The 57,671-nt window shown below is 62.0% G+C and carries 40 protein-coding genes and 2 tRNA genes (2 of these 42 only partly in view); 23 read left to right on the plus strand and 19 right to left on the minus strand.

The window, feature by feature from the left end:
* The 5 genes from KUV41_RS06245 to KUV41_RS06265 all read left to right on the plus strand — a co-directional run.
* A protein-coding gene (locus KUV41_RS06245; protein WP_222485006.1) for a sensor histidine kinase crosses the window boundary here: on the plus strand, positions 1-228 show its end. It extends 1,254 nt beyond the left edge of the window; the window shows 228 of its 1,482 coding nt (coding positions 1,255-1,482); the start codon falls outside the window, past its left edge; the stop codon is at positions 226-228.
* A complete protein-coding gene (locus tag KUV41_RS06250; RefSeq protein ID WP_261395932.1) occupies positions 225-1,481 on the plus strand; it encodes an ABC transporter substrate-binding protein in 1,257 nt (418 codons plus the stop codon). Before KUV41_RS06245 ends, KUV41_RS06250 begins: the two co-directional genes overlap by 4 nt.
* Before the next feature lie 222 nt (positions 1,482-1,703).
* Positions 1,704-3,173, plus strand: coding sequence for an IMP dehydrogenase (guaB, locus tag KUV41_RS06255; protein ID WP_206940104.1), 1,470 nt, complete (start codon positions 1,704-1,706; stop codon positions 3,171-3,173).
* A 108-nt stretch (positions 3,174-3,281) separates the two neighbouring features.
* Positions 3,282-4,859, plus strand: coding sequence for a glutamine-hydrolyzing GMP synthase (gene guaA / locus KUV41_RS06260; protein WP_222237097.1), 1,578 nt, complete (start codon positions 3,282-3,284; stop codon positions 4,857-4,859).
* A 676-nt stretch (positions 4,860-5,535) separates the two neighbouring features.
* Complete coding sequence (locus KUV41_RS06265; protein WP_222483426.1) at positions 5,536-6,060, plus strand: helix-turn-helix transcriptional regulator; 525 nt, start codon at positions 5,536-5,538, stop codon at positions 6,058-6,060.
* Between the two features lie 189 nt (positions 6,061-6,249).
* Here the strand turns inward: KUV41_RS06265 and KUV41_RS06270 are convergent, their stop codons facing one another.
* The 3 genes from KUV41_RS06270 to KUV41_RS06280 form a co-directional block, all read right to left on the minus strand.
* The gene (locus KUV41_RS06270) at positions 6,250-6,996 is read right to left on the minus strand and encodes an alanyl-tRNA editing protein (protein WP_222485008.1); all 747 of its coding nucleotides are present in this window, start codon (positions 6,994-6,996) and stop codon (positions 6,250-6,252) included.
* Between the two features lie 682 nt (positions 6,997-7,678).
* Positions 7,679-9,970: a YadA family autotransporter adhesin gene (locus tag KUV41_RS06275; protein ID WP_222485010.1), complete on the minus strand. Its 2,292-nt coding sequence runs from the start codon at positions 9,968-9,970 to the stop codon at positions 7,679-7,681.
* A 1,180-nt stretch (positions 9,971-11,150) separates the two neighbouring features.
* Positions 11,151-11,453 carry a hypothetical protein gene (locus KUV41_RS06280; RefSeq protein ID WP_222485012.1) on the minus strand — a complete coding sequence of 101 codons (303 nt, stop codon included), beginning with the start codon at positions 11,451-11,453 and terminating at the stop codon, positions 11,151-11,153.
* Between the two features lie 295 nt (positions 11,454-11,748).
* Here KUV41_RS06280 and KUV41_RS06285 point away from each other — a divergent pair, with 295 nt between their 5' ends.
* Both KUV41_RS06285 and KUV41_RS06290 read left to right on the plus strand, forming a co-directional pair.
* A complete protein-coding gene (locus KUV41_RS06285) occupies positions 11,749-13,467 on the plus strand; it encodes a GGDEF domain-containing protein (RefSeq protein WP_222485014.1) in 1,719 nt (572 codons plus the stop codon).
* A 115-nt stretch (positions 13,468-13,582) separates the two neighbouring features.
* Positions 13,583-14,407 (plus strand): META domain-containing protein, encoded by an 825-nt coding sequence (locus tag KUV41_RS06290; protein WP_222485016.1) that lies wholly within the window; start codon positions 13,583-13,585, stop codon positions 14,405-14,407.
* Between the two features lie 86 nt (positions 14,408-14,493).
* On the opposite strand, the gene KUV41_RS06295 is transcribed toward KUV41_RS06290, so the two are convergent.
* On the minus strand, positions 14,494-15,591 hold the full coding sequence (locus tag KUV41_RS06295; RefSeq protein ID WP_222483431.1) for a GGDEF domain-containing protein: 1,098 nt from the start codon (positions 15,589-15,591) through the stop codon (positions 14,494-14,496).
* A 170-nt stretch (positions 15,592-15,761) separates the two neighbouring features.
* Complete coding sequence (locus KUV41_RS06300) at positions 15,762-16,481, minus strand: YebC/PmpR family DNA-binding transcriptional regulator (RefSeq protein WP_206940094.1); 720 nt, start codon at positions 16,479-16,481, stop codon at positions 15,762-15,764.
* Positions 16,482-16,657: 176 nt separating this feature from the next.
* On the opposite strand from KUV41_RS06300, the gene KUV41_RS06305 reads away from it, so the two are divergent.
* The 4 genes from KUV41_RS06305 (at position 16,658) to KUV41_RS06320 (ending at position 24,195) form a co-directional block, all read left to right on the plus strand.
* Positions 16,658-17,842, plus strand: coding sequence for a M24 family metallopeptidase (locus tag KUV41_RS06305; RefSeq protein ID WP_222485018.1), 1,185 nt, complete (start codon positions 16,658-16,660; stop codon positions 17,840-17,842).
* An 83-nt stretch (positions 17,843-17,925) separates the two neighbouring features.
* Positions 17,926-19,764 (plus strand): ABC transporter ATP-binding protein, encoded by a 1,839-nt coding sequence (locus KUV41_RS06310; RefSeq protein WP_222485020.1) that lies wholly within the window; start codon positions 17,926-17,928, stop codon positions 19,762-19,764.
* A gap of 287 nt (positions 19,765-20,051) precedes the next feature.
* Positions 20,052-23,153, plus strand: a complete 3,102-nt coding sequence (locus KUV41_RS06315; RefSeq protein ID WP_222483434.1) for an EAL domain-containing protein — start codon at positions 20,052-20,054, stop codon at positions 23,151-23,153.
* A gap of 103 nt (positions 23,154-23,256) precedes the next feature.
* Entirely contained in the window at positions 23,257-24,195 is a 939-nt protein-coding gene (locus tag KUV41_RS06320) for a CorA family divalent cation transporter (protein ID WP_222174278.1), read from the plus strand.
* Here the strand turns inward: KUV41_RS06320 and KUV41_RS06325 are convergent.
* From KUV41_RS06325 to KUV41_RS06355, 7 genes are all read right to left on the minus strand, one after another.
* Positions 24,188-25,150, minus strand: coding sequence for a hydroxymethylglutaryl-CoA lyase (locus KUV41_RS06325; RefSeq protein WP_224908705.1), 963 nt, complete (start codon positions 25,148-25,150; stop codon positions 24,188-24,190). The genes KUV41_RS06320 and KUV41_RS06325 overlap by 8 nt on opposite strands.
* Complete coding sequence (locus KUV41_RS06330) at positions 25,147-25,722, minus strand: TRAP transporter small permease (protein ID WP_222485027.1); 576 nt, start codon at positions 25,720-25,722, stop codon at positions 25,147-25,149. The genes KUV41_RS06325 and KUV41_RS06330 overlap by 4 nt, the downstream gene beginning before the upstream one ends.
* Before the next feature lie 34 nt (positions 25,723-25,756).
* Entirely contained in the window at positions 25,757-26,803 is a 1,047-nt protein-coding gene (locus KUV41_RS06335) for a TRAP transporter substrate-binding protein (RefSeq protein ID WP_222485029.1), read from the minus strand.
* A gap of 87 nt (positions 26,804-26,890) precedes the next feature.
* Positions 26,891-28,183: a TRAP transporter large permease gene (locus KUV41_RS06340; RefSeq protein ID WP_206940080.1), complete on the minus strand. Its 1,293-nt coding sequence runs from the start codon at positions 28,181-28,183 to the stop codon at positions 26,891-26,893.
* A 111-nt stretch (positions 28,184-28,294) separates the two neighbouring features.
* The gene (locus KUV41_RS06345) at positions 28,295-29,503 is read right to left on the minus strand and encodes a CaiB/BaiF CoA transferase family protein (RefSeq protein WP_222485031.1); all 1,209 of its coding nucleotides are present in this window, start codon (positions 29,501-29,503) and stop codon (positions 28,295-28,297) included.
* A gap of 35 nt (positions 29,504-29,538) precedes the next feature.
* Complete coding sequence (locus KUV41_RS06350; protein WP_224851855.1) at positions 29,539-30,234, minus strand: GntR family transcriptional regulator; 696 nt, start codon at positions 30,232-30,234, stop codon at positions 29,539-29,541.
* A gap of 245 nt (positions 30,235-30,479) precedes the next feature.
* On the minus strand, positions 30,480-31,217 hold the full coding sequence (locus tag KUV41_RS06355) for a Crp/Fnr family transcriptional regulator (RefSeq protein ID WP_206940074.1): 738 nt from the start codon (positions 31,215-31,217) through the stop codon (positions 30,480-30,482).
* A 219-nt stretch (positions 31,218-31,436) separates the two neighbouring features.
* Here KUV41_RS06355 and KUV41_RS06360 point away from each other — a divergent pair, with 219 nt between their 5' ends.
* Both KUV41_RS06360 and KUV41_RS06365 read left to right on the plus strand, forming a co-directional pair.
* Positions 31,437-31,643 carry a hypothetical protein gene (locus KUV41_RS06360; RefSeq protein WP_206940071.1) on the plus strand — a complete coding sequence of 69 codons (207 nt, stop codon included), beginning with the start codon at positions 31,437-31,439 and terminating at the stop codon, positions 31,641-31,643.
* 326 nt (positions 31,644-31,969) lie between these two features.
* Positions 31,970-32,716 (plus strand): TerC family protein, encoded by a 747-nt coding sequence (locus KUV41_RS06365; RefSeq protein ID WP_206940069.1) that lies wholly within the window; start codon positions 31,970-31,972, stop codon positions 32,714-32,716.
* A 95-nt stretch (positions 32,717-32,811) separates the two neighbouring features.
* Here KUV41_RS06365 and KUV41_RS06370 read toward each other — a convergent pair whose 3' ends face one another.
* On the minus strand, positions 32,812-33,624 hold the full coding sequence (locus KUV41_RS06370) for an acyl-CoA thioesterase (RefSeq protein ID WP_206940067.1): 813 nt from the start codon (positions 33,622-33,624) through the stop codon (positions 32,812-32,814).
* Positions 33,625-33,749: 125 nt separating this feature from the next.
* On the opposite strand from KUV41_RS06370, the gene tadA reads away from it, so the two are divergent.
* On the plus strand, positions 33,750-34,238 hold the full coding sequence (gene tadA / locus KUV41_RS06375; protein WP_222485033.1) for a tRNA adenosine(34) deaminase TadA: 489 nt from the start codon (positions 33,750-33,752) through the stop codon (positions 34,236-34,238).
* Positions 34,239-34,277: 39 nt separating this feature from the next.
* Here the strand turns inward: tadA and KUV41_RS06380 are convergent, their stop codons facing one another.
* From KUV41_RS06380 to mltF, 3 genes are all read right to left on the minus strand, one after another.
* Positions 34,278-36,296, minus strand: coding sequence for a sensor domain-containing diguanylate cyclase (locus tag KUV41_RS06380; RefSeq protein ID WP_222485035.1), 2,019 nt, complete (start codon positions 36,294-36,296; stop codon positions 34,278-34,280).
* Positions 36,297-36,511: 215 nt separating this feature from the next.
* Positions 36,512-38,473 (minus strand): sensor domain-containing diguanylate cyclase, encoded by a 1,962-nt coding sequence (locus tag KUV41_RS06385; RefSeq protein ID WP_222485037.1) that lies wholly within the window; start codon positions 38,471-38,473, stop codon positions 36,512-36,514.
* 13 nt (positions 38,474-38,486) lie between these two features.
* Entirely contained in the window at positions 38,487-39,944 is a 1,458-nt protein-coding gene (gene mltF / locus KUV41_RS06390) for a membrane-bound lytic murein transglycosylase MltF (protein ID WP_222485039.1), read from the minus strand.
* A 156-nt stretch (positions 39,945-40,100) separates the two neighbouring features.
* Between mltF and purL the strand changes: the two genes are divergently transcribed.
* Together purL and KUV41_RS06400 are read left to right on the plus strand one after the other, a co-directional pair.
* Positions 40,101-44,018 (plus strand): phosphoribosylformylglycinamidine synthase, encoded by a 3,918-nt coding sequence (gene purL, locus KUV41_RS06395; RefSeq protein ID WP_222485041.1) that lies wholly within the window; start codon positions 40,101-40,103, stop codon positions 44,016-44,018.
* Positions 44,019-44,223: 205 nt separating this feature from the next.
* Positions 44,224-45,027, plus strand: coding sequence for a crotonase/enoyl-CoA hydratase family protein (locus KUV41_RS06400; protein WP_222161641.1), 804 nt, complete (start codon positions 44,224-44,226; stop codon positions 45,025-45,027).
* 201 nt (positions 45,028-45,228) lie between these two features.
* On the opposite strand, the gene KUV41_RS06405 is transcribed toward KUV41_RS06400, so the two are convergent.
* Positions 45,229-48,300, minus strand: a complete 3,072-nt coding sequence (locus tag KUV41_RS06405; RefSeq protein WP_222485043.1) for an efflux RND transporter permease subunit — start codon at positions 48,298-48,300, stop codon at positions 45,229-45,231.
* 2 nt (positions 48,301-48,302) lie between these two features.
* On the minus strand, positions 48,303-49,424 hold the full coding sequence (locus KUV41_RS06410; protein ID WP_222485045.1) for an efflux RND transporter periplasmic adaptor subunit: 1,122 nt from the start codon (positions 49,422-49,424) through the stop codon (positions 48,303-48,305).
* 346 nt (positions 49,425-49,770) lie between these two features.
* Here KUV41_RS06410 and KUV41_RS06415 point away from each other — a divergent pair, with 346 nt between their 5' ends.
* The 7 genes from KUV41_RS06415 (at position 49,771) to nadA (ending at position 56,447) form a co-directional block, all read left to right on the plus strand.
* Complete coding sequence (locus KUV41_RS06415) at positions 49,771-51,597, plus strand: DEAD/DEAH box helicase (protein ID WP_222485047.1); 1,827 nt, start codon at positions 49,771-49,773, stop codon at positions 51,595-51,597.
* Between the two features lie 348 nt (positions 51,598-51,945).
* Positions 51,946-52,938, plus strand: coding sequence for a segregation and condensation protein A (locus KUV41_RS06420; protein WP_224851873.1), 993 nt, complete (start codon positions 51,946-51,948; stop codon positions 52,936-52,938).
* On the plus strand, positions 52,935-53,849 hold the full coding sequence (gene scpB / locus KUV41_RS06425) for an SMC-Scp complex subunit ScpB (protein ID WP_222485049.1): 915 nt from the start codon (positions 52,935-52,937) through the stop codon (positions 53,847-53,849). The genes KUV41_RS06420 and scpB overlap by 4 nt, the downstream gene beginning before the upstream one ends.
* Positions 53,846-54,706, plus strand: a complete 861-nt coding sequence (rluB, locus tag KUV41_RS06430; RefSeq protein WP_222161647.1) for a 23S rRNA pseudouridine(2605) synthase RluB — start codon at positions 53,846-53,848, stop codon at positions 54,704-54,706. The genes scpB and rluB overlap by 4 nt, the downstream gene beginning before the upstream one ends.
* 150 nt (positions 54,707-54,856) lie before the next feature.
* Positions 54,857-54,932: transfer RNA gene (locus KUV41_RS06435), tRNA-Lys, on the plus strand.
* 40 nt (positions 54,933-54,972) lie between these two features.
* Positions 54,973-55,048, plus strand: a tRNA-Lys gene (locus KUV41_RS06440).
* 370 nt (positions 55,049-55,418) lie between these two features.
* Positions 55,419-56,447 carry a quinolinate synthase NadA gene (nadA, locus tag KUV41_RS06445; RefSeq protein ID WP_222161648.1) on the plus strand — a complete coding sequence of 343 codons (1,029 nt, stop codon included), beginning with the start codon at positions 55,419-55,421 and terminating at the stop codon, positions 56,445-56,447.
* Positions 56,448-56,530: 83 nt separating this feature from the next.
* Here the strand turns inward: nadA and KUV41_RS06450 are convergent, their stop codons facing one another.
* Positions 56,531-57,671, minus strand: the 3' portion of a protein-coding gene (locus tag KUV41_RS06450) for a M48 family metalloprotease (protein ID WP_224851853.1). It continues 371 nt past the right edge of the window; the window shows 1,141 of its 1,512 coding nt (coding positions 372-1,512); its start codon lies beyond the right edge, outside the window — the gene reads right to left on this strand; the stop codon is at positions 56,531-56,533.

Raw genomic sequence — 57,671 nt, forward strand, 5'->3', positions numbered from 1 at the left:
CCGTTCCAGCGGGCGGGGCGCCAGGACACCGCTGGTTCAGGTCTGGGACTCGCCATTGTCGAGACCACGGCCCGCCGAATGGGGGCAACGCTGACCTTCGCGCACTGCCAGCCCCAGGGGTTGAGGGTAACGCTGTCGCTGCCGCTGGCCGACGACGAGATGCAAGAGGCCCCGCTGACAGCGGCGTTAGAAGAGGCGAGCGACGTGCCAGTAGGGGGGCAGGCATGAAGTCTTGGCGAAGCATGCTGCTGTGGGTGATGGCGCTGTCGCTGGTGGCGGTGTCGCTGGCGGGCTGTGGTGATTCACAGGACAGCGTGCCGACGGTGGAGGATCCACTGGTGATCTCGGCCGCACTTGATCTGGATGTAGTCGAGCCTCTGCTTGAGGCCTTCCGCGACGCGTATCCGGAGATTCCGTTGAGCTTTATCGACCGATCGACGCTTGAGGTGGATCGCAGTGTGGTGGCAGGCACCGCGTCGGTCGACCCTGTCGCGGAGTCTCAGCCAGGGGGCGCGGAATGGAGAGCGGAGTGGAGAGCGGAGACCCCGGACGTGGTGATCAGCTCTGCGATGCCCTGGCAGATGGACCGCGCCAACCAGGGGCTGGCTCAGCGTCTGCAGGGGCCCGAAATCGACAGCTGGCCAGCCTGGGCACGCTGGCGCGATGAGGTCTTCGCCTTTACCTTCGAGCCGGTGGTGATGGCCTATCGACTCGACCTGTCCCGACACATGCTGCCACCCCAGAGTCATGGTGACCTGCACCGCCTGCTGGCCACCGAGGCAGAGCGATTGTCCGGCCGGGTGACGACCTACTCACCGCTGGACAGCGGTGTGGGCTATACCCTGGCACAGCAGGATGCACGCTATTCCTCGCGCTTCTGGGATCTGGTGGCGGCGATGGGGGCGGTCGACACCCAGCTGGAAGCCAGCACCCGAGACATGTTGCGGGGGCTGAGCGACGGGCGTTATTGGCTGGGCTACAACCTGTTGGGGTCCTACGCCATGGTCTACGCTCAGGAGCATCCTGAGGTCATCGTGCAGGTGCCCATGGATTACTCCCTGGTGCTGATGCGTCTGGCGTTCGTTCATCGTCACGCCCGCCATCCGCAGGCGGCCGCCACCTTCGTCAAGTTTCTGTTGAGTCGAGCCGGCCAGCATGTGCTGGCGGGGCAGACCCCACTGTTCAGCATTCGCCCCGACGTGACGGGGCCCTATACCGCAGCACGGCTGCGCTCTCAGGTCGGGGAGAGGCTGTATCCGATTCTGCCCAAGGCGTCCTTGCTGGCGTTTGTTGATCCGGTGCGGCGCCAGGAGTTTATCGATCGCTGGGAAGCACGCTTTGGCGATAGCGCAGGCAAGGCCGACATCGAGGCACCGTCGGAGATAGAGGCACCGTCGGAGATAAAGGGTGAGACAGCGGATGCGAAAGCATCGATCGACACGGGGTCACTCTCGACACAGGGAGACTCTCGATACAGATAAGCAGTGGGCGCAGATGAACCTGGGCTGTCGCGTCGATAGCGGGACTTCATCGAGGGCAGGCAGCGCCCGTCACAGGCGGGCTTGAGGACGGCGTAAGAGGGCGCCGGACAGGGCCGAGCCATGGCAGTATCGAGTGGGCACATTGCCCGATGGTGGGGCGAAACGTTATAATGCGCGATTAACTTCTTCCCTCCCTCCAAGCCTCTGTGGGTGTTGCCGATTATGCTACGTATGGCCCAAGAAGCACTTACGTTTGACGACGTATTGCTCGTTCCCGGCTACTCCGATGTTCTGCCCAAGGACGTCAGCCTCCGGACCCGCCTGACTCGCGACCTCTTCCTGAACATCCCCCTCGCCTCTGCTGCCATGGACACTGTGACCGAAGCCCGTCTGGCGATTGCCATGGCTCAGGAAGGTGGCATTGGCATCATCCACAAGAGCATGAGCATTGCCCAGCAGGCGCTGGAAGTGCGCAAGGTCAAGAAGCACGAGAGCGTCATCGTCAAGGATCCGGTGACCGTAGGTCCCAAGGCCAAGCTGCAGGATCTGCTGTCCATGGCCAAGGAACATGGGTTCTCTGGTTTCCCTGTGGTGGAAGGTGAGACCCTGGTCGGCCTGGTCACCGAGCGTGACATGCGCTTCCAGCCCAACCATGGCGACAGCGTGTCGGACATCATGACCCCGCGCGAGCGTCTGGTGACGGTACCGGAAGGCACCCCGCTGGACGTCATCAAGGGCAAGATGCAGGAACACCGCGTCGAGAAGATGCTGGTGGTGGACGCTGAGTTCCGCCTGCGCGGCCTGGTGACCTTCCAGGACATCGAGAAGGCGCGCACCTTCCCCAATGCCGCCAAGGATGCCGATGGGCGTCTGCTGGTTGGCGCCGCCGTGGGCACTGGTCCCGAGACCCCTGACCGGGTCAAGGCTCTGGCAGAAGCTGGCGTCGATGCCATCGTGGTCGATACCGCCCATGGCCACTCCCGTGGCGTCATCGAGCGCGTGCGCTGGGTCAAGGAGCACTTCCCCCAGATCCAGGTGATCGGTGGCAACATTGCCACGGCCGCCGCCGCCAAGGCACTGGCCGAGGCGGGCGCCGACGCGGTCAAGGTGGGCATCGGTCCCGGTTCCATCTGTACCACCCGGATCGTGGCCGGTGTGGGCGTGCCCCAGATCACGGCCGTGTCCAACGTGGCCGAGGCGGTCAAGCCCTATGACATTCCGCTGATCGCCGACGGCGGTGTGCGCTTCTCTGGAGACATCGCCAAGGCGGTGGCAGCCGGTGCCAGCTGCATCATGGTGGGTGGTCTGCTGGCGGGTACCGAGGAAGCCCCGGGCGAGGTGGAACTGTTCCAGGGACGTACCTACAAGGCCTATCGTGGCATGGGCTCCATGGGCGCCATGTCCCAGACCCAGGGTTCCAGCGACCGCTACTTCCAGGACAAGGATGACGGTGTCGAGAAGCTGGTACCGGAAGGCATTGAAGGCCGTGTCCCCTACAAGGGGGTGATGAGCGCCATCGTGCACCAGCTGATGGGTGGCCTGCGAGCGTCCATGGGCTATACCGGTTGCGCCAGCATCGACGAGATGCGCACCAAGCCTGAGTTCGTCAAGATCACGGGCGCCGGCTTCAACGAGTCCCACGTGCATGACGTGCAGATCACCAAGGAAGCCCCGAACTATCGCGTAGGGTGAGGCGTCCACCGTCGCCCTGAAGCTGGAAGCGCCCTGGCGCTTCCAGCTTTTCACTTTATTGCCCTTTGATCGCCAGGCCTTTTGGCCACCGCCTGCAAGGTAATTCCAATGACCGATATCCACGCCCACAAGATCCTGATCCTCGACTTCGGCTCCCAGTACACCCAGCTGATTGCCCGTCGGGTTCGCGAGATTGGCGTCTATTCCGAGATTCGCGCCTTCGACATCACCGAAGAGGAAATCCGCGAGTATCGCCCCAATGGCATCATCCTGGCCGGTGGGCCGGAGTCGGTGACCGAGCTGGATTCGCCGCGTGCGCCCGCCTGCGTGTTCGAGATGGGCCTGCCGGTGTTTGGCATCTGCTATGGCATGCAGACCATGGCCGAGCAGCTGGGCGGCAAGGTCGAAGGTTCCAACAAGCGCGAATTCGGCTATGCCCAGATTCGCCTGGATGCCGAGACGGCGCTGTTCAAGGACATCAAGGACCACGTTGATCCCGAGACCGGTCGCGGCCTCCTGGATGTGTGGATGAGCCACGGCGACAAGGTTGCCCAGGCGCCTGAAGCGTTCACCGTGACGGCCTCCACCCCGAGCTGTCCGATCGCTGCCATGTCCTGGGAAGAAAAGCGCTTCTACGGCGTGCAGTTTCACCCTGAGGTGACACATACCCAGCAGGGCCAGCGTATCCTCGAGCACTTCGTGCTGGACATCTGCGGTGCTGAACGCAACTGGACCCCGGCCAAGATCATCGAAGACCAGATCGCCCGGGTGCGCGAGCAGGTAGGCGACCGTCACGTGTTGCTGGGCCTGTCTGGCGGCGTCGATTCCTCGGTGGTGGCCGCCCTGTTGCACAAGGCCATCGGCGACCAGCTGACCTGTGTGTTCGTCGACAACGGCCTGCTGCGCAAGAACGAAGGTGACCAGGTCATGGAGACCTTCGCTCAGCACATGGGCGTTCGCGTCATCCGCGCCGACGCCGAAGACCTGTTCCTCGGCAAGCTTAAGGGCGAGGCCGACCCCGAGGCCAAGCGCAAGATCATCGGCAACACCTTCATCGACGTGTTTGATGAACAAGCTGCCAAGATCGACGGCGTGGACTTCCTGGCCCAGGGCACCATCTACCCGGACGTGATCGAGTCCGCCGCGGCCAAGACCGGCAAGGCCCACGTGATCAAGTCACACCACAATGTGGGTGGCCTGCCGGAGACCATGAAGCTCAAGCTGGTCGAGCCGCTGCGCGAGCTGTTCAAGGACGAAGTGCGCAAGCTGGGACTTGAGCTCGGCCTGCCCTACGACATGGTCTACCGTCACCCCTTCCCGGGGCCGGGCCTGGGGGTGCGTATCCTCGGCGAGGTGAAGAAGGAGTACGCCGATATCCTGCGCGAGGCCGACGCCATCTTCATCGAAGAACTGCACAACTCCGGCTGGTACCACAAGACCAGCCAGGCCTTCGCCGTCTTCCTGCCAGTGAAGTCCGTTGGTGTGGTGGGCGACGGGCGCCGCTACGAGTGGGTTATCGCCCTGCGCGCCGTCGAGACCATCGACTTCATGACCGCCCGTTGGGCGCACCTGCCCTACGAGCTGCTGGAGAAGGTGTCCAACCGCATCATCAACGAGCTGTCCGGCGTCTCCCGCGTCACCTACGACGTGTCGTCCAAGCCGCCGGCGACGATTGAGTGGGAGTGATAATCCCCCGTTAAGTGACGGTCAGTCGTGAGTGAGAAGGCGACGCAAGCTTTTGAATTTCATTAGCTTGTGTCGCTTTTTTTAGTGCCGGATGTAGGCCGGTCAGCATATCCTACGCCTCGACGCATCGGCGCCCGTGACATGCCCGTAAGACGGTGGGCAAGGGCCACTCCACTCTCTCGTTCAGCACATTCAGCGCTATAAGCGCCCTGGCTCGTGCCGGGACGTTCGCCATATGTTCCGGTTCAAGTTCTGCTCCCATTGAGGGTAAAGAGTGATGCCTTTCTCAACGTATTGACCCATTGCGGTAGCAACTCCATCGGTGTGAATGCCCTGCTAGTGGTCGTTAGCTGCTCGGTGTCAGTATGGTGAGCCGGCTGCTTGGCCGAGAGGAACCGCTTTATAGTTTAGGTTGTCGTTTGACAACCTGAGGTGTCGTTTCCATACTGGAGCCTTGGAATGACTCGTCCATCGAGTTGAGGTAGGAGGTAGCCACGCCTGGGGCAAGATCTACTGTCCTTACAATGATGATGAGTGCCGCTGTGGCGAGTTCTGTATCGCAAGTGTGTGGAGTACGCCGAAAATCCCCGGCAGTCACGCCCGGGCGCTGAGAAGGGTCGTAGACAAGTGCGCTACCCACAAGCGCCGGAGCAGACAGCAACCGGAGGATTGAGCCGTGGAATATGTCTTTACGCTGAAGTACCAGTTGGCTGACCAAGACAGTGATCAAGATGCACTGGTAGAGCGGCTGGGTGCAGCCGGTTGTGATGACGCCCTGGTGGGAGTGGGGCAGGCTGGACGTCTTGCGCTGGAATTCTCCCGTGAAGCAGACGATGCCGAGCAAGCGATTCGCACTGCGTTGGCTGATGTTAGAGGCGTCGTCCCGTCCGCGCGTTTGATCGAAGCCTCGCCAGACCTCGTAGGCTTGACTGACGTTGCCGACGCCGTGGGCGTTTCCCGCCAGGCCATGCGGAAACTGATGCTCATCCACCGAGCCACGTTTCCCCTGCCGGTTCACGAAGGTAGCGCTTCGATCTGGCATCTCGCAGAAGTGCTTGATTGGCTCAACGCGCGAGGGGGCTACCAAATAGATGCTGGCGTATGGGAGGTAGCGAGGGTGGCGTTGGCAGTGAATATCGCCAAGGAGGCGATTCGTCATCCAATGCGTGACCAAGGGAATATGGAACTGCTGACCGCCTAGCCAACAGCTCAGTCATTGCGCAGCGGTCCTTCCTTCCCACGGTTTCATGGACGCCGCTTGCCTTTCCCATGTCGAAGGCAAGCAATGAGCTCGCTTCTTCAGCGAGCATGGCGGCATTATATGGAGCGGGTTGTAGGTGGCCTCGTGAGAGGTTTGATCTGAGAGCGCATCCGTCGTTATGCGCGCGATTCATTCTACCCTCGGCCACTCCAGTGCCAGTACCACCCTACGAGTGCTCGCCGATGTCTTCTCTATCTTGGACACGCTCACCGCGCCAACCTCCCGTGTATTGACGACATGGATCCCCCCGCATGGCTGTAGATCGGTATTCTTGATGTTCACGAGTCGCACCTGCCCGCAGCCCATGGGCGGATGGACACTCATGGTACGCACGAGCTCTGGATTGGCTTGCAGTGCCTCGTCGCTTATCGTTTCGACCGTTACCGGGTGCGCCGCCTCGACCATTGCCGCCAAGGCTGTCTCAATGCGTTCAGGTGACAGCGGGTCGCTGGTCACGACGTCAAGGCGCGCATAGTCAGCGGTAATACTGCAGCCGTTGACCGAATACGGCAGCACGGCACACAACATATGTGCGGCGGTGTGTAGGCGCATGTGTCGGTAGCGGCGCTGCCAGTCGATGTTGGCACACACCTCGTCACCAGGCTTGATTCTCTGAACCAGGGGTGTCTGACCAAGAGCCGGGATATGCAGCACGGTATTCTTGTCAGGAAATGCCTCACCTGCCTTGCGCGACTCTGTAATCCGTAACCGGGACCCACCTTTCAGGGTCAACCAGCCGCTGTCTCCTGCCTGGCCGCCACCCTGTGGGTAGAAAACCGTTTGGTCAAGCAGTAGCCCTTCTTTTGAAACATGAGACACGATGGCCCTGCACGCGACTTGATAAGCGTCGTTGAGATACAGGTGATCAGTTTGCATGATGCACTTACCTCGTAATGTGGGCCTACATAGCCTCTTGTCCCGCCGTCTTTCGGAGAAGTGCTTGATGAAGGCAACGCGGGTCAAGGGGCAAAGGTCAGATGGCCTCATCAGGCCAGGCAAATAGTGGCATTCTCGTAGTGTGTCCTGATATTGACGGCGAACACCGAGAGAAGAACGAAGCCAGCAGAAAATATGAAAGCGGCCAAGCGCTGAGACGCCCGCGGAGAGTTCGCCGATGGTGGCCACCAGGCTACGCCAGAGCCCTGGAGGATTGAGCCACGAAGGGCAGCGTACAAGCACCACGTTACTTGGGTACGTGTTGCTGCGTAAGAGTGTGCCAACCACAAATGTCTTAACGACATGGAGCAAAAATGAGTGATCCATGGCGTACATGCCAGGTGGAAAGATCAGATGATAGGTGAGGAGTTCGAGCACCTGAATGCACAGGCGTAGAGCGGTATTGCCAACTGAGATGGTGGCAATGGCTTGGCATTGAACACTGTCTAGCGGTCGTACGATTTACGATAAGGGATCTCATCACAAGAGAAGAAAGCGGATGGTGAGTGGCAGTGACGTTGTCGACCTAGAGCATTGCCGGCTTGGACAGTGCATCGTCGGCGAGTCCTGCCACCACCATCGCGCTTTTCCTAGTATAAGAAGGGCGTTTTACCCATTTGTGTTACCAGTGGAAGCCTGCGCCTACACCGATCCCCACATTCCCCTGGGTATCGCCGGAGCCATTGATCTTGAAGGCCCACTTGCCGTTCTCCGTCAGGTGAGAAACGCCTACCGCCGCTGCGGATTCGCCTGAGTAATTGCCTCCACCCACCGCGACCATGCTTCTGCCCGGCAGATACGCCTGGGGCACGGATGCCATGGCAATGGCGGTAGCTGAGCCGGCGTTGGCATCGTCCTCTACGTCACCAATCTTTTCCGCCAGTCGACTGAACTGACGCTGCACGTTTTGGTTGAGGGCATTCAGCTGCCCCACGTTGGCTGCATCGGTGTCAGCGACGCCAGGCCCGACGTTGTGAACGGTGGTGGGGCCAGCAGTGGCATCGCCAAGGGTCACGGAGCCATAGTCGACGCTGCCATCCTCGTGCCGGTCGTAGTTGACGGCGCCTGCCTGAACGGACTCAAGCTGGCGAACATTGACCGCGTCGGTGGCTTCGGTGCCCCCCGCAACGTTGGTGATCTGACGCTCACCTCCCGCGCTACCTACCGACAGTGCTCCCGCGGTAGAGCCAACAGCGACATCGGAGAACGCCTCGCGGGCACCGTTCATTCCACCGCGGTCAGCCACGGAGCCTGAGCCCAGGGCGATGCCGCCTTCGGCTCCCTGGTCCACGCGAGCGCCGCCGCCCATGGCAATGCCATCGTCTGCATCGACCTGGGCGCCAGGCCCTGACGTGCTGATATTGCTGTAGATGCCACCGCCGCCGCCAGCGCCGCTGAGCTGCTGACTAAGGTTCCAAAGTTGTCCCCCGGTTACCGCATCGGTGCTGCCACTGCTGATGTCCCCGTCGGCCAGGTTGGTGAGGCTAGTACCACTTTCTCCACCGAGGGTAATGCTGCCTTTATCAGAACCGGAGTCATAGGTCAGGGCGTCGTCGCTCAGGCTGGCGTACTGGCCCTCGAGGTCATCCACTCGGCTTGAGACACCCTCGACTGCCTGGTTGGTGGCGTATAGCTGGCTACCATTGATGGCATCGGTGCTGCTGGCGCTGACCCGACCCGCGGCCAGATGTGTCAGGGTCCGCTCTTGACCAGCGCTGCCAATGCCCACGGTGGCGATTGGCGAGCTACCGGCGAAGGTGTAGTCCGTACCGGCCAGGGTGATACCCGACGTTGCCACTGCCGCATCGGTCACCGAGTTGCTCCCCAGCGCCACGCTCGACACCTCGCTGGCGTTAGCGCTGTGCCCAATGGCGATGGCATCCACGGCCGATGCGATACCGTTGGAACCCAGTACCAACGTATGGTCGGCGCTAGCGGTTCCGGTACTCCCCACAACCGTTGCCCCCAAACCATCGACCGTTGCGTTGTTACCCATGACATTGGCGTGCTTAGACGCAGCTGAAATCGAATTGTTCGAGCCGGAGACGCCAACAAAGTCTGCACTGACCGTGTTGTTGTTACCCAGCACTCGCGCTGCATTACCATCTACATTGTTCTTCATACCAACAACGCTGGCGTACTTTGATGCGTCACTGATCGTGTTCGAGTCACCGATGGCATTCGCGCTGATAGCGTTGGTGCTAATGGAACTGTTCGTGCCAATCAGCACGCTATTTTCGGCGCTAGCGGTGAGAGAACTGCCTAAACTCACCGCTCGACTACCGCTCGACGTAGTACCTTCCCCAATGGCAATGGCTTGAGAGCTGGTGGCGGCTGACTCTCCCCCCAGAGCGATGGCGCCTTTGCTGGTGGCCTGCGCGCCCTTGACGGTATTACTGCCGATAGCGATAGCGCCAACACCAGAGGCGGTCGTGGAGTTGGCCACGCTCAAGGTGCCGCCGCTGGCTCCTGCTGCACCTGCACTCGTGCCATCGCTAGCCCCGCCGATGGCCACTGCATTGGTAGCCTGTGCATTGGCGCCAAATCCCAGGGCGGTGGCGCCGGAGGACGAGGCGACGCTCTCAAGGCCGAAGGCGCTGGCAAAGCGTGCCGTGGCAGAGGAATGAAATCCTACAGCCGTGGCCCCCTCCGAGGTGGCAGTGGTAAGCCCCCCAATGGCGGTGTTGGCGTAACCGTTTGAGCCGGTGCCTCCACCGGTGGCGTTGCAGCCAGCTATCAGGGAGAAGGTTCCGTTACCGTCTGTGGCCTGAGACGTGTTGTGAAGATTCCCCACACGACCCACAAACTCCGGACTAGATAGCGTGGCCCCGGAACAAGAGGCTTCTGTGTTGATGTAATTGGCCTGAGCCGTTGTGGACATGCCCGCCATGATGACCAGGCCTAGCGCTGGCATCAGCGGTCGGTGGAAAAGCCCTTTGCCACTGCATGCCATCGCTGTGAGTAGCGCGCGATGCTGAAATCCAGATCTTTCCGCGTCGCTCGTTGTACGCCCGTAAGATGTTTTCATCGTTGACACTCCCTGCTTACTGTCGCAAAAGGCTGCGGTATCCACTGCCGCGCCCATCATTCGTCAAGATGTCGCAGTAACTGGACCGGAATAGGCGCAGCTAGTCCGCCACCACTACGACGAGAATCACTAATGTTTCTGCAAGAATGTCGTAGTGTAATGTTAAGTAACAAGTAGGTAGCGGCCGAGAGTAGCCCGATCTAGATGACATGATTTTCTATGCAGAATTGGCTTTTATCGCTTTGTGATAACGAGGAGGTATCGAGATTGTTGACATAACCAAGGAGGATGAGCTTCGCAATTTTTTGATTTTTTAAAAAAATATATTTAAAAAACAATGCTTTGTTTTTTGTGTTTATATAGATGTAGAATTCATTTGGAGACATTTTTTGACGTACTAATAATGGTTAATGAGTGAAGCGCAAGAGTTATATTTGTGCACATATGGCTACTTAGACCTCCTCTTAAAAGCATGTTAAATTCTTTTTTATTTTGGCAAAATTCTTTTATATTAGTGTTTTATGTTTTTGTTTATATGTAATGCACTTTTTGGTCCTTTCGCGAGCTCGCTCTTTTTGGCAAAAATCGTCGACAATCTAAACCAATAATGCGAAGTGTATGTTCCAATTATGCTGAAAATGCTTACAAATATGTCGGTGTGGAGTAGTTACTACTATGTGGAGTGTGATGGAGCCTCTGTGGAGAGCAAGCGGGTCACGGCGGTACTTTTCGATTCTTTCCAGAAGACCGCTCTTGGTGCCTATCCATATTCGGAGTTTTACGGGTATCAATAACGAAAAGCGCACAGATAGGCGACGTGTCGAGGAGGGGAGAGCCGGTGGATGTGGCCTGTCTCAGCCAGCTGGGGTCACACCCGCCATGGAGCGGGTGCCGCCACTTGAGTGTTGTCGTACCGGATGTTGCCTCTCAAGGATATCTTCTGGCGATGTAGAGGACTGGGCCGACTAGAGCGTAGCGGTATGTCATCATCACAACACCCGCCGATGGGCGGGTGTTGTGTTCGAGTGGAGAAGGCCGACCTGGCGTCGTCGATCCAGGCTGGGTGTCAGTCGCTCTCGTAAAGCTCTGCCTTGGCATCGCGCATGATGTTTTCACAGGCGGCGTGCTGGGCCAGCTCTGTCATCAACGTCTGGGACAGGGCGAAGCCCTTGCCCAGGCAGCGATCGACGTCTTCACGGGGGATGCCGGGCTGCACATCCACGTCCAGGGTGAGGGTTCGCTTGCCGCCTTCAAGACGGTCGGCAAGGTGCCTGAGCTGCCATGCCAGGCGGTGTTTCCAGCTTGCGGTTGTTTCCACGCCTTCGGTCACGTCCAGGGTGCACTGCCACTGAGGCTTGTAGACCTTCATGGTAACCTCCTTGCTGGTGAAGTGAGCGTTCTCCTGTTCCTTCATCACGTTCAGGTTTCAGCATACTCGCATATGTCCTCCTTGCCACTCCCTCCCACGGGGGCTGCCGCTTGTTTCTATCGGATGGGGTCTCTTGAGTCGGTTCTATTGGGTCGTACCGGGTAAGCGAGTCCTTGCTGGGGCAGAACAAAAGAATGCTGAGAGATGGAACAAATGGTCCTCGGATTGCGGCCTCAGGCGGCTGAGCACCTGCGGAAACTGGCTACACTGAACCGGGGTCACGGGGAGTGCTGCGATGCAGTCTCGGGGGGTAGGAGCGGCAATCGGCAGGGACAGGCGACTATGGCTGGTACTGCTGGTGGCAGTGGTATCACTGGCCTGGGAGCTGGCGAGTGAAGCGTCGCGGCCACCGTCCAATGTCACAATGTGGGTGCTCGACCACACCGATGAGCTGCCGCCGCCCAACAGCTCTGATGGCTTGGTGCAACGCCGGCTGGAAGAGCAGGTGAGCCTTGGTCTCAGGGCGCATCCTGTATGGATGCGTGTCGTCATTCACAATGTGCAGGCGGGCCAGCGCCTGGTGTTCTCGAATCCTCTGGTCCAGGGCATCGAGTTGTTTGGATGCACCGCGAACGATTGCCGTCCCGTTCGTAGGGCGGCGCATTTCGCCGACAATGAGGGTATCGCGGCAGCGCTTCCCCAGTTTGTGCTGCCTGACGGAGTGAGCGAGTACTTGCTCAAGGTGGTGACCCATCAAGCGATCCGCTTTGACCTTACCGTGCTCGATGACGCCCAGCTGCATCGTCACTGGCGTCAGCTGCTGTTGGGCCAGGGCCTGTACTTCGGCCTAATTGCCGGTCTCGCTGCTTACAATAGCCTCTTGCTGTTCAGTCTGCGCGACGGTAATTATCTGTGGTACTTAGGGTTTCTCAGCGGTTCCGGGCTTTACTTCCTGAGCCAGAATGGCCTTTTGATGATGCTCTTTCCGCATATGGGCGCTCGCCTCAACGAGGCGCTGCTGCTGTCCTCCCTGTCGGTGATCAGTATTTTCGGTATTCAATTCTGTCGTCGCTTCTTGCGCACGCCCTATCAAGACCCTTGGGTGGACAGGCTGATGCGTTGGTTGTGCTGGCCGTTGTGTGCGGCGATAGCGGTGGCCTGGCTTCTGCCCAGCTTCTTGACGGTGGTGCTCTACTCGGTACTGGGTGCGCTAGTGCTGGCGGCCTTTCTGGTGTCATCTCTACGGGGACTGTGGCGAGGGTTTCGCCCAGCCCAGTGGCTGCTGATGGCGTGGTCGGTGCTGGTGGTGGGGGTCTCGCTATTGCTGCTGGTCACCTATGGGATCATTCCCCATAACGTCTGGACGTTACACGGTTTTCAAATGGGCTCCGGGCTTGAAGCCATCTTACTGTCGTTGGCCCTGGCCGATCGCATCAGCTTGCTGCAGCACGAGCGCGAAACTTTGCTGGAGGAGAAGGCGCGGCTGCATGGCATGAGCTATCTGGACGGGCTGACCGGCGTGCACAACCGGCGTTATCTCGATGAAGCACTGCCCGCAGCCATTGCTCAGGCCGAGGCGAGTGAGCACCCGCTGTCACTGATCATGTTGGATATCGATAACTTCAAACGCTTCAATGATGGCTGGGGGCATGCCGAGGGGGACCGCGCCCTGCAGCACCTGGGAACGGTCATAGAGGAAGTGGTGCGTGATGTGGATCCTGTCTGCCGCTACGGTGGTGAAGAATTTGTCATCCTGCTCAAGGAGCGTGATGAGCACCAGGCAATGGAAGTGGCCGAGCGAATCCGCCATGGGTTGGCCGCGACACCGCTGGTACTACATAGCGGCGAGTCGGTGCTGTTGACCTGCACCCTGGGAGTGGCGCGACGCCAGCGGGGAGAGTCGGCCAGTGACCTGCTGCGACGTGCGGATCAGGCGCTGTATCGTGGCAAGTACGCCGGGCGCGACCGCGTGGTACTCAATGCGTCTACTGTTAGTGCCGGCGACACGCCCTGAACATACCGCCTTCACCATGATCTGTCGCACTACGCCATTCTTTTCGGGGAACCCTGGTGGTGGTGCGGGTCGAAGCTAGCGGGTGTCAGGTTGTTCAATCATCCAAGGAACCGGCATGAAAGATGTTTCTGTGTTACCTCGGCCAACAGCGGCCGGCGCTGCGTTTCTGATGGTGGTGGCGTCGGTGCTGTCGATGGCGCTACTGGTATCGGGTGGTGCGAGTGCTGCGATGGACAAACAAGACAACGAGATGGCAGAGCCGTTAGAGGGACAGGCGGCCCTGGCGCTGCCGGCCACCTACCTGGGCACCTACCTGGGAGAGCTACCCTGCGATGACTGTCGTGGCATACGACTCGAGCTGTCCCTGGATGGTGCTGGCCGCTTCCTGCTCAAGGAGCGTCACCTGGGGCCGGGGGAACAGCCTGACCGGCGCTACCGCGGCGACTATGAGATCCAGGCGAGTCGTCTGGCACTGATGGGGGCAGTCCCTCAGCCGTTTGATGAGTGGCGGATGGGCGCCAATGGCGGCTGGCTTGGCCAGGGGGATCAAACGGGTGAACAGGGAGCTCGCCTGGAGCGACTGGAGACCGTGCTGTCAGAGCCGCTGGAGGGGCGCTACTGGAAGCTGGTCGAACTGGCGGGCAAGTCGCCGCTGACCGGTGAAGCGCATCTTATATTGCAGGAAAAGGAGGGGCGCGTTGCTGGCTTTACCGGCTGCAACCGCTTGATGGGCCGCTACCAGGTAGAAGCGGACGCGTTGGCGCTATCGCCGCTCGGTACGACGAAAATGGCCTGCGCTCAACAGACGATGATCCAGGAACAGAAGTTGCTGGAAGCGCTGCAAGCGACTCGCCGCTATCGAATACTGGGCGACGAGCTGTTCCTGCTGGGCGACCAGGGCGTGACCCTGGCGCGCTTCGAGGTCGTGCATCTGACCTGAGCTGGCTTGAACGGATGTGAACTGGGCTGGGCTGATGTGGACTGGACTGGACTGGACTGGCTCAGCTTAGCCCCTTCAAGGTGTTATCAGGCGGTCGTCGGGCTGACGTCTGCACGGTCGCTGACGATGCGATCTCGGCCCTCGGCCTTGGCACGGTACAACAGCCTGTCCGCATGGTTGATCAGCGCATCGTAGCTGACGCCGGGAGAATGGCTGGTCACCCCAGCGCTGACCGTGAGCGAGATCACGTCGCCATTGTGCATGATCGGCAAGCTGTGCAGTCGCTTTCTAAAGCTCTCCAGTACCGGCAGTATTTCGCCCAGGTCAGCGCCGGGGAAGATCAGCAGGAATTCTTCTCCTCCCCAGCGGCATAGCACGTCGGAGCGTCGAAAATGACGCAACAGCAGGTCCGACAGCTGGATCAGGCACTGGTCGCCCACGCGATGACCATGCTTGTCATTGATCAGTTTGAAGTGATCGATGTCGATCAAGGCAAGACTGTAGGGGATGCCCTTGCCTTCCCTGCGGTCGCTTGCCAGCTGACGCAGGTATTCCCCTGCATAGCGGCGGTTGTGAAGACCGGTCAGCGCGTCTCGGGTGGCCATGCTGGTCAGGCTTTCTTCCTGCGTTTCGTAGACGTGTCTTGCCAGCATGGCAAAGCCGATCATGGTGAACAGCGCGATCGCTAGATTCAGCGTCGCCAGAATCAGCGGGAAGGGCGCTGCCTGCTCGACGGGAAACAGCTGGGCGATCGGAAATTCGAGGAAGAGGAAGATGACCATTCCCATCAGCCCCAGCAGCAGCGATACCCACCTCACCGAGTGGGTGACCGCGGCCCAGCAGGCCAGGGTCAGCAGGTAGAAGTGGAAGCCTGCTGTGGTGCCGAGCACAAGCGTGGCGATGATGGCGTGGCAATAGGCTTCCGCGATGATCAGATAGACAGCGCGATCCTGTTCGCCCCGCTCGTTGGCCAGATAGGCGCCCAGCCACATGCCGACGCTGACGATGTTAGTCAGTGCCAGCGCGGGATAGCCCAGCCACCAGAACAGCGGAATAAACAGGAAGTGAACGCCAGCCCCCATCAGGCTGGCCCAGCGCGTCAGCAGGTGCTTGCGCAGGCGTCGATGGCGGATGGAGGCCGGGCGCTGGAGTGCCGTCTGGGCGAGAATCGAGTGTCGGTCCATGCACGGGAGCCTCGCATTCGGTAAGGGGAGTCTCGACGTCTCGTCAGACGACGTGCTTGACCATCAGGGTGGGGCGAAGAGCGTGCCTGGAAGCAGGCTCCCGCCGGACACCCGGCTACAGGTTGCTACATCCAATGTAGCAGTTCCGGTAGATGAATAGTGCTACGCTCTCACGCCAATTCAGCGCTGTGATACACGTTCTGTACGTCGTCGAGATCGTTGAGCATGTCGAGAAGCTTCTCGAACAGGGCCACGTCGTCCCCTTCCAGCGGGGTCGTCGCCTGGGGCAGGAACTGGATCTCGTCCACCTCAAACTCTGCCGCGCCCACGGTATCGCGCAGTGCCTGGCGAGCCTTGGCGTATTCGGTCGGCGGAGCGAAGACGGTGATCACGCCGTTTTCGTTCTCGATGTCAGTGACGTCCACGTCAGCTTCCATCAGGGCTTCCAGCGCCGCTTCTTCGTCTTCGCCGGCGTAGGACAGGATCGCCAGATGGTCAAACATGTGGCTGACGCTGCCGGGAGTGCCGATCTTGCTTTTGGTCTTGGTAAAGCAGGCGCGCACGTCGCCGAAGGTGCGGTTGGGGTTATCGGTCAGGCACTCGACAATGACCATGGCATTGCCGGGGCCGAAGCCTTCGTAGCGCGCACTGGAGTAGTCCTCACCACCCACTCCGGAGGCCTTCTCGAGCGCGCGCTCGATGACGTGGCCGGGTACCTGATCTTTCTTGGCGCGGTCCAGCAGACTGCGCAGCGACAAGTTGGCGGTGGGGTCAGGCCCCCCGGCCTTGGCGCAGACGTAAATCTCGCGCCCATACTTGCTGTAGACCTTGGTCTTGGCGGCGGCCGTCTTGGCCATGGATTCCTTGCGGTTCTGAAAGGCCCTACCCATTGCGTATTCCTGTGACGTGACAACACGAACACAGAATTCTACGAGAGTCTGCCCCCTGGCGAGAAGCCTTATTTCCCGCCGAGAGGGCTTATGGCCCTGGTGGGTGACCGGCCCGGGTCGCCCAAGCATAGGGCATGAGCTGTCTACACTGGGGATACTGACCAAGGAGAGCGCTTATGGATCATCTTGCCTATCGCCATGCGTTGACGGAACGCCTGGCCGGTGCCGAGCTTCCCTTTGCCGCTGAAGAGTTTGATCGACGGCTGGCCCGGACCCGCGATGCGATGCAGCGTCAGGGGCTGGATGCGCTGCTGCTGTGTCAGCCATCGGATATCTTCTATCTGTGCGGGTACCACACCTTTGAAGTGTCGGTACATGCCGCGCTGGTGGTCACGACTCGGCGCACCATGTTGCAGGTGGCCTCGATCGAAACCGGGCCCGCAGTGGTGACCGCGCGGGTCGACGAGATTGTTGGCTATCGCTGGGAGGCGCCCGAGGAGATCATCGACCCGCTGGCGCAGGTGCTGTCAGAGTGTCGCGCCATCGGGGTGGATGGCCATAACCCTGGTCTTCGACACAGTGTGATGCAGCACCTTCAAGGTCGCTTGGGAGGTGATCGTTTCCAGCACGCAGCAGGACCCTTGATGGCCACGCTAAGATTGGTCAAGAGCGACGCCGAGATCGATTGCCTCGTGCGCAGCGCCGCGATGACGGCCGAGGGACTGGAACGAGCCATTGAGTCGGTCGAGCCGGGCATCAGCGATAATCACATCGCCGCCGCTGGCGCCCAGGCCATGCTGGAGGCTGGCAGCGAGTTTTTCAGCCTGGCGCCTATCGTGACCACTGGCCCGCGCAGCGGCACGATTCATGTCAACCATCAGCGTCACCCCGTTCACCAGGGGGATGTGGTCTTTCTGGAGTTTGGCGCGGTCTGGCGCCGCTATACCGCCCCCATCATGCGTACCGTGGTGATCGGTAGCGTCACTGACGAGATGCAGCACGCAGCCGAGCTCTGTGCCGTCATGGAGTCCGAGCTGTGCAAGGCCATGGTGCCGGGACGCCGGTTCGAGGAAGCCGCCAATGTGGCCGATCAGCTGCTGGCGCCGCAGCGCGACAGCTTCTTTCATTCCGGGGTCTACGGATACTCGGTCGGGGCCCAGTTTCCGCCTAGCTGGGTGGAGGGAACCGGTTACCTCGCCCCGGGCCAGACGACTCGATTCGAGCGCAACATGGTTTTTCACTTGCCCCTGTGCCTGCGTGTTCCCGGCCAATTTGGTATCGGCCTGAGCAACACCGTGCGAGTCACCGAGCGAGGGGCGGTGCGCCTGACAAATCACGACATGACATTGGTCCAGCGGTAGGCCTGGCCTGCTGCTGGGGACATGGGTGCCGATGCACCACATTCAGCGCTAGACTGGCGCGCCAATGCGCTTGAGAGCACAACATGCTGAGCTTCTTTGAACGGCTGGTCGATCCCTACCCGGATCAGCCCGAATCGGTGCCGACGCCCCAGCTTTGGCCCTTTATCCTGCACTACTCGCGTCCCTTTGCCGGGCTGCTGCTTTCCATGGCGCTGGTCACAGCCCTCGTATCTGCCGCCGAGGTGGTGTTCTTCACCGCCATGGGCGAGCTGGTGGACTGGCTGGCCGAGGCGGATCGAACCCGCTTTGTCGATACCCACCTGATGGCGCTGCTGGGGTTGGGGGTGGCGGTGTTGGTGGGGTTGCCGCTGCTGGTACTGGTGCTGTCTCTGATCACCCATCAAGGCATTTTCGGCAACTATCCGATGCTGGGGCGCTGGCTATCTCACCGCTTGATGTTGAACCAGAGCCTATCGTTCTTTCATGACGAGTTCGCGGGAAGGGTGTCCCAGAAGGTCATGCAGACCGCCCTGGCCATGCGTGAGACGGTGACCAAGCTACTCGACATGCTGGTGTATGTGCTGGTCTATTTTACCGGCGCATTGGTGGTGCTGGGCAGCGCAGAACCCTGGCTGATGGTACCGCTGCTGGTGTGGTTGGGAGGCTACCTGGGGTTGATGCGCTGGTTCATTCCACGGTTGCGTCGGGTGTCGATGGCCCAGGCCGACGCCCGGGCGGTGATGACGGGGCGGGTCGTGGACAGCTACAGCAACATCCAGACCATCAAGCTGTTTGCCGATGACGGCGCCGAACAGGCCTACGCTCGGGAGGCCATGGATGGCTTCATGGGCACCGTGCATCGGCAGATGCGGTTGGCGACGGGACTGTCGGTAACGCTGACGGTGCTTAACACCTTGCTGCTGGTGGCCATGGCCGCGCTGGTGGTGCTGGCCTGGTACCACGAATGGGTATCGCTTGGGGTGACCGCCGTCGCCATTGGCCTGGTGATGCGAGTGCGCTCCATGTCGGATTGGATTCTGTGGGAAGTGGCAGGCCTGTTCGAAAACATCGGTACCGTGCAGGACGGCATCAACACCCTGTCGAAGGTCCCTGAGGTGCAAGACCGGCCTAGCGCTCCCCGGCTTGTGGTGTCTCGAGGCAAGATCGTGTTCGACCACATCACCTTTGGCTATGCGCGGGGGCAGTTGCCCGGACGCAAGGTATTCGATGGCTTCGGGCTGCAGATTGCCCCGGGTGAGAGAGTCGGCATCATCGGTCGTTCTGGTGCGGGCAAGTCGACGCTGGCATCGCTGCTGTTGCGGTTTCACGATGTCCAGGATGGGCGAATTCTGGTGGATGATCAGGACATCGCCGGCGTCAGTCAGTCGTCACTGCGTCAGCAGATTGGCATGGTGACCCAGGACACCTCGTTACTGCATCGGTCGTTGCGCGAAAACGTGCTGTATGGCAGCCAGCCATGTAGCGAGGAACGCCTGTGGCAGGCACTGCGTCAGGCGCATGTGCATGAGTTTCTTGATGAGCTGGTCGATCCGCAGGGACGGCGTGGGCTCGATGCGCAAGTGGGAGAGCGTGGAGTGACGCTGTCTGGTGGCCAGCGCCAGCGAATTGCCATCGCCCGGGTGCTGCTGAAGGATGCTCCCATTCTGGTGCTGGACGAGGCCACATCTGCGTTGGATTCAGAGGTGGAGTCGGCGATTCAGGAACAGCTCTACACCTTGATGGAAGGCAAGACGGTGATTGCGATTGCGCATCGCCTGTCCACCATTGCGATGCTGGATCGACTCGTAGTGATCGACAGGGGGCGTATTGTCGAAATGGGGGATCACCACAGCTTGCTGGCCCAGGATGGGCTGTACGCCTCGCTGTGGCAGCGCCAGGTAGGAGGATTTCTGGGGGAATAGTCTTCGTTTTGCTGTAGCGGTTTTCCTGGGTTTTCTTGGGTTTTCTTAGCTGATAGCTTCGCCATATGTGCGTCAAGTCAACGTCTTGGCTACCATTCGTGTGATACTGGACAGCTATTTCAACCGTCTGTGGAGATGACCTATCCCATGAAGGCTCCTGAGAGTGCTCATGACCTGTACCAACAACGGCGTGAGCGCTCTGGCGGACGGGGTGTCGCCCGCTGGTGGCGTTGGTGACAGGGGGGCGTGCTACAGCAGAGCGCCATCCTGAGCCTGAGCCCCGATCAATGCCGTCCCAGGGGCAGCGGCGGCGTCTCGCCCTCACGATTTACGGCGTTGCCCTGGTGGCCCTGGTGGTGACGCTGGCGGGTTCCCTGCGAGCGCAATACCTAAGTGAGCTCGAACGGATCGACCAGCGTCTGCTGGCACGCGCGAGTGTGGTGGAGGCCCTTGTCGGTGGCGCCTTCGACACGGTATCCAGCACGCTGTCCGGAATTATCGCCCTTGATGATGCCCTTGACGGTGTGGATGCAGGCTACTCTCGAGATGCCTTGCTGGCCGAGCGGGCAGCGCAAGTCCCCCTGGTTGATCGTCTGATGATGGCCCCGCTGTCCGTACCTCAAGAGTCAGCGCTGGCCAATGGATGGCTTCCCCTCGATAGCTTTCATCAATACCTGGCAGCGCTGGCGCCTGGGGACACCTTGATCTCTCCCTTGCACAGGCCGGAGCGCGCCGATGGCTACCGGGTGACCGTGGCACAGCGCAGCGCCTCTCCGACATCATCGCAACACGTGGCTCTGGCGCTGGTGGATCCTCAGCCGCTGGCCGAGCTTATCGCAGGCCTGGGACTGGTGGATGGGGAGAGCATTGCACTGGTCGATAGCGCCTCCCGCCTGCTGGTTCGCGTACCCCATGTCGCACTGGCGACGGGTGAGGTGGTCCCCCGGGTGGAAGCCCCGCTGTTGACGACGAACACCCCCGACACCCTGCGCTTCCGTGAAGTGTCTCATCTGGATGGCCAGGCGCGCTTCTTTTTGGCACGCCGGGTCAACGGCATGCCGCTGTGGCTGGTGTTGGGGCAGACGGAGGAAGACGCCTTGGCGGGCTGGTACCAGCGCCTGTGGTCCCTGCTGGCGTTGGCGGCGTTGCTGGCCCTGAGTGGCGGGTGGCTGCTGCGTCACATGTTGGCCCAGTGGCGTATCCAGGCCGAACTGCGCGGAGAGGTGATCGAGCGTCAGCGGGCAGAGCAGGCGGCACACCGGCGAGAAAACCGCCTGCAGGCGTTGATCAAGTCCATGCAGGATGTGGTGATAGTGCTGGATGGAAGAGGGGTCTTCACCTTCGTTCATGCCGGTGATGAGGGGCTCTTGATAGCCCCTGTCGAGCAGCTGATCGGACGCCACTACACGGATGTTCTCCCTCAGGATATTGCGGCACGACTTCGCAATACTCTCGCCTCGAGGATCGATAGTGGCGATGCTCATCGGCTCGACTACAGCTTGACCCTCAACGGCGAGCGCCATGAGTTCAGCGCGCTGATCAGCCCGCTGTTCAGCGGCAGTGGGGGGCATGATGGGACCATGATGGTGGTGCGTGATGTCACTGAGGATCGCTTGCTGCAGGCACGTATGAGCATTGCCGCGGTGGCCTTCGAGACCCATCTGGGGATGATGATCACGGATGCAGATGGCGTGATTCTCAACGTTAACCAGACGTTCACCGAGATCACGGGTTACACCGAGATAGACATGAGAGGCCAGCGTCCCGGCATTCTGCGTTCAGGCCGACACGATGAGCATTTTTATCGTGAGATGTGGTGCCAGATAAGAGAGTACGGGGTGTGGCAGGGGGAGATATGGAATCGCCGCAAAAGCGGTGAGATTTACCCGCAATGGCTGACCATCAGTAGCGTGCATGACGATCAGGGGTGTGTGCGCAACTATGTGGCGACCCTTAGCGACATCACTGAACGCAAGGCCGCCGAAGAAGAGATTCACAAGCTGGCCTTTTTTGACCCTCTTACCGGCCTTGCGAATCGACGCCTGCTGCTCGATCGCCTGGAAGAGGCGTTGGCGTTAAGTCGCCGCGAAAATCACTACGGTGCTCTGCTGATCGTCGACCTGGATAACTTCAAGCAGGTCAACGATATCCTGGGTCACCGAGGGGGCGATGCCCTGCTACGCGAGGCCGCCAAGCGCTTCAAGGCGGTGCTGCGGGAAGGGGACACGCTAGCTCGCTTCAGCGCGGATGAGTTTGTTGTGGTGGCGAGTCACCTGGGGGCCGAGCAGGAAACCGCCATCCGCCTGTCTGAGGTTATCGCCAGCAAGCTGCTGTCGACACTGGAAACGCCAATATGGGTCGAGGGACGCCCCATGACCCTGACCGCACGGGTCGGTATCAGCCCGTTCCGCGATGAGGTGTCCAAAGAGCGACAGATGCAACAGGCTGACATGGCACTTTTCCACGCCAAGTCACGCGCCGTGACACCAGTATGCTTCTTCGATCCAGGCATGCAGCAGCGGATGCAGCAACGCGCCCAGCTCTACGAAGACCTGGTCGGAGCGATCGGCCGTGGAGAGCTCTATCTGGCCTATCAAAAGCAGGTCGACGAGCACGACCGCGTGACCGGAGTCGAGGCGCTGTTAAGGTGGCAGCATCCTCAGCGCGGGATGGTTCCCCCTGCCGAGTTCATTCCCCTGGCCGAGGAACGCCCACTGATCCAGGAGCTCGGACTCTGGGTGATCGAGCAGGCCTGCTTGACGCTGGTGGCCTGGCAACAGGCACAGGGCGACATCGCGGCGCAGCCAGCGGGAACAGAGCCAGGGGAGATAACGAGCGCGGCAGTCACGCAAGAGGCGAGAACGACGGGCGCCGATGCAGTAAAGAAGGCGCCGTGTTCCAGCGTGTCGGTCAACGTCAGCCCCAGGCAGTTTCAGGATCCGGGCTTTGTGGCCAGGGTCAGCGACATCTTGGCCCGTACCAAGGCGCCTGCCGAGCGGCTCAAGTTCGAAGTGACCGAGACACTGTTTGTCGGGGACCGTGACGGCGTCGAGCGCACCATGAGACAGCTCAAGGCGCTGGGGGTGACCTTTGCGCTGGATGACTTTGGCACCGGTTACTCATCGCTGGCCTACCTGAAACGCCTGCCCTTGGACGAACTGAAGGTAGATCAGTCGTTCGTTCGCGATGTCCTCGACAATGCCACCAGCTCGGCCATCGTGGCCAGTACCATTGCCCTGGCGCGCAGTCTCGGGCTCGATGTGATCGCCGAGGGGGTGGAAACCCTTGAGCAACGTGACTGGTTGATTCAGCATGGCTGCCATCGTTTCCAGGGCTACCTCTACGGCCAGCCAGCGCGCATATCGGAGCTGAGCCTTACCGTGTTGTAGCCGTTCTATCGCCAGTACTATCGCCAGTACTATCGCAAGCCCTATCTCAAGCCCTATCGCCAGCCATATTGCCGGTGTTGTGTTGAACCATGATGGAGCCATGATGACAGCGCCATTCTTTATCGATGCCTGGTCGTTCACCCATGGGCGGCGCCAGCTGCCTGAGCCCGCACCAGGTCCCCTTGAAGTGGGCGCCTGGTACCACTTTCAGCGCGATGTCGAGGAGACGTATCACCGACTGGAACAGGCCGGCATCCCGGAGTCCGCAATCGACGGTGTCCTGGCCGAGGACACACGACCACGCTTTGAGTCACTGGGCGATGGCAACTTTCTGTTGATCTTGCGGGGCGTCAACCTCAACGCAGGCGAGCAGCCGGATGACATGCTCAGTATTCGCATCCTGCACTACAACGGGGTGCTGATCTCGACCCGCAAATTGCCCTCGCGTGCCATCGCCGACATTCGCCACGACCTGGAGCAGGGCACCGGCCCGGACGATCTAGGAGCGGTGGTGGTGGAGATCATCGAGAAGCTGCACCAGCGGATCGAAGATTTTGTCGAGCCCTTCGATGCCATCATCGCGTCACAGGAAGAAGCACGCGAGACCGACAATAGTGTGCTGATGGCGCTCAATAAACGCCTGATCAAGCTGAGACGCTTCCTCAAGCCCCAGCGTTATGCCCTGGAGGCCATGATCGACAACCTGCCGCCATTGCTGGGCGACGATCGCTTTGACCTGGCCAATGGACGAGACACCATTCAGCGCATCAACGAGTCGGTGGATTTCTATCTCGAGCATGTGGGGATGGTGCAGCAGTACCAGGCTCACCAGCACACCGAGAAGGTCAATCGCAACACCTACCTGCTCTCGATCATCTCCGGCGTGTTCCTGCCCATCAGCTTTCTCACCGGGCTGCTTGGGGTCAACATTGGCGGCATGCCCGGTGTCGATAGCCCGCTGGCCTTCGCGCTGTTCTGCATCTTCATGGTCGTGCTTGTCGCGGTCGAGATGGTCGTGCTCAAGCGCTGGCGCTTTATCTAGTCGATGGGCTAGCCGGGGCTGAGGCTGGCCTGTTCAGGGTATCCCGCGGGACACGCCGCAGGTGGCTTTCTGTCTTGCCTCCCGGCAGGGCGGCGATCAAGTCGGCGGCGTGGAGCAGGCGCGGCAGATCAATGTCGCTGACCAGACCGCCGCCCTGCAGGGCATAGACCAGATCCTCGCTGGCGGTGTTGCCGGTGGCTCCAGGGGCGAAAGGACAGCCTCCCAGCCCACCGCTGGCCGCGTCCAGTGCGGTGGCGCCCTGAGCCACCGCGGCCAGCGCGTTGGCAACGCCCATGCCAAAGGTATCGTGGCCATGGAAGGCCCAGGCCAGCGTCGAGGAGCGGTGACGTTCCGTCAGCCGGGCGAAGTGGTCCGCTACCTGGTAGGGCGATGCCCGCCCTGTGGTGTCACACAGCGCGACCTCCAGCGGCACATCGCCAATGATCGCTAGCGCCCGCTCCAGCACGTCATCCACCTGTTGCCAACGAATCGTGCCGTCGAAGGGGCAGTCGAAGCAGGTGCCCAGACCCAGGCGCAGCGTGGTATTGCCCTTGGCCCGCAGCGCCTCGACCACCCGGGAAAGCCCTTCAAGGGATTGCTCCACCGTTTGGCGCACGTTGTTGAGGTTGTGCGCCTCTGACACCGACACCACGTAGACCAGTTCATCCAGGTCATGGGCCAGGGCCAGTTCCGCGCCCTTGAGGTTGGGCACCAGGGCGGAGAAGCGCACGTCCTTGCGATGTGCGAAGGCGTGAATCAATTCGCTGGTATCTGCCATCTGAGGAATGGCGCGAGGACTCACGAAGGAGCCGATTTCCATGCGCGTGATGCCGGCATCGAGCAGGGCCTGGATCACCTGAATCTTGCGCTCGGTGGGCAAGGGTTCGGCAATCGATTGGAAGCCATCGCGGGGCGCGACTTCGACCAGTTCGACAGCGGCGGGTGTAGCAGTCATGACGATTCTCCAGAGTGTTCAAGGGCAGAAGGGGATGGCTGGTCAGCGATCGGCTGATCGGGAGGCGGCAGCGGTCCGCCGCGACCCATGCTGGCTAGCGTGTCGATCAGAAACTGCAGCCCCAGCGCGGTGAAGCCGATGGGGAGCAAGGCGTAGGGCAGCACCATGGGCGTGCCGAGAGAGCTTGAGACCCGCTCGCCGTATTCGAACGCTTGATGCGCCATCAGCCCACCACGCCAGGCAAGAATGGCGCAGAAGATGACGCCCGCAAGACCCGTAAGGACCTCAAGCCAGCGGCGAACCGCCTGGGGCAGCTTGTCCTTGAAGAAGGTGATGCGTATATGGGCATCGAAGCGCTGGGCCTCGGCGGCGCCCATGACGGCCAGATAGACCAGCAGGAAGGAGTTGATCTCCAGACTCCAGTGAGTGGGGGCGGCGAAGGCGTAGCGCATCAGGGTGTCGTAGCAGATGGACACCATCATGAAGACCAGCACCAGCATGGATGCCGCCCGCAGCAAGGTGAGTACCCTGTCCCAGCCCAGACGAACCAATGTCAGAGCAAATGTGTTCATGTGTTGTCGTTCTCCTTCCGATGACCCCAGGTGCTCACGACTGTCCCAGCGCCAGCTGAATGGCGCGTTCTCCGATGTCTTCACCCACCTCGCCTTTCCAGTGATCCCAGACCTTGTGGGTGGTTTCGTTGAAGGCCGCCAGGTCCTCCTCGGTGGGCGCGATGATCTCGACGTTCTCGGCGCGCACCTGGGGCCAGTAGTCATTGGGGTAAATGTCGTCATTGCAGTGGTGGATGAAGTTGTCGTCGTACCACCGCGCGGCGTCAGTCAGCAGGTTCCGGCTGTCGTTATCCAGCGCGTCCCAGCGATCTCGCAGCATGAAAGGGGCGACCGAAAAGCCGGTGATGGGCAGCTGATAGCACACGTCGACCTGCTCCTGAAGGCTGCGCCCGATGATGGTCGAAATGTTGAAGACCCCCGCATCCACGGTGCCGCGCTGCAAGGCCATATACGTCTCTGAAGAGGGAATCCGCACGGCGCCGATATCGTAGGCCTCCAGCGCTGAGGTGGCCTCGAAACTGACGACGCGCACCTTCTTGCCACGAATATCTTCTAGCTGACGCACGGCGTGCTGCTGGGTGCTCCAGATGTATTCCGGCTCGAGAATTCCGCCGCCGGAGGACAGCATGTAGAGGTTCTCCTTGGCCAGCTGTTCGTTGATCAGCTCGAACAGTGGGCTGCCAAGGCGAAGGCGCTCCGGGTGTCGGTACAGCTCCCCGACGACGCCGGGCAAGCCAGTGATGCCAAGAATGGGGAGAGAGCGGGTGATGTAGGAGGTGGTATGAAACATGAAATCGATCGTGCGCGAGCGCAGCGCCGGAAGCTGCTCGTCGGCCTTGAGCAGCTGGCCCGAATCATAGAAGTCCACCTCCAGGACGTCGCCCCCGTTGTTGCTCAGGTAGTCAACGAATCCTGCCGACCCGTAGGTCAAGGCCTTGTAGGACGGTGGCAGATAGGTGACGCCGGTGAAGGTCGTGGCGGCCTGGGCGCGCCGTGTCATGAGCGCCTGGGGCCCCAGCAGTGCGGTACCGGCTCCGGCGAGTGCGGTGGTCTTCAGCAGTTGGCGGCGAGTCAGTGTCATGGGAACGTGTCCTCTTATCATTGTCGTTGTCGTTGCTTCAGCGGTTGCTTGGCTCTTGGGCAGAAGTGTTGTTTGAGGCTTGTCTGGTCAGTGCATCAGGCCGGGTAGCCATAGGCTGATGCTGGGAAACATGACGAACAGCATCAGCACGATGAACTGCACCGCGACAAAGGGCAGCGCACTCTTGATGATTTCCTCGACGGATAGCTCGGGGCAGACGCCTCTGAGCGCGTAAAGATTAAGGCCCACCGGCGGTGTGATGACCGCGATCTCCAGGTTCAGCACCATGACGATGCCGAACCACAGCGGGTCATAGCCCATGGCCTGAATCAGCGGCAGCAGCACAGGGGTGGTCACCACGATCAGGGACACCGCATCGACAATCATGCCGAGCAGGATCAGCAGCAGCATGATGGCCAGCATGATCGCCCAGTCAGGCAGACCAGACACCGTCAGTGACTCGGTCAAAAGCTGTGGCACGCGGACCATGTTGAGATAGTCGCCGAAGATCTTGGCGCAGCCGATAATCAGCAGAATGGCGCCGCTGATGCGTGCCGTACTGGCGAGAATCCTGGCGAAGGAGGCCCAGGACAGGCAGCGGAACACCAGCGCAGCGATGAGCAGGGCCCCAAAGGCACCAATCCCCGCGGCTTCGCTGGGGGTGGCCAATCCCGAGTAGATCGACCCCAGCACGACCAGCACAAGTAATGCGGCATGCCAGATATGGGCGAGACTGTACCAGCGTTCTCGCCAGCTGAAACGCTGCTCGACGGCGGGCGCCTCTGCAGGCCTGAGGCTTACCCGCACAAAGATGAAGAGTGACAGGGCCAGCGCCAGTACGACGCCAGGCACGATGCCGCCAATGAACAGGTCGGCGACCGACACGCTGGCCACGGCGCCATAGATGATGAAGGGAACGCTCGGTGGAATCAGCATGGCCAGGGCGCCAGCGCTGACGACCGCTCCAGCCGCTAACGAACGGCTGTAGCCACGTTCGAGCATCTGGGGCACGGCGATGGAGCCGACCGCTGCCACCCCCGCCAGACTGACTCCCGACACGGCACCGAAGACCGCAGAAGCGCCCACTGATGAAATGGCCAGGCTGCCCCTGAGCCAATGCAGCCACGCCAGGGCCGCGCGGAACAGATGGCTGCCTACCGGCGTTGCCCCCAGCAGGTTGCCCATGAGGATGAACAGGGGCAAGGCAATCAGCTCGAACGCATTGAGCTGACCAAACAGTGATGAAGGGGCGAAGAAGAACGCCATGGAGCCGCGGGCCATATAGAGGCCCGCGAGGCCAGCAAGCCCGAGTGAAAGAAAGATCGGGATGCCAAAGGCAATCAGCGCAATCAGCAGCGCCAGCACGATGATGGGTTCCATTCAGAGGCCTCGTTGTTGTTGTAGCCTGTTGCCGGCACTGACGAGCAGCAGCGGCTTAGGGAAACACGGCATAAATGCCTGCGCCGCTCGGCTGATGACGTCAGCGCTCCCTCAGATGACCCCGTCTCTACGCAGCTGGTCGATATCGCCTGACGCCATCGACAGCCAGTCTTCCAGTATGGTGTCGGTGTGCTCGCCCAGGGCGGGACCAACATGGCGGACCTGGCCAGGAGTCGCCGACAGACGAGGAAAGACATTCTGCATGGGCAGCGGTTGGCCGTTGCGGTCAGGCACGTCGACGATGGAGCCGCGCTCACGGATGTGCTCGTCCTCCAGCATGTCCTTGGCGGTATACACGAGACCGGCGGGCACACCTGCCTCGGCCAGCAGGTCGACGATGTGCTGGGCATCGTGGCGGGACGTCCAACCGGCGATCAGCGCATCGATGGCCTGCTGGTTGTCGCCTCTGGCACGATGGTCGACGTAGTCGGGGTGGTCTGCCAGTCCTGGCTGGCCCATGGCCTGGCACAGCCTGCGGAAGACGGTGTCCTGATTGGCGCCGATGATGACGTCACGTCCATCCCTGGCGGGGTAGGCGTTGGACGGCGCAATCTTGGGCAGGAAGCTGCCGGCGCGTTCGCGAATCTTACCGGCCCTGGCGTAATCGGGTATCAAGCTTTCCATCATCGCCATTACCGCTTCGAAGATGGCGCTGTCCACCACCTGGCCCTGCCCGCTGCGCTCGCGCTGGTGAAGGGCAAGCAGCGCGCCCATGGCGCCCTGGACGCCGGCCAGGGTGTCCCCCAGCGAGATGCCTACCCGGACCGGCGGACGATCGGGATAACCGCTGATGTAACGCAGTCCGCCCATGGCCTCGCAGACAGCGGCAAACCCTGCCCGTGAGGCGTAGGGGCCATCCTGACCGAAGCCGGTGACCCGCACCATGATCAACCCAGGGTTATCCGCAGACAGGCTGTTGTAGTCGAGCCCCCAGCGCTCCATGGTGCCTGGACGGAAGTTCTCGATCAGCACGTCGGCCTCTTCCGCCAGGCGCTTGAGCAGGGCCTGACCTTCGGGCTTGCGCAGGTCCAGCGTGAGCGACTGCTTGTTGCGCGCAATCACGTTCCACCACAGCGGCTCGCCGTTGGCGTCGGTCTGGCCCCATTGGCGCATGGCGTCACCCTTGCCCGGTGGCTCGATCTTGACCACCTGGGCGCCGAAGTCGGCCAGGATCTGGCCGCAGGTCGGGCCGGCAATCAACTGGCCTAGTTCCAGCACCTTCAGGTCATCGAGAGGCAGGTTGGCGATGAGGTCTTTCATGGCGGAGTCCGTAGGTAGAGGTTCAATGGAGCGCGTTACCTGGCCGTGTCAGGCGACGTGACGATAGTGGTATGCAATTCGCGGGCGGCGAGCAGGTGGGCTCGCATCACGTTCTCGGCCCAGGCGGCATTGTCTGCCGCGATGGCGGTCAGCATTTCCCGGTGATGCTGCATGCTGCGATGCAGGGCCTCGCGGTCGTAGCTCGCGAAGTTGCGGCGGATGATGGAGGTTCGCACGACGCTCTCGAGCATCTGGGCCAGTCGCTGATTGCCGCTGGCCTGAATCAACAGCCGGTGAAAGCAGTGATTGAGCGAGGCAAGTTCACTGTGCTCCGCGCCGCCGAGCGGCCCTTCTGTCAGCGCTTCCATGCGAGTTGCCAGGTCCTTCAGTTGGGTCATGGTCGCAGGATCCATGCGCCTGGCCGCCAGGCCGACGGCCATGGGCTCCAGGACCAGGCGCAGCTCGAAGACCTCCCGGGCATCGTCTGCGGTCCATTCGCTGACCCTGGCGCCCTGATGGGGAATCGCCTCGAGCCAGCCTTCAGACACCAGTTCGCGCAGCGCCTCTCTGACTGGGGTACGGCTGACCGCCAGCTCTCTGGCTACCGCCGCCTCGCGGACGAACTGGAGGGGACGATAGGTCCCGTCGAGAATTCGCTGCTTGATGGCCTCATGGACCTGAGCAGTGGCCGTGGGGCCGGGCGTGGCGGTGCTGTGGTCGGTAGACGTCACGGCGCTTCTCTCACATTGCATGCAATACCAAGGGTAGCGGCTAACATCAACGCCTGAAGTTAGACTTTGGAACGAAATTGCATGCAACCTGCGTCAACTATGGGCAGGAACGGGCGAGGACGAGCTGAAGGCGTGGGCGGACAGGTAGGGGCAAACAGGGGAAAGCAGGGGAAAGCAGGGCAGCACAAGATAGCCGCAGCGAGGGGGCGCTGATGATCAGGCCCCACCGCGGTCAGCGACCTGCGTCAACGATGCGCGGCGAACAGGCTGTCGGCCAGGTAGCGCTTGTCGAACTGTCCGGCGTCAGCCAGGGCGGCCGGATCCGGCAGCAGCAGGCGATGTCTGCTGCGATGGATAAGGCCTTCCTCGTCCAGAGCAGTAAAGGTGCGGCTGACATGTACCGGGCTCAAGCCCAGCACATCGGCCAGCATTTCCTGCGACAGGGGCAGGCGCAGTGCATGGTCCTGTTGTCGTCCTGCGGTCTTGGCCAGGCGTTCATACATTTCCATGATGAAGTGGGCGAGCTTCTGACGAGCGCTGCGGCGCGACAGGTTGACCAGGCGTTCCGTCAGCAGCACCTGCTGTCGGCTGGCCATGGCGAACAGGATGGCGGTCAGATTGGGTGACTGGCGAAAGATGTCGTCGAGTCGGTCGTGGGGAAAGCGGCAGACCACTCCATCCTCGATCATGCGCACGCCGGTCAGGCGCTGATGAAAGGCGTACTCCCTTAGCCCGATCACGTCCCCGGGAAGGTAAACCTCGAGAATCTGGCGCGATCCATCTTCCAGCTGCCGATAGGAGTAGGCCCAGCCTTCGCTCAGCGTCAGGAAGTCGTTGGCGGGATCTCTCTCTTCCCAGAGTTGCGAGCCCGCGGTCACATCCAGCGGGGACTTTTCCAGCGCTTCCACCAACTGTTGGTCATGCTCGCTCAAGCTGCGGTAATGACGGAAGTGTCTGACGATGCAGCTGTCCTTGGACGGCACGGCAAGGCTCCTTGAGGTGTGATCGTGACGCAGATGAATCCTGCGGTTACGTTAACCCAGGTTATGTCGGGGCGGTAGTCGTGGGCGCAGGATGGACGAGCTGTCGTAGGGATTCCCTCAGCATCACCCGGTCTGCGCTCGACACTGCCTTGCACGACGGTGTCGAGCATCCCGTGGGCGAGGGAGCTTCCTCCCACTCTCCACCGAAAGGAAAGCATCATGCATATCGGCGACACCCTGCGGATCCGTCGCGAGCTCGTGATGGTCGCAGATGACCAGCTCGTGTCCGGCAATACGGCAGACATCATCGATACATCAGGCCTTAGCCCGGACGACCACCAGGATCCCTTACCCCGCTATCGCGTGCTGATCGACGACGTAGGCGAGCATGAGTGCTCGTGCACCATCCTTGATCGCCTCACGTAATGCTCTTTTGAGGTTGGGGCGAAGCCCTGGCGTGCCGTTGCGGCACGCCCGTGCATCCAAGCGATAGGTCTCCCTCGTCGGCCAGTGCCGGCGAGGTGGCGATGTCTTTAGAGAGGCTTCGTTGGCCAGGATCCAGCGCGCACTATCTTTCTTCACTCACTCCCACACCCTCATTCCTTTGCTCTGATTCCCTCATCCTCGTTCCCTCATTCTCCTTCCCTAGGCTTCTTTTCTTCACCATCTTGTGCTGAATCGGAAGGTGGCTGATAGTGCTCGGGAAGGCGTCTTGCCTTCGCATTGGGCTCTGTTCTGGCGGGAGGGAAGGCATGTTCGACTGGGTGGCATCACCCGAGGCATGGATTGCGCTGGGCACGTTGACGGCGCTAGAAATCGTGCTCGGCATCGACAATATCATCTTCATTTCGATACTGGTGGGACGCCTGCCGGAGCATCAGCGCCAGCGCGCCAGGATGCTGGGGCTGGGACTGGCGATGGGGGCACGCATTGCGCTTTTGCTATCGCTGGCTTGGGTGATGAGCTTGACGGCACCACTGTTCACGATACTGGACGTGGAGATATCGGGGCGTGATCTGGTGCTGTTGCTGGGTGGCCTGTTCCTGCTGGCAAAGAGCACTCACGAGATTCATGCGGCGGTGGAAGGCGCCGGCGACACCTCCGCGACCAAGGCCGCGGCGTCCAGCATGGTGGCAGTGCTGGCGCAGATTGCCGTGATCGACATTGTGTTTTCGCTGGACTCCGTCATCACCGCAGTGGGCATGGTCGACCATGTTCCGGTCATGGTCATTGCGATAGTGGCGGCCGTGGGTGTGATGATGGTGGCCGCCAAAGGCATAGGGGAGTTTGTTGATCGTCACCCGACGATCAAGATGCTGGCACTGAGCTTTCTCATTCTGATCGGCGTCATGTTGGTGGCCGAGGGACTCGGCTTCCATATTCCGAAAGGCTACATTTACTTCGCCATGGCCTTCTCGGTCACCGTCGAGATGCTCAATCTCAAGATCCGCGCAAGGAACCAGCGGTCAGACCAGAAGGACGTTCCTTCCGACGGCTGACCCCGCAGCGAGAGGCCGGGTACAGGCGTCGACATGCTCAGCCGCCGCTGGCTCGCACGAACAGCAAGCGCCTTGCTGTTCGTGCTGAGTGGGCGCTAGGACCCCTGGCGCAGCCGTGTCAGACCTTCCTGGGCACTGGAGGCCACCAGCTCGCCCTTGCGGTTGTAGATGCTGCCGCGGGCGAGGCCTCGCGCTCCTCCTGCCCAAGGGCTGTCCATGTCGTACAATAGCCAATCGTTGACGACGACGTCCTGATGGAACCAGAGCGAGTGATCGAGACTGGCGATCTGCAGTGAAGGATCGCCAAAGCGAATACCGTGTGGAACCAGCGACGTAGTCAGCAGATTGAAGTCCGAGCTGTACGCCAGCAGGTAGCGGTGAAGGGCGGCGTCATCGGGAAGCTCGCCACGCAGGCGGAACCACAGTCGCTTGCGCGCAGGCTGTCCCGGCTCAGCGCTGTCCTCGACGTGGCGAAACTCGATGGGATGACCGGGGAACCTTAGTATCGCATCGCTGGCGTCCGGTTCGCTGATATCGAGGCTGGGCATGCTGGCCTGGTGGCTGAAGCCGTCTTCACGGCCGTGGAAGGACGCACTGCAGAAGAAAATGGGACGGCCTTTCTGAATAGCGGTGATGCGACGAGTGGTGAAGCTGCCGCCGTCGCGCACGCGATCGACCTGGTAGACCACTGGCATGGATGCGTCACCCGGGCGCAGGAAGTAACCGTGCAACGAGTGCACTTGGCGCTCAGGATCGACCGTCTGAGTAGCCGCGGACAGGGCTTGCCCAAGCACCTGTCCACCAAACAGCTGAGGCAGTCCCAGATCCTGGCTACGGCCCCTGAACAGGTTCTCCTCCAGCATTTCCAGGCCCAGCAGGTCAACCAGGCCCTTCAAGGCGTCGGACATTCGCGTATCCTCCATGAGCCGGCATGAAACCGGCCTGTCGATGACCGCTGCGACAAGGTGTTCTTCGCCGCGGCGATCAGAAATCAGTAATGTGCTTGTTGACCAGTTTACGGGAGAGACCCATCTTGCGCAGTGATGAATTCTATATGCACCGAGCGCTTGAGCTGGCCGAGCAGGCGGGGCGCGCGGGAGAAGTGCCGGTGGGGGCGATCGTGGTGGATGCCGAGGGAAACATCGTCGGCCGAGGATTCAACTCCCCCGTTTCCCGTCATGATCCGAGCGCCCATGCCGAGGTCCAGGCGCTGAGAGACGCAGGCGTCACGTTGTCCAATTATCGTCTGGAAGGGTGCACGCTGTACGTCACGCTGGAACCCTGCATGATGTGCAGCGGCGCGATCATTCACGCGCGCATTCGCCGCCTGGTGTATGGCGCCAGTGAACCACGCTCGGGAATGGTCGAGTCCAAGGCAAATCTGTTGGCCCAGCCTTGGCACTTTCACCGGGTGGAGGTGCAAGGCGGTGTCCTGGCCAGTCGCGCCTCTCGACTGTTGAAGGCATTTTTCGTGGAGCGCCGCGCTGCGGCTGAACAGCGCAAGGGGCAGGACGCTAACTGAGACAGGTGGCAGGTAACTCAAGTCCGTCAGCGGCTGGCGTCAGCCACCGGGCTCAGCGTGAAGGTCTGTGCTATCGACAGCTCCCTCGGGGGCCGCTGAGGCTTCCTCCACTCGGTTGCGCCCCCTTCGCTTAGCCCGATAGAGCGCCAGATCCGCTTGGTGCAACAGATCCTTGGGCGCAACGCGGCCTTGGGCCTGCGTGATCAGGCCAATGCATACGGTCAGAGGGCGGCCACCGACATGCTGTATGCCGCTGGATTGAACCGCTTCACGCAGCGACTCGGCCCACTCTCTGGCCTTCGCAGCGTTGCCCTGAGGAAGGTAGATGACGAACTCTTCCCCCCCGTAGCGGGCGGCGAGTCCGCCCTCGGGCAGTCGTCTACGAACGGTCTCGGCGAATCGCTTGAGCGCCCGATCACCCGCCTGGTGGCCTTGCTGGTCGTTGATGCTCTTGAAGTGATCCAGGTCGCACAGCAGTAAGCTCAGCGGCTGCTGTGAGGCGCTTTTCGGCAAGCTCGCCAGAAACTTGCGGCGATTCAACAGTCCTGTCAGGTCGTCATGGTCTGCCAGCCATTCGATGTTTTTCTGCAGTCGCGAACGGCGACGCATCTCGCGACGTAGCTCAATGTTGGTGTCGGCGATCTGGTGGTGCTGTTGACGCTGCTGGTGACGGCTGTAGAGCAGCTGATACAGCAGCCAGGCCACAATGAAACCGGCGCACAGTGAGGCGGCCGGGTAGTGCAGCTTGAGTTGGCTGAGCAGGGCGTGGCTGGGGCGAACCTCCAGGCGTAGGGGGTGCGTCAACAGTGTCATGTCGCTGCTGACCGACCAGGGGCCCTCTATATCGGGGCCGGGAAGACGCCACACCGGACGCTTGCCCGCCCACAGTGTGGCCTGCCAGACACGGCCGTCGCGCGCCTTGGCAGGCATGGCTTTGGTGGTCAGCCGGTCCAGATCGAAGGCCAGCCAGATCGTGCCCATTCGCTGGTGGCTGGCGGACGATCTGACCGGCAGGAAGCTGATAATGCCGCGTGCCCCGTCCGGCAATGTCAGCACGGAAGAGGCGCTCTCACGGGGGGATGTTGCGGTGTCTTGCGCGTCTGGCATCAGCAGGCCGACATGGCGGGCGGCGTCGCGATCCAGGCCGGTGTGACGTGCGGACTGAAACCGTCTCAACCTGCCCTCAGGGCCTGCCAAGGCGATGAAGGCCAGGTTGGGGAAGTCAGCGAGAAAGGCTTGGGTCTGCGCCTGCCAGCGCAGTGGGTCCGGCAGCGCTCCGTCGAGTTCCCAATCCAGGCGCAGGCGACGCACGGCCAGCAGTTTCTCATTGATCCGAGAGGTGATCTGCTGGGCAAGGCGATCCGACTCGCGCTGGGCCCTGTCCATCAGTTGGTGATTGGCCTCGCTTTCCTGCAGATACCACACCCCCATGGCGGCGCTGGCGATCAGAAAGGCGGGTCCTAGGCCACGCATAATGCTGGGTAGGGTGTGGCGCCATCCGGTGACGACGGTGAGAAACTGGGTGACCAGCAGCAGCGCAGCGACGGCCAGGAACCATGGTCCGGCCATGGGCGCGAGGGGGATCATCGTCCCAGGCCACCATTGCAGGTAGGCCAGCATCGCCCAGACCAACGCGGCCAGGGCATGCATGAGCGGCGTACCGAGACTTGCCCGCGTGCGCAGCAGCAGACTGAGGCTCAAACAGGTCAGCAGCAGGGTATCCAGCAGGCTGGGTGGGCTAAAGCCCCAACGTGGCGGCGAGCTGGTGAGCGCCAATGGTTGGTCGAGGAGGGGAGCGGATAGCCACGGCACGGGCAGCAGGTAGCTCGCCAGCACCACCAGCATTATCACCAGAGGGGGCACCAGCAGGCATTGGCTGAGCCATAGTCGCTGGTGATACCAGGCGAGTTGGCCCAGGCCGATCAACAGCGCCAGGCAAAGGGCGGTGCCGGTCGATGAGGCGCCGAAGGCCGTGTCTGACACTACCAGCGTTGCCCACAGTCCTGCTGCAGACAGCGCCAGAGCGGCGAACGTCAGCGGAATCCGCAGGGGATGCATGATGTGGCTCCGGGAAGACATGTCAGATGCTGCTTGTCAGCGCGGCTTGCTGATCTTTCCCGCATTGGCAAATGTGCTTATATCGGCAAATTTCAGCGGTCATGCGCCAATGGTAAGCAACCTAATATCCTTGTGTCTCAATGTTCCCCGTTTAACCGGCGGCGGCTTGATCCTCGTCAAGCCAGTCGTCTTCATAGGCCGCGATCAACGGGACGTCAGGCGTCGGTCTCTATGCGATTGCGCCCATTGCGCTTGGCACGATAGAGCGCGACGTCGGCGCGATGCAGCAGATCTTCGGGAACCAGAGTCTGGTCGTCGTGGGTCGCGACGCCAACGCTGACCGTCATGGGGCGACCATCGGCATGCTCTATGCCGCTATGCATCACCGCCTGGCGCAGGGTCTCGGCGATTTCCAGGGCGTTGTCGGCATCATCCCCGACCAGTAGAACCACGAACTCCTCACCTCCGTAGCGTGCCAGCACGGCATCTGCCGGTATCGCCAGGGCCCCGACTCTGGCGAAGCGGCGCAGGGCCTCATCACCGGCCTGATGGCCCAGCTGGTCGTTGATGCTCTTGAAGTGGTCGATATCACACAGCAGGACCGCCAAGGGACGCTGCTGTCGTTCACGCTGCAGGGTGGTGAGAAATAAGCGTCGGTTCGGCAACAGGGTCAACTCATCGTGGCCGGCGAGCCATTCCACCTCTCGCTGAAGCTGGGTTCGGTGGCGCACTTCACGACGCAATTCCTCGTTGGAGCGGAACATGCTGGTGTGCTGCGCGGACATGCGGTGGTGGCCGAAGACCACCATGTACAGCAAGTAGGCCAGCAACAAGCCAATGCTGAGACTGGCGGCCGGCTGGCGTGACTGCTGGGCCAGCAGGTACGCCGAGGAGGCGCTGAGTGACACCACCAGTTCGTGACGTCCCAAGGCGATGACGCTGTCGTGGGTCCAGGGGCCGGGTGTCTCTGCTGTGGGCCAGTCGCGGATCACATTATCGGCAACGGCCAGGCGCATGTGGTTATGCTCGCGGTTCAGGCGCGTTGCGGCGTACAGCTGATCGGCCAGCACCGGCAGGCTGAGCACCATGGCGGCTGCCCCGGTGACCTGCTGGGTGCGGTCACTGATGATGGGAAGATAGTAGATCATGCCCGGCATTCCTTGCAGCAAGGGCACGACGCCGGTGTGCCCCTCCTCGCCCTCGCGCAGCGCCCGTGATAAGGCGTCGATATAGGGGCGGTTAACGTCCAGCGCATTGATCCCGACGATGGCGAGATTGGCGTCGTCCCGGGGGTAGACGTAGCGAATCGTGCCGTCGGGTTCGACGTAGGCAATGTTGAGGAAGTAGGCAAAATCGCGATGGTAACGTTCTGCCTGGCGCTGCCATTGTGTCGCGGTAGGTTGCACGTCGAGCAGGCTCCAGAAACTGGCAAAGCGACGTACCGCTTCAAGGTGAGCCGTCACCTCGTTGCTCAGTTGCTCCGACAGTCGATCCGTCTCTTCCTGCATCTGGGCCTGCAGGCGGCGATCTTCGTACAGCCGTTGCTGGTGCCACACCAGTATGGTCACCAAGACCAGTGCCAGGGACGGTAACAGACTGCGCAGAATGCTGGGACGGGTATGGCGCCAGCCGGCGACGACGCCGCTGAACTGGGCGCCAAGAAGCAGCGTCATCAGCGCCATGCTGGCGGGGGTGCCCGCAAGATTCTGCGGGGAGTCGGTGTGGCCGTTGAGCACAAGCCACAGCTCGGTGATCAGCAACAGCAGTGACAGTGACTGGAGCAGCGGCGTGGCGAGGCTGGCACGTGTGCGTCCGAGCACTCCTCCGGCCAGCGCCAGCAGAACGAACAGCTCGATCAACGGAGGACGCAGGCTGTCGATACCGCTGACGCCGGGCAGGCGCGCGGCCCAGTGCTCGAGCGTGGCGTAAGGAATCAGTCCCTCGGGCAGCAGGTAGCTGGCCAGGCCCAACAGCAGCACGGCGAGCACCGGCGCCAGACAGACAGCAGACAGACGCACCCCCCGCCAGTACCAGGCGGCTTGCCCCAGGCTCACCGCGAGCAATAGCGACCAACTGGCGATGTAGCTCTGGTCGTGGATCATCACTGGCTTGATGATCAGGCCCGTCGCTGCCAGCACAGCAACCAGCAGGGTGAGGACCAGGGCGATTCGCGACATTGGCAGGGGTGTCCTATGGCATCGGCGGAACGAGTTCAAAGATCTCGGAATCCGCCTGGTCCGGCAAGCGCGCATTCAGCTTGTGAAATTGCTGTTGGCTGCGGTCGACGTAATCGAGGATCTCAAGATAGCGGCGGATATTCTGCACATAGATCACCGGTTCGCCACCCCGGGCGTAGCCATGGCGGGTCTTGCTGTGCCATTGGCTTTCCTGCAGCAGTGGTAACGCGTCGCGTACATCTCGCCAGTGGTCCGGGTTGCCACCCCGCATCCGGGCAATATCACGGGCGTCGTAGAGGTGCCCGAGGCCGACGTTGTAGGCCGCCAGGGCCATGTAGAGTCTGTCGTCGCCGCGTATCGAGTCAGGCAGACGTTCCTCGATGCTGCGCAAGTAGCGGGCGCCTCCCTCGATGCTTTGGGCCGCGTCCAGGCGATTGGCCACGCCGACTTCCTCGGCGGTGGCATTGGTCAACATCATCAGGCCGCGGACGCCGGTGGGTGACGTCGCTTCCGGGTCCCAATGGGACTCCTGATACCCCACAGCGGCCAGCAGCTTCCAGTCAAAGTGCTGCTCTCTTGCCGCCTGCTTGAACAGTTCATCGTAGCGGGGCAGGCGCTGGTTGACGTGGTGGATGAAGACCCGGGCACCGACATACTCGAGATAGTCATCGTGGCCGAAGTAGCGGCTGACAAGAAGGTCCAGCTCACCGCTGTCCTGCAAATCCTCTAGAAAGGCGTTGGCCTGTTCGACCAGGGCCAGACCGTCCAGGGAGGCAAAGGCCCAGGCCATGGTGACCGGCTGGCCGACATCGAAGCCATCTTCCACCTCAGGGAAGAACAGGCGGTTGAGCCGGAACTGGTGGGCATAGACCACCGCAGCGTCCAGGTCGCCATCTTCGACTCGGCGCAGCAGGGCGGCGATTTCCAGGTCCTCCGCCTCCTTCCAGCTGAGCTGTGGACGACGCTGCTGCAGCTCGTGCATGACGCGACTGATACCGGTGCCCTTGGCGATGCCGATGTTCAGTTCGAGCAGATCATCAAGCTCGTCTGGCGGTGGCAGGTCACGCCGGTAGACGACCATGGGCTGCATCGACAGAATCGGACGCGAGAACATCAGCCCCGGTGCCAGCGGGTCCAGCGGCAGCGCGGCGGCGCCCAGGTCTCCCTGATCACGCACCGCGTCGAGGACGCTTTGCACGTGGTGATCATCGCTGAGGTTCAGGCTGACCCCGAGGCGATCGGCGAAAAGCCGCATCAACTCGTACTCGAACCCTGTGGGCCCTTGGCGTCCCTCGTAGTAAGTGAAGGGGGTGTTGCGGGTGTGCACCGTGATGAAGTCGCGCTCCAGCACTCGCTGCAGCGTGACGTCGGAGGGGGGCACGGGCGGTCTGGGCCAGCATGCGAGAACCAGGCCCAGGCCGATGGTGACAAGGGTGCGCAGGTGTCGCGCGTGACGTAAACCGTCCTTCATCTTAAGACATCGCTGGCCGTGGAGCGCCCACCTTACCCAGCCCCTGCGAAACTGTCATCCGCGACGATTTCTCGCACCCGCCGGTTTCCAGTATCATATGCCGTCTCGCCCGCCGCGGCCCCTTCTTTTATCGCTGACCTTCAGAGGCTCCTGGATATGCTCGAACTGCGCGGAGCGCCCGCCCTGTCCAACTTCCGTCACGCCAAGCTGCTGGCTCAACTGCGTGCATCCGTCCCCGAGATCGAGGCACTGCACGCCGAGTACGTGCACTTTGCCGATGTGGGGGAGGAGCTCAACGCTGACGAGCAGGCCCTGCTGTCACGGTTGCTCGACTACGGTCCGGCGCAACAGGAATCCGACGTGGAAGGCCTGACGCTGTTGGTGGTGCCGCGGGTTGGCACCCAGTCCCCGTGGTCGTCCAAGGCCACCGACATTGCTCGTAACTGTGGCTTGACCCAGATCAAACGTCTGGAGCGCGGTGTTCGCTACCGCTTGAGCGTCCGCGGTGAGCTCAAGCAAGCACACTTTGATGCCATCGTCGCTGGCCTGCACGATCGCATGACCGAAACCGTGCTGCATGATAGCGCCGACGCGGCGACCCTGTTCGCCCACCACGAGCCGGCTCCGCTCGGCCAGGTCGACGTTCTTGAAGGCGGCCGCAGCGCGCTGGTAACCGCCAATCGCGAGCTCGGCCTGGCCCTGGCCGAGGACGAGATCGACTATCTGGTCGACGCCTTTGTCGAGTTGGGGCGTAACCCCAGCGACGTCGAGCTGATGATGTTCGCCCAGGCCAACTCAGAGCACTGCCGTCACAAGATCTTCAACGCCGACTGGCTGATCGACGGTGAAGCCCAGAGCCACTCGCTGTTCAAGATGATCAAGAACACCTATCAGGCCTCGCCTGAGGGGATCTTGTCCGCCTACAGCGACAATGCTGCCGTCATCCAGGGCAGCGAGGCGCGACGTTTCTATCCCACGCCGCTGACCGGCAAGGACGGAGAGCGTGCCAGCTATGGCGGCAAGGTGGAGCCAATCCACATCCTGACCAAGGTCGAGACTCATAACCACCCCACCGCCATCGCCCCGCATCCGGGCGCCGCTACCGGTGCTGGCGGCGAGATTCGCGATGAAGGTGCCACCGGTATCGGCGGCAAGCCCAAGGCGGGCCTGACCGGCTTTACCGTGTCCAACCTGCGCATTCCCGAGTTCGTGCAGCCCTGGGAAGCCTTCGACTACGGCAAGCCCGAGCGGATCGTCACCGCGCTGGACATCATGCTTGAGGGCCCCATCGGTGGCGCCGCCTTCAACAACGAATTTGGGCGTCCCAACCTTACGGGCTACTTCCGTACCTACGAGCAGGACGCCCTGGGCGCCGGCGGTATCGAGCGTCGTGGCTACCACAAGCCGATCATGATCGCTGGCGGTTACGGCAACATCCGTGATGAACACGTTGCCAAGGGCGAGATCCCGGTGGGCGGCAAGCTGATCGTGATGGGCGGTCCGGCCATGCTGATCGGACTGGGCGGCGGCGCGGCCTCTTCCATGGCCTCGGGCTCATCCAGCTTTGATCTCGACTTCGCTTCGGTCCAGCGCGACAACCCCGAAATCGAGCGACGTGCCCAGGAGGTCATCGACCGCTGTTGGGCCCTGGGTCAAGACAACCCCATCTGCTTCATTCACGACGTGGGCGCCGGTGGACTGTCCAATGCCTTGCCGGAGCTGGTCAAGGATGGCGACCGTGGTGGACTGTTCAGCCTGCGCGAAGTGCCCAACGCCGAGCCGGGCATGAGCCCGCTGGAAATCTGGTGCAACGAGGCCCAGGAGCGCTACGTGCTGGCGGTGGCCCCCGAAGATCTCGAGACCTTCGACGCCCTGTGCAAGCGCGAACGCTGCCCCTACGCGGTGGTCGGTGAAGCGACTGCCGAGCATCATCTGGCCGTGGTGGATGGCCACTTCGATACGCGCCCGGTTGATCTGCCCATGAGCGTGCTGTTCGGCAAACCGCCGAAAATGCAGCGGGAATTCGAGCGCAATAGCCTCGAGCTACCGGGCGTCATGCTCGATAACCTGGATCTGCGCGAGGCTCTGGACCGAGTGCTGCGACTGCCGACAGTGGCGTCCAAGAGCTTCCTGATCACGATCGGCGATCGCTCCATCACCGGACAGGTGGCGCGCGACCAGATGGTGGGTCCGTGGCAGGTGCCGGTGGCCGATGTGGCCGTGACCACCGCCAGCTTTGATACCCATGCCGGTGAAGCCATGGCCATGGGCGAGCGTTCGCCGGTGGCCTTGATCAACCCTGCGGCCAGCGCGCGACTGGCGGTAGCCGAGTCCATCACCAACCTGGCGGCGGCCCCCATCGCCAAGCTGGGCGATATCAAGATGTCCGCCAACTGGATGAGTGCTGCTGATCACGTCGGTGAGAACCAGGCATTGTTCGACGCCGTGCACGCCGTAGGCATGGAGCTGTGCCCGGCGTTGGGTATTGCGGTACCGGTCGGCAAGGATTCGATGTCCATGCGCACGGCCTGGGAGCAGGATGGCGAGCAGAAGGCCGTCACCTCGCCGCTGACCCTGGCGATCACCGGGTTTGCCCCGGTGACCGACGCGATGAAGACGCTGACGCCGCAGATTCGCCTGGATCAGGACGAGAGCGACCTGCTGCTGATCGACCTGGGCGCCGGCCTCAACCGTCTCGGTGGCTCTGCACTGGCTCAGGTCTATGGCCAGGTTGGCAACGATTGTCCTGACCTGGACGATGCCGAGGACCTCAAGGCGTTCTTCAGCGTGATCCAGGGGCTCAACGCCGATGGCCGCCTGTTGGCCTACCATGATCGCAGCGACGGTGGCCTGATCGTCACCCTGCTGGAAATGGCCTTTGCCAGCCGCGCCGGTCTCGAGATCAAGCTGGACTGGTTGATCGATGAAGCCTCCGAGGCGGTCAATGCGCTGTTCAGTGAAGAGCTGGGCGCTGTCATCCAGGTGAGCCGCGAACACACCGAAGAGGTGCTGGCGCAGTTCGCTGCGGCGGGGATCGAAACCTGCGGCGTCATCGCCCGTCCTCGCTACGACGACCAGATCCGCGTGACGCTGTTCGAGGAGCCGCTGCTCGAGACCACGCGCCAGCTGACTCAGCGTACCTGGTCCGAGACCAGCTATCGTCTGCAGGCGCTGCGTGATAACCCCGAGTGCGCCAAGAACGAGTTCGACAACCTGCTGGATACCCGTGATCCCGGGCTGAGCGCCACGCCGACCTTTGACGTGGACGAGGACATCACGGCGCCCTTCGTCAATCTGGCGCGCCCCCGTGCGGCCATCCTGCGTGAGCAGGGCGTGAACGGGCATCTGGAGATGGCCTGGGCCTTCGACAAGGCCGGTTTCGAGGCCGTCGATGTGCACATGAGCGACCTGCTGGAAGGGCGCGTGGGTCTGGACGAGTTCAAGGGGCTGGCCGCCTGCGGTGGCTTCTCCTACGGCGACGTACTCGGCGCGGGCGGTGGCTGGGCCAAGTCGGTGCTGTTCAACGAGCGCGCTCGCGAGCAGTTTGCCGCCTTCTTTGCCCGTGAGGACAGCTTCTCGCTGGGCGTCTGCAATGGCTGTCAGATGCTGTCGCAGCTCAAGGAACTGATTCCCGGTGCCGAGAGCTGGCCGCGCTTCGTGCGCAATGAGTCGGAGCAGTTCGAGGCCCGTGTGGCCATGGTTCAGGTAGAAAAGACACCGTCGATCCTGCTGGCCGGGATGGAAGGATCGCGACTGCCTATCGCCGTGGCCCATGGTGAGGGGCGTGCCGAGTTCCGCGATAGCGCCCACCTGCGCAGCATGCAGGGCTCGGGGCAGGTGGCATTGCGCTATACCGACAACTACGGCCAGTGCACAACGCGCTACCCGGCCAACCCGAATGGGTCGCCATCCGGCATCACCGGACTGACGACACCGGATGGCCGCGTCACCATCATGATGCCGCACCCCGAGCGGGTGGTACGCGCCGTGACCAACTCCTGGCGTCCGTCAGAGTGGTCCCAGGACGGCGCCTGGCTGCGGCTGTTCCGCAATGCGCGGGTGTGGCTGGGCTGAACCAGGTCCCTCTCAGGACTGAGCGTGTCTGATAGCCACTGAGATAGCCCCGGTGATAGACCCTGAGATAGCGCCGCCTTCGGGCGGCGTTGTCGTTGCCGGCGATGATGACTCGCAGGAAAGGTTGATGCTTGAGCTTGTGCTGCTACGCAACAGGTGCCAAGTTTGATGCTGCCGATATCGGTCTTTTTCAGATGGAGCTTCCATGTCGCCTCCCACCCAGCGCCGTTTCCATGATCGCCTGAGCGTGACCCTGGCCAACCACGTGGCCAAGGTTCATCTCGAGCGGCCAGATCGTCACAATGCGATGGACCCCCCGATGATCGACGCTCTGCTGGATGCCCAGCAGTGGCTTGCCGAGCGTGTCGGGGTTCGCGCGGTGGTGCTCAGTGGTGAGGGCGAAAGCTTCTGCTCTGGTCTCGATGTGGCCTCGGTGGTGGCGTCCCCGGAGCGCATCGCCTGGCTGTTGAGCCCGGATGCCCGCGGCATCAACCCCGCTCAGCGTCTGGCGCTGGGCTGGCGCGAGCTGGGCGCACCGGTGGTGGCGGCGCTGCATGGCCATGTCTATGGGGCAGGCCTGCAGATGGCGCTGGGGGCAGATATTCGGATTGTTCATCCCGAGGCGATCCTGGCATTGCCGGAGATCGAGTGGGGGCTGATGGCAGACATGGGGGTCAGCGTGACCGCCGCCTGGCTGCGCCACGATATCCTTCAGGACATGATGCTGACCGGGCGCCATCTTGCCGGCGATGAAGCCATGGTGCTGGGCCTGGCGTCGCGCCTGGATGAGGACCCGCGGGATGCTGCGGCTGAACTGGCGGGCGACCTGGCGCGACGCTCGCCCAAGGCGGTGGCCGCCGCGCGCAAGTTGTGGCGTGAAGCCCCCGGTCTCGACCAGCGCGGGCGTCTGGCGATGGAGGCCGAGCTCCAGCGCAATCTGCTGGCCGGGCAGGAACAGCGCGAGGCAACCCGTGCTCGCCTGGATGGCAGACCGCCGCGCTTTGACTGAGCGCGAGCTAAGCCGCCGTGCTCGCCTGGATGGCAGACCGCCGCGCTTTGCCTAGGGCTGTGACGAGGCGCGGACCAGATAGCCTCTCCTTGGCGTAGCGCTTGCTGATATTGATACAGGGCCCCGGCGGTGCATCAGCACCGTCGGGGCCCTGTCGTTGACGCTATCCCCCGCGTTATCACTGGGGACTCACCCTTGTGGTCAGTCCGCAGTGGCGGTTCGGGCCGGTGTGTTCGGGTAGATGCCGAACAGGGTGGCGTAGATCACGGGCAGAATCACCAGGGTCAGCAGTGTCGCCGCCCCCAGGCCGAACACGATGACCACTGCCATGGACGCGAAGAAGGCGTCACCGAACAGCGGAATCATGCCCAACATGGTGGTGATCGCGGCCATGGAGACGGGACGTACGCGGCTGATGGCGGCGGCCATGATCGCGTCGAAGGGCGCATCGTGCTCACCCATCTGGATCTTGATTTCCTCTACCAGCACGATGGCGTTCTTGAGCACCATGCCCACCAGGCTGAGGGTGCCGAGCAGCGCCATGAAGGTAAAGGGGGCGTTGAATGCCAGCAGACCGCCGACGATGCCGATGACGGTCAACGGCACGATGGACCAGATCGCCAGCGACTGGCGCAGATTGCCAAACAGCAGCATGGTCAGGATGAACATGCCGAGAATGCCGAGGGGCAGCAGCTTGAACAGCGCTTCCTTGGCATCCCGTGAGGTTTCGTCCTCGCCCCCCCAGCCAAGGTGGTAGCCCTCGGGCAATGGGATCGCCTCGATCTTCGGCTGCAGCCTGGCCAGGATATTGGCCGCCGTCTCGCCGGACAGCGGCAGCGGTTCGGCGTACACGGCCAACATGCGTTGACGATCTCGGCGCTTGATCAATGGGTCGTGCAGACGTGTCTGCAGCGGCCCCATGACGGACCCGGCGCTGACGTACTTCTGTTGTTCGGCGCTCCACACATTCAGGCTAGAGAGGTCATTGAGTCCGTAGCGCTGGGAGGCTTCGTCACGCAGGACGATGGGTATCAGGTCAGAGCCCTCGCGGTAGACCCCGGCGACCTGACCGTCATTGTGAATCAACAGCGCCTGATGCAGGGCTTGGCGGGTGACGCCCACGCGGCGGGCCTGCTGTTCAAGAAAGTCCGGGGTCAGTTCTTCCACCCGGTTGCCCCAGGACAATCGGATGCTGTCGACCAGAGGATCGGCACGGAACACGTCGCTGACCTGGGTAGCCAGGGTACGCAGGGTGTCAGGATCAGGACCGTAGATCCGCGCCTCCAGACTTGCCTTGGCCGATGGCCCCACCTGCAGTGCCTGGACCTTGTACTGTACCTGGGGGTATTCGTCGCGCAGCAGGGTGATGATGTCGGCCATGCGCTGGGCTCTGCTGTTCAGGTCGTCGGTCTCGACGATCAGCTGGCTGTAGCTGGCGTAGCGGTCCTCCGGCGAATAGGTCAGGGTAAAGCGCTGGGCGCCGCCGCCGATGACGCTGGTGACGTGGACCACTTCATCCATCTTGGCCACCTGGGCCTCCAGCTGCGATGCGATCCGCTCGCTTTCGAGGATATCGCTGCCCTCCGGCATCCACACGTCGACAAAGAACAGCGGAGTGGTGGAGTCGGGGAAGAAGGCATTCTTGATATTGGAGGACAGTGCGAAGGCGCCGACGAGCAAACCGATGCAGGTGGCGATGGTGAGCCAGCGGAAGCGGATGCCCTTGTCGACCAGCCAGCCGAAGATAACGAAGATCAGTCCCTTGTAGGGGTCGCTGTCTGTCTGCTCCGCGTCCGCCGGTGCGTCCTTGAAGAACATGTCGAAAAAGAAAGGCGTCAGCGTTAGGGCGGTCACCCAACTGAGCAGCAGGGAGTAGAACAACACCCAGAACAGTGAACCGACCAGTTCGCCAGTGGCGTCCGGCGACAGACCGATGGGAGCAAAGGCGGTGATGGCGATGGCGGTGGCACCCAGCAGCGGTAGCCAGTTCTGGCCAGCCACTTCCTTGGCCGCTGCGAGCTTGCTCTTGCCCTTGCCAAGGCCTATCAGCATGCCTTCGGTCACCACGATGGCGTTGTCCACCAGCATGCCCAGCGCGATGATCAGCGCGCCGAGGGAGACCTTCTGCAATTGCAGGCCGTGGGCGGCCATCAGCATCAGCGTGCCGAGGATGGTGATGGTCAGGATCAGCCCCATCAGCAGGCCCGAACGCACGCCCATGAAGATCAGTAGAACGACGATGACGATGCCGACCGATTCCATGAGGTTGATGACGAAGCCGGATACCGCTTCCTTGACCACTTCGGGCTGGTGGTAGACCGGCGTCAGCTCCATGCCCAGTGGCAGGCGGGATTCTAGCTCGGCCAGGCGCGCATCCACGGCCTCGCCTACCTTGACCACGTTGACACCGGAAACGAAGGACAGGCCGATGGAGATCGCCGGTTTTCCATCGGCGTGATAGAGCTGCCCGGGTTGGTCCGTCAGCCCACGCGTCACGGTGGCGATATCGCCCAGGTGTACCGGGTTGGCGTCTGGGCGCCCGATGATCAGATCCTCCAGCGCCTGAACGCTCTTGAACTCGCCGCTAGGCTGCAGTGAGATGATCTTGCCGTCACGACGCACGCTGCCGGCATCGGCCACGGCATTCTGGGCGTTAAGCAGGGCGATCAGTGCATCTGGCGGGATGTTCAGCGCCTGCATCCGCTCGCGGTTGAGCGAGATGGTGACCTGTTCGGGACGGTCGCCGGCAATGACCACCTTCTTGACGCCATCGACCAGGCGCAGCTCCCGCTGCAGGAAGTCGGCCTGGTTCTTCAGGTCATACAGGCTGTAGTCGTCGCCGGACAGGTTGAGCAGCAGACCGTAGACGTCGCTGAAGTCATCTACCACCAGCGACTGGCCGGCGCCGGGTGGCAGGCTGGCCTGGGTATCGCCGATCTTGCGCCTGAGCAGGTCCCAGTATTGGGGCAGGGCGGTACCCTGGACATCGGTGTCGAGCTCCACCGTGATCTGGGATAGGCCCGCACTGTTGACCGTGCTGACCCGCTTGAGGTTGGGGATCTCCTGAATGGCCTTTTCCAGCCGCAGGGTGACTTCTTCTTCGACCTGCTGTGGGGTGGCGCCAGGGTAGGCGGTGCTGACCAGCGCCATGCGGATGGTGAAGTCAGGGAATTCGAGCTGGCCAAGGCCAAGGAAGGAGACCACGCCGCCTACCGATAGCAGCAGGGTGATCATCCAGCTGATGGTCTTGTTGCGTAGAAAATAGCCGATCATGGTCAGAGCCCCGCTTCCTGGACCCAGGGAGTGACCGTCAGCTTGTCACGCATAAGGTGGGCGCCTGCGGTGACCAGCTGATCTCCCGGCTGGAGATCACCGGCAATGAAGACGCCATCGTCATTGGTGGTGTGCACCTCGACCGCGACTGCTTCGACATGGCCTTCGGTCTCGTCGTCGGCCACGTAGCGCCACACCACGGTGTTTTCCGGGGCATCCTCAAGGGTGACGACGGTGCCGAGAGGCACCCGCCACAGGCCCTCGCTGTCCCCGGTCAGGGCGTTGATGTCGATCTCCACCACGGCACTCATGCCCGCCAGAACGTTGACGTCATCGGGGGTGGGCAGGGTCAGCTTGACCTCGTAGCTCAGGGTGCCGCTTGACGCGCGGGAGTCGTGCTCCTTGTAGCGCGCCGGGAAACGGCGTGGATCGTCACCCAGACGCACCCAGGCCAGGGAAGCGTCACGGCTCTGGATATCGCGAATGCGCTCCCGATTGAGGCGGCGCACCTGTTGTTCCGGCAGCTCGAAGGTCACGTCGATATTGCCCGGCTGCTGTAGTACCGCGATGGTCTGCTGGGGGGCGATGACCTGGAAGTTGTCGACGGGAACACTGGCGATGACGCCATCGAAGGGAGCTTTCAGCTCGGTGTAGTCGAGCTGATCCTTGGCCAGGTCGAACTGGGCCTGGGCCGAGAGAAAGGCCGCGCGAGCTTCGTCAAAGGCGGCGCGGCTGATGGCGCCCTTTTCCACCGAGACCTGCATGCGGTGGTAGGTCGCCTGGGCCAGGTCATAGCTGGATTGGGCGTTGGACAGGGCGTTGCGAGCATCACGGTCGTCGAGCAGGGCCACCCGCTCGCCGCTGCTGACGACCTGGCCTGCTTGAACATTCAGCTCCTTGAGTTCGCCGCCGACCCGAAAGGACAGGTCGGTACGCTCTGATGCCTCGACGACACCAGGGTAGGCGCTCATCGAGCTGTTTCCGATCTCGTCCAGGGTCAGCAACTTGACGGGGCGAGTCACCTGCTTGGTCAGGGGAGGCGCTTCTTCGCTGCAGCCGTGCAGAAGCGGTAACCCGGCGATGACGAAACACGTAGCCAGCTGGCGAAAGTGGCGAAGGATCATGAAGGGGTCCTTGGTAAGGGGACAAGGTGGTCGGCGGGAGGTGCCGACATGGATGACGCAGCTGGGCGGGGAGAGCCCGGCTGTCAGCCTGTTGTGACGGGTTACCAAGATGGCGTAGAGTGCACCGCCTTCCTGGTGGGATGACCTGCGGTGGCTCGCGTCGCTGGTTGCCCTGATCGGGACCCTGACGACGCTCATGTCGTGATGCCGGTGGCAGCATCGCATTCGATAGCGGCCTTTATCCCTTCGGCACGCACGCGCAGGCGCTCCATGCTACGAATCGAACGGGTTAAGTATCCTGCGCTAGATCAAGACATGCCGAACTCGGCAGAGGAGTGTTGCGCGAATGGCGGTAGCTGGTGCGAAATTTGACCAAATAAGCACACCGACACTGCGCCCCTATCAGCAGCAGGCCGTGGCGCACGTGGTCAGTCACTTTCGTCGCAGCGATGACCCCGCCGTGGTGGTGCTGCCCACGGGCAGTGGCAAGTCACTGGTGATTGCTGAATTGGCACGGCTGGCCAAGGGCCGTGTGCTGGTCCTTGCCCATGTGCGGGAACTGGTGGAACAGAATCACGCCAAGTATCTGGCCTACGGCCTGGAGGCAGATATTTTCAGCGCGGGCCTTGGCCGTAAGGAAAGCGCTCGGCAGGTCGTGTTTGGCTCGGTGCAGTCGGTGGTGCGCCATCTGGATGCTGTCACTGATGAACAGAACGCCCACGGGCCTTTTACCTTGCTGGTGATCGATGAGTGTCACCGGGTGTCGCTGGAGGCCTCGTCTTCCTACCATCGGGTCATTGATCACCTGCGTCAGCGCAACGCTTCGCTCAAGGTGCTGGGCCTGACGGCGACGCCTTATCGGCTGGGGCAGGGGTTTCTCTATCATCGTCATCACCATGGCATGGTGCGGGGGGATGAAGACTGCTTCTTTCGCGACTGTGTGTTCGAACAGCCGCTGAGGCTGATGGTACGCCAGGGCTACCTGGCCAAGCCGGTCAAGATTGATGCGGCGGTGGCACGTTACGATTTTTCCCGACTGGTGCCGGGCAGCACCGGTATCTACCGCGAAGAGGACCTGAATCGTGTCGTGGCAGGTCACCGTGCGACGCCTGGCATCATCAGTGAAGTGATGGAGCGCGCTGCCGATCGTCAGGGGGTGATGCTGTTCGCGGCCAGCGTAGCCCACGCTGAGGAAATTCTGGGCTATCTGCCCGCGGCGGACGCCGCCTTGATCACCGGAGCCACCGCTGGGGACGAGCGCACCCGGATCATCGATGCGTTCAAGGCCAAACGCCTCAAGTATCTGGTCAATGTGTCGGTGCTGACCACTGGGTTTGATGCGCCCCATGTGGACCTGATTGCGATCCTGAGGCCTACGGAGTCGGTCGGTCTGTACCAGCAGATCGTCGGCCGGGGCCTGCGTCTGTCACCGGGCAAGCAAGACTGCCTGATCCTGGACTATGCCGGTAACCCTTGGGACCTGTACGCGCCTGAGGTGGGAAGCCCGCGTCCAGACAGCGATAGCGAGCCGGTTCAGGTGCCTTGCCCACAGTGCGGACATGCCAACCTTTTCTGGGGAAAGCGTGATGGCGAACTGGTGATCGAGCACTTCGGTCGGCGCTGTCAGGGGCTGGTCGATGCCCAGGGGCAGGCGTTGACGCAGGCGGAGCCAGGTGCAAGGCAGTGCGATTTCCGCTTCCGCTTCAAGACCTGCGGCGACTGCGGCGCAGAGAACGATATTGCGGGGCGACGCTGCCATGGGTGTCAGGCGTTGCTGGTGGATGCCGATGACAAGCTGCGCGACGCGCTCAAGCTGAAGGATGCCAGAGTGCTCCGAGTCTCGGGCATGCAGCTTGAGGCGACCACCAACGGTCGTGGCCTGCCTCGGCTCAAGGTCACCTATCACGACGAAGATGGCGCCAGTCTGTCGGAGTGGTTCGCGCTGGAAACGCCGGCACAGCGCAGGGCCTTTACGGCGATCTTTTTGCGTGATCACGCCCGTGCACCTGGGGTAGAACTGGCGCCGTCGACGCCGCAGCAGGTCTGCGACGATCAGCACCGGCTGAGAGCGCCGGACTTTGTGGTGGGGCGCAAGGTGGGGCGGCACTGGCAGATTCGCGAGAAATTATTCGACTACCGTGGTCGCTACCGCACCGCCGACAGCGCGCAGTAGTGCCGTAGTGCAAAAGTGCAAGAGTGCAAAAGTGCAAGAGTGCAAAAGCGCAGGCAGCGCGGAGCATGCGCTGTCGTCTGCAGCCAGGGAACGACCGTCCCTGTCGTCGTGGCTCGAGGCTAGTGAGCAGACGCTTCAGGGCACCGGTCTCGGCTTAGCCAGAACGCGCAGAGCTTGATAAGCTGGGCGATCGGTAACGCAGCGGTAGTTCTTTCATGTCGGTCTCACATCGGGGCCAGATCCAACGCGACCAGGTTCACGTGTGTGAGTGATTTGCCGACAACCAGCGAGAACGACGCCGGGGGGGAGGACGCTTCCTCGACGAACACGGCGTCTGCACCGACCCAGGTGCAGGCATTGGGCCGGCTGTTTGATGAGCCGATCACCGAATTACCCGAAGATCTCTACATTCCCCCCGAGGCGCTGCGGGTGTTTCTCGAGGCGTTCGAGGGACCGCTTGATCTGCTGCTTTATCTGATTCGCCGCCAGAATCTCGACATCTTGTCGATCAATGTCGCTGCCATTACCCATCAGTACATCGAGTATGTCGAGCTGATGAAGGCCATGGAGATCGAGCTGGCGGGCGAGTACCTGCTGATGGCGGCGATGCTGGCCGAGATCAAGTCGCGTACCCTGCTGCCGCGGCCGCCGAAGAGTGAAGACGGCGATGAAGACGAAGATCCTCGTGCCGAGCTGATTCGGCGCCTGCAGGAATACGAGCGGCTCAAGCTGGCGGCCGAAGCGTTGGCCGAGCTTCCGCGGATAGGTCGCGACTGGTTTCCGGCCCGAGCGGTACTGCCTCCGGTGGAGTCGCGGGTCATCCACCCCGAGGTGGAACTCGACGAGTTGCTGGGTGCCCTGGCGGGCATCCTGCGTCGCGCCGAACTCAACCAGGCGCACCAGATCGAGAGCGAGGTGCTGTCCACCCGCGAGCGCATGCTGGCCATCATGGAGCGCCTGACCCATGAGCACTACACGCCCTTCGAGGCATTGTTCTCGCTGGAGGAAGGTCGGGCCGGCGTGGTGGTCACTTTTATGGCGATCCTTGAGCTGGCCAAGGAAGCGATGATCGAGATTGTGCAGAATGCGCCGATGTCACCGATCCACGTCCGAGCGAGACTGGCCGGCGACGAGGAAGAAGACCCCTACGAGGCGCTCGACGATGACGGCGAAAGCGCGTTCGATGTCGAGCCATTCGCGGAAGGGGGATTGGAAGAGGAGATGCTGGACGGCGACATATCCGGCCAGGATAGCTTGGACGATGGGCACGGTGATGCCTACGATGAGTCTGCACCAGCCTCCACCGGAGAGGGGCTGAGCGAGGGAGACAAGCCCGCATGAGCGTGATGGAAACGCCCGATGCGCTGGACGAGATCGTCGAGGCAGCGCTGTTGGCTGCCGGTCAGCCGCTGGCGCTGGACCGGCTTGAGCAGCTGTTTGACGATCATGAACGTCCGACCAGACGACGTCTCAAGGAGGCGCTCGAGCGTCTGACCGAGCGCCACGTCAGTGGTGCCATGGAGCTGATCGAGACCGCCTCGGGATACCAGCTGCGGATTCGTCCGCGCCTGGCGAACTGGGTGGCGAGGCTGTGGGACGAGCGGCCTCAGCGATATTCCCGCGCCCTGCTGGAAACGCTGGCGCTGATTGCCTACCGTCAGCCGGTCACCCGCGGCGATATTGAAGAGGTGCGCGGCGTGACCGTAAGCGGTTCGATCATGCGGACGTTGCTGGATCGTGGCTGGATTCGTGTGGTGGGACACCGGGATGTACCGGGCCGTCCGGCGGTCTACGCCACCACCCGCAGCTTCCTTGATGACTTCGGCCTCAAGACGCTGGATGAACTGCCGCCGATGCATGAACTAAAGCAGTTCGAGGAATTTGATACCGAGGATGAGCCGCCTCCGCCACCTCCCGCGCTGCTGTCCCAGGCCGACGAGCCTGTGGAGGATGATCTCCAGGAGGACCTTCAGGATAACCTTCAGGAAGGCCAAGGATTGGATGAGGCAGACGTCCCGCACCAGAACTCTGGGACGGCTGAGGGTGGGGCAGGCGATCAAACTGAGGCGCCCATTGAGGGCGCCGACACGACGGCCGGGATGGCCGACGAGCAGCACGCCGGGAAGGCGTCCGAGCGGGCAGGGCTGAGCTTCGCCGATCTTGAAGCCAGGCTGTCCGAACGCGCCCGGGGCCGCGTCGACGATGACACTGCCTCGGGGGTGGAACCCACAGAAAGCGAGAACGATGAATGACGACCACCAGCGAAAAACTGCAAAAGGTGCTGGCCCGTGCCGGCCTGGGATCCCGCCGCGAGATGGAGACCGCGATCTCCGATGGACGGGTCAAGGTCAATGGCTCGGTGGCGACTCTGGGTGATCGGGTCGAGGCCCGCGATAGAGTCAGCTTTGATGATCGGCCGATTACCTTGCGCGCGGCCGATGAGGTGCCGCGTCGGGTGATCATGTACAACAAGCCGGAGGGCGAGCTGTGCACGCGCAAGGATCCGGAGGGGCGTCGTACCGTGTTCGACCGGTTGCCGCGTCTCAAGGGAGAGCGCTGGATTGCCATCGGGCGACTCGACATCAACACCAGCGGCTTGCTGCTGTTCACCACTGACGGCGAGCTGGCCAACCGCTTGATGCACCCTTCCACCGAGGTCGAACGCGAATACGCGGTTCGCGTTATGGGGGAGGTCAAGCGCGAGCATGTCGTGGCCATGGTCGACGGCGTGATGCTGGAAGATGGCCCGGCACGCTTCACCGACGTGCAGGAGTTCGGCGGTGAGGGCATCAATACCTGGTTCCATGTGGTGATCATGGAAGGGCGTAACCGTGAGGTCAGACGCTTGTGGGAGTCGCAAGGCCTCACCGTGAGTCGCCTCAAGCGTGTGCGCTACGGCAACATCTTCCTCGACAAGCGCGCCAAGGCCGGAGAGTGGGTGGAGCTGTCCCAGGACGAGGTGGACGATCTTGCCAGCGTGGCGGGACTTGAGTCGCGCAAGGTGCCTGAGCTGACCCCTGATGAAAAGAACCGTTGGAGCCGTGACAAGCACAAGCGCCGTCCGGTACAGACCATGAAGCGTGGTGGCAAGCCTGCCCGCAAGGGCTGATGTTGGTAGCGCGAAGGCGAGCCCGGACCTGGGCCGGGTGCAGCGTTGAGGTGCCCCACGGATATGCCCCGAGGGACAAGAAAACACAGGTAATGAAAAAAAGGCTTGCGTCTAAAGGGGCATATCCGTAATATCTGCACCCGTTCGGAAGGGTCGTTAGCTCAGTTGGTAGAGCAGTTGGCTTTTAACCAATTGGTCGTAGGTTCGAATCCTACACGACCCACCAACCGAACCTGTGCATGGTCAGGCTGATTGCCTCCATGATTGGGTCGTTAGCTCAGTTGGTAGAGCAGTTGGCTTTTAACCAATTGGTCGTAGGTTCGAATCCTACACGACCCACCAGTTTCGCGGCCCTCGCTCTTCGGAGCGGGGGCCGTTTTTGTTGGGTATTCATGACGCTGCACGCTGGCATAGGGCCACGGCCCGTTGCCGTCAGGCCCGCCAGACCGAGACACACCGGTGTGCTGGCGTCATTCCTTGGTCAGCTTGACGCAGCGGAACTCGGCATCCTGTGGTTGCTGGGTTAAACTGTGTAGCAGCTCGCCGTAGCGATAGACGCATGGGCGAGGGTGAGGACCCCACATGGAGGGTGCCGCCGGCCTGAAGGGCTGGCCGCTCTGACGGAGGTCCTCCTGGCGTGCCATGCAGCGGATGGCTGGTGGCACTGTCCCATCTGCAGGGGGATTCCCTGCCGGTCACAGTGGTAGACACGATGACAATCATGACTTCCCGCGCCGAGATCCGAGAGCATCTCGCGCGTCCCTACTGCCCCACCCGTATTCCCTCGGAAGACGCCGCTCGCGTCGATGAGATCAAGCGACTGCTGAAGGCCAATAATGCCGTGCTGGTCGCACACTACTACACCGATGATGCGATCCAGCAGCTTGCCGAGGAGACCGGCGGCTGCGTGGCAGACTCGCTTGAGATGGCGCGCTTTGGCGCCCGCCACGAGGCAGACACCCTGGTAGTGGCCGGCGTGCGCTTCATGGGCGAAACGGCCAAGATCCTGTCACCGGAAAAGCGTGTGCTGATGCCAACGCTGGAGGCGACCTGCTCGCTGGATGTGGGCTGCCCCGCGGACGAGTTCGCCGCTTTCTGCGACGCGCATCCAGATCGCACCGTGGTGGTTTACGCCAACACGTCGGCGGCGGTGAAGGCCCGTGCCGACTGGGTCGTCACCTCATCCATCGCGGTCGACGTGATCGAGCACCTCAAGGCCAAGGGCGAGAAGATCCTGTGGGCGCCGGACAAGCACCTGGGCGGCTACATCCAGAAGCACACGGGTGCCGACATGCTGCTCTGGGATGGCGCCTGTATCGTCCACGAAGAGTTCAAGGCCAAGGGCGTCGAGGATCTGAAGTCGGTCTATCCCGATGCCGCCGTACTGGTTCACCCGGAGTCACCGGAAGCGGTGGTCAGCCTGGCCGATGTGGCCGGCTCCACGTCGCAGCTGATCAAGGCCGCCAAGGAATTGCCCAACGACAAGCTGATCGTGGCCACCGACCGCGGCATCTTCTTCAAGATGCAGCAGGCTGTGCCCGAGAAGACACTGTTTGAAGCGCCTACTGCCGGTAATGGCGCCACCTGTCGCAGCTGCGCGCATTGTCCCTGGATGGCGATGAACGCCCTCGACAATCTGGCAGAAGCACTGAGGCATGGCTCGGGTGAGATTCAGGTCAGTGATGCATTGCGGGTTCAGGCGCTCAAGCCGCTGACGCGGATGCTCGAGTTCCAGGCCTGAGATCGTCGCTGGAGAACGCTTGCCGCAAGAAACGCCCACGAGGCCCTAGATGAAGAGGGATCTCGTGGGCGTTGTCGTTGTCGCTAGCGGAATTTTTCCATCGTGCGGCGGTAGTCGAGGAAAGCGTCGCGGCGTCGCTGAATGCTGGCTCTGGCGTTAAGGTCGCCCTGACGATCCGCCACCGCTTCGGCCACCTCCAGCTGACGAATGGCGCGATCGATCTCGCCGGTCAGCTGCAGCTGTTCGGCACGCGCCAGGTGCCCCCACGCTTCGCGACCGCTGCGGCCTGCGGCTTCGGCCAACAGCCCGAAGACGGTGGGGTCTTCAGGGCGCCGTTGAGCCAGATCGAACAGCTCGCGATAGGCCGCATCGGGGTCACGCTGAAGCAGCGCTTCGCCCAGCAGTTGGCTGGTGGGGGGGTATCCCGGCATCAGTCGCAGCTGGCGTTGAGCGCGTGCGATGGCATCATCCACGCGGCCGCCTTCCAGTGCGACCTGGACGGCGCTGGCCGGAAGCAGCGCAGTGTCCGGGTGAGCCCTGGAGAGGCTGTCCAGCGCCGAGAGAGCCGTATCGGCCTGACCCGAGCGGGCGTCGATCAAGGCTTGCAGGTAGCGTTGTGCGTCGGCGGGTGCCTGGTCTTGACGTAGTACCGTCAGGGCTTGTCCTGGGGCGCGCTCGTGGATCGCCAGCAGCGCCCTGGCCCGGATGAGCTGGTACTGCAGGTCGTCCGGTGCGGAGCCGCTGACGCGCGTCTGGTTGACCCTTGACTGGGTATCGCTGATGCGTGACTCGGTAATCGGGTGGGTCAACAGGAATTCGGGAGGAGTGCCGCCTTGCAGGCTCATCATGCGCTGCATGGAGCGGAACATATCCACCATCGCCTGGGGGTCGTAGCCGGCGTTGGCCATCGCCTGCAGCCCGATGCGATCGGCCTCTTCCTCATAGCGACGGGAGTAACGCAGCTGGTCCTGGATCATCGCCGCCTGGCTGCCTGCCAGTGCAGCGATGCCAGCGTCGCCGGCGCCACTGGCGGCCAGGATCAAACCTGCCAGCATGGTGGCCATGGCGGGAACCTGGGTTTGTTCCGCGCGAGCCTTGCTGCGCGCGTAGTGTCGCTGGGACAGGTGCCCCAGCTCGTGGGCCAGAACCGAGGCGACCTCAGCTTCATGGGTGGCGAAGCCGAACAGGCCGCTGTTGACCCCGACCACACCTCCGGGAACGGCA

Origin of the sequence: Halomonas sp. DP8Y7-1 (genome assembly GCF_019801685.1) — a bacterium.
Taxonomy (GTDB): domain Bacteria; phylum Pseudomonadota; class Gammaproteobacteria; order Pseudomonadales; family Halomonadaceae; genus Halomonas; species Halomonas litopenaei_A.

Coding starts and splice junctions, on each gene's coding strand:
- KUV41_RS06295 (WP_222483431.1), bottom strand. CDS start 15,591: ATGGACCGACACTCGATTCTCGCCCAGACGGCACTCCAGCGCCCGGCC.
- KUV41_RS06285 (WP_222485014.1), top strand. CDS start 11,749: ATGCAGTCTCGGGGGGTAGGAGCGGCAATCGGCAGGGACAGGCGACTA.
- nadA (WP_222161648.1), top strand. CDS start 55,419: ATGACAATCATGACTTCCCGCGCCGAGATCCGAGAGCATCTCGCGCGT.
- KUV41_RS06290 (WP_222485016.1), top strand. CDS start 13,583: ATGAAAGATGTTTCTGTGTTACCTCGGCCAACAGCGGCCGGCGCTGCG.
- KUV41_RS06400 (WP_222161641.1), top strand. CDS start 44,224: ATGTCGCCTCCCACCCAGCGCCGTTTCCATGATCGCCTGAGCGTGACC.
- KUV41_RS06410 (WP_222485045.1), bottom strand. CDS start 49,424: ATGATCCTTCGCCACTTTCGCCAGCTGGCTACGTGTTTCGTCATCGCC.
- KUV41_RS06405 (WP_222485043.1), bottom strand. CDS start 48,300: ATGATCGGCTATTTTCTACGCAACAAGACCATCAGCTGGATGATCACC.
- KUV41_RS06380 (WP_222485035.1), bottom strand. CDS start 36,296: ATGCATCCCCTGCGGATTCCGCTGACGTTCGCCGCTCTGGCGCTGTCT.
- KUV41_RS06360 (WP_206940071.1), top strand. CDS start 31,437: ATGCATATCGGCGACACCCTGCGGATCCGTCGCGAGCTCGTGATGGTC.
- KUV41_RS06315 (WP_222483434.1), top strand. CDS start 20,052: ATGCCGTCCCAGGGGCAGCGGCGGCGTCTCGCCCTCACGATTTACGGC.
- KUV41_RS06345 (WP_222485031.1), bottom strand. CDS start 29,503: ATGAAAGACCTCATCGCCAACCTGCCTCTCGATGACCTGAAGGTGCTG.
- KUV41_RS06305 (WP_222485018.1), top strand. CDS start 16,658: ATGGATCATCTTGCCTATCGCCATGCGTTGACGGAACGCCTGGCCGGT.
- KUV41_RS06250 (WP_261395932.1), top strand. CDS start 225: ATGAAGTCTTGGCGAAGCATGCTGCTGTGGGTGATGGCGCTGTCGCTG.
- KUV41_RS06325 (WP_224908705.1), bottom strand. CDS start 25,150: ATGACTGCTACACCCGCCGCTGTCGAACTGGTCGAAGTCGCGCCCCGC.
- KUV41_RS06270 (WP_222485008.1), bottom strand. CDS start 6,996: ATGCAAACTGATCACCTGTATCTCAACGACGCTTATCAAGTCGCGTGC.
- guaA (WP_222237097.1), top strand. CDS start 3,282: ATGACCGATATCCACGCCCACAAGATCCTGATCCTCGACTTCGGCTCC.
- KUV41_RS06275 (WP_222485010.1), bottom strand. CDS start 9,970: ATGCCAGCGCTAGGCCTGGTCATCATGGCGGGCATGTCCACAACGGCT.
- rluB (WP_222161647.1), top strand. CDS start 53,846: ATGACGACCACCAGCGAAAAACTGCAAAAGGTGCTGGCCCGTGCCGGC.
- guaB (WP_206940104.1), top strand. CDS start 1,704: ATGCTACGTATGGCCCAAGAAGCACTTACGTTTGACGACGTATTGCTC.
- KUV41_RS06365 (WP_206940069.1), top strand. CDS start 31,970: ATGTTCGACTGGGTGGCATCACCCGAGGCATGGATTGCGCTGGGCACG.
- KUV41_RS06340 (WP_206940080.1), bottom strand. CDS start 28,183: ATGGAACCCATCATCGTGCTGGCGCTGCTGATTGCGCTGATTGCCTTT.
- KUV41_RS06280 (WP_222485012.1), bottom strand. CDS start 11,453: ATGAAGGTCTACAAGCCTCAGTGGCAGTGCACCCTGGACGTGACCGAA.
- purL (WP_222485041.1), top strand. CDS start 40,101: ATGCTCGAACTGCGCGGAGCGCCCGCCCTGTCCAACTTCCGTCACGCC.
- KUV41_RS06370 (WP_206940067.1), bottom strand. CDS start 33,624: ATGTCCGACGCCTTGAAGGGCCTGGTTGACCTGCTGGGCCTGGAAATG.
- KUV41_RS06385 (WP_222485037.1), bottom strand. CDS start 38,473: ATGTCGCGAATCGCCCTGGTCCTCACCCTGCTGGTTGCTGTGCTGGCA.
- scpB (WP_222485049.1), top strand. CDS start 52,935: ATGAGCGTGATGGAAACGCCCGATGCGCTGGACGAGATCGTCGAGGCA.
- KUV41_RS06300 (WP_206940094.1), bottom strand. CDS start 16,481: ATGGGTAGGGCCTTTCAGAACCGCAAGGAATCCATGGCCAAGACGGCC.
- KUV41_RS06415 (WP_222485047.1), top strand. CDS start 49,771: ATGGCGGTAGCTGGTGCGAAATTTGACCAAATAAGCACACCGACACTG.
- KUV41_RS06320 (WP_222174278.1), top strand. CDS start 23,257: ATGACAGCGCCATTCTTTATCGATGCCTGGTCGTTCACCCATGGGCGG.
- mltF (WP_222485039.1), bottom strand. CDS start 39,944: ATGAAGGACGGTTTACGTCACGCGCGACACCTGCGCACCCTTGTCACC.
- KUV41_RS06310 (WP_222485020.1), top strand. CDS start 17,926: ATGCTGAGCTTCTTTGAACGGCTGGTCGATCCCTACCCGGATCAGCCC.
- KUV41_RS06330 (WP_222485027.1), bottom strand. CDS start 25,722: ATGAACACATTTGCTCTGACATTGGTTCGTCTGGGCTGGGACAGGGTA.
- KUV41_RS06335 (WP_222485029.1), bottom strand. CDS start 26,803: ATGACACTGACTCGCCGCCAACTGCTGAAGACCACCGCACTCGCCGGA.